The 56,251-nt window shown below is 36.6% G+C and carries 64 protein-coding genes; 39 read left to right on the top strand and 25 right to left on the bottom strand.

What is annotated here, in order from left to right; genetic code table 11:
• On the bottom strand, window positions 1-1,530 hold a 1,530-nt coding region (locus DBR39_RS21915), incomplete at its 3' end, for a S41 family peptidase (protein ID WP_124536690.1).
• A 171-nt stretch (window positions 1,531-1,701) separates the two neighbouring features.
• Between DBR39_RS21915 and DBR39_RS21920 the strand changes: the two genes are divergently transcribed.
• Window positions 1,702-2,799 carry an MBL fold metallo-hydrolase gene (locus tag DBR39_RS21920; RefSeq protein WP_124536692.1) on the top strand — a complete coding sequence of 366 codons (1,098 nt, stop codon included), beginning with the start codon at window positions 1,702-1,704 and terminating at the stop codon, window positions 2,797-2,799.
• Here DBR39_RS21920 and DBR39_RS21925 read toward each other — a convergent pair whose 3' ends face one another.
• A complete protein-coding gene (locus DBR39_RS21925) occupies window positions 2,800-3,087 on the bottom strand; it encodes a GNAT family N-acetyltransferase (protein WP_103234390.1) in 288 nt (95 codons plus the stop codon).
• A 493-nt stretch (window positions 3,088-3,580) separates the two neighbouring features.
• Here DBR39_RS21925 and DBR39_RS21930 point away from each other — a divergent pair, with 493 nt between their 5' ends.
• The 4 genes from DBR39_RS21930 to DBR39_RS21945 all read left to right on the top strand — a co-directional run bounded on the left by DBR39_RS21930 (window position 3,581) and on the right by DBR39_RS21945 (window position 7,241).
• The gene (locus DBR39_RS21930) at window positions 3,581-4,039 is read left to right on the top strand and encodes a hypothetical protein (protein ID WP_124536694.1); all 459 of its coding nucleotides are present in this window, start codon (window positions 3,581-3,583) and stop codon (window positions 4,037-4,039) included.
• A gap of 118 nt (window positions 4,040-4,157) precedes the next feature.
• Window positions 4,158-5,063, top strand: coding sequence for a helix-turn-helix domain-containing protein (locus tag DBR39_RS21935; protein ID WP_124536696.1), 906 nt, complete (start codon window positions 4,158-4,160; stop codon window positions 5,061-5,063).
• Between the two features lie 86 nt (window positions 5,064-5,149).
• Complete coding sequence (locus DBR39_RS21940; protein ID WP_124536698.1) at window positions 5,150-6,151, top strand: aldo/keto reductase; 1,002 nt, start codon at window positions 5,150-5,152, stop codon at window positions 6,149-6,151.
• Window positions 6,152-6,248: 97 nt separating this feature from the next.
• Window positions 6,249-7,241 carry an MBL fold metallo-hydrolase gene (locus tag DBR39_RS21945; protein ID WP_124536700.1) on the top strand — a complete coding sequence of 331 codons (993 nt, stop codon included), beginning with the start codon at window positions 6,249-6,251 and terminating at the stop codon, window positions 7,239-7,241.
• Between the two features lie 313 nt (window positions 7,242-7,554).
• Here DBR39_RS21945 and DBR39_RS21950 read toward each other — a convergent pair whose 3' ends face one another.
• The 7 genes from DBR39_RS21950 to DBR39_RS21980 all read right to left on the bottom strand — a co-directional run bounded on the left by DBR39_RS21950 (window position 7,555) and on the right by DBR39_RS21980 (window position 13,338).
• On the bottom strand, window positions 7,555-7,947 hold the full coding sequence (locus tag DBR39_RS21950; protein WP_124536702.1) for a DoxX family protein: 393 nt from the start codon (window positions 7,945-7,947) through the stop codon (window positions 7,555-7,557).
• Between the two features lie 38 nt (window positions 7,948-7,985).
• Entirely contained in the window at window positions 7,986-8,762 is a 777-nt protein-coding gene (locus DBR39_RS21955) for a DUF1223 domain-containing protein (protein ID WP_124536704.1), read from the bottom strand.
• A gap of 339 nt (window positions 8,763-9,101) precedes the next feature.
• Entirely contained in the window at window positions 9,102-9,860 is a 759-nt protein-coding gene (locus DBR39_RS21960; RefSeq protein ID WP_124536706.1) for a LytR/AlgR family response regulator transcription factor, read from the bottom strand.
• Window positions 9,841-10,854 (bottom strand): sensor histidine kinase, encoded by a 1,014-nt coding sequence (locus DBR39_RS21965; RefSeq protein ID WP_124536708.1) that lies wholly within the window; start codon window positions 10,852-10,854, stop codon window positions 9,841-9,843. The genes DBR39_RS21960 and DBR39_RS21965 overlap by 20 nt, the downstream gene beginning before the upstream one ends.
• A 145-nt stretch (window positions 10,855-10,999) precedes the next feature.
• Complete coding sequence (locus tag DBR39_RS21970; protein ID WP_124536710.1) at window positions 11,000-11,443, bottom strand: hypothetical protein; 444 nt, start codon at window positions 11,441-11,443, stop codon at window positions 11,000-11,002.
• The gene (locus DBR39_RS21975) at window positions 11,440-12,420 is read right to left on the bottom strand and encodes a heme-binding domain-containing protein (protein WP_124536712.1); all 981 of its coding nucleotides are present in this window, start codon (window positions 12,418-12,420) and stop codon (window positions 11,440-11,442) included. Before DBR39_RS21975 ends, DBR39_RS21970 begins: the two co-directional genes overlap by 4 nt.
• A 171-nt stretch (window positions 12,421-12,591) precedes the next feature.
• Window positions 12,592-13,338: an SDR family oxidoreductase gene (locus tag DBR39_RS21980; protein ID WP_185147243.1), complete on the bottom strand. Its 747-nt coding sequence runs from the start codon at window positions 13,336-13,338 to the stop codon at window positions 12,592-12,594.
• A gap of 102 nt (window positions 13,339-13,440) precedes the next feature.
• On the opposite strand from DBR39_RS21980, the gene DBR39_RS21985 reads away from it, so the two are divergent.
• Window positions 13,441-13,776, top strand: a complete 336-nt coding sequence (locus DBR39_RS21985) for a winged helix-turn-helix transcriptional regulator (RefSeq protein ID WP_124536714.1) — start codon at window positions 13,441-13,443, stop codon at window positions 13,774-13,776.
• A gap of 225 nt (window positions 13,777-14,001) precedes the next feature.
• On the opposite strand, the gene DBR39_RS21990 is transcribed toward DBR39_RS21985, so the two are convergent.
• Entirely contained in the window at window positions 14,002-16,221 is a 2,220-nt protein-coding gene (locus tag DBR39_RS21990) for an NADP-dependent isocitrate dehydrogenase (protein ID WP_124536716.1), read from the bottom strand.
• A 358-nt stretch (window positions 16,222-16,579) separates the two neighbouring features.
• On the opposite strand from DBR39_RS21990, the gene tpx reads away from it, so the two are divergent.
• The 27 genes from tpx (at window position 16,580) to DBR39_RS22125 (ending at window position 35,967) form a co-directional block, all read left to right on the top strand.
• On the top strand, window positions 16,580-17,080 hold the full coding sequence (gene tpx / locus DBR39_RS21995) for a thiol peroxidase (protein WP_124536718.1): 501 nt from the start codon (window positions 16,580-16,582) through the stop codon (window positions 17,078-17,080).
• 82 nt (window positions 17,081-17,162) lie between these two features.
• Window positions 17,163-17,738 carry a Crp/Fnr family transcriptional regulator gene (locus DBR39_RS22000; RefSeq protein ID WP_109738482.1) on the top strand — a complete coding sequence of 192 codons (576 nt, stop codon included), beginning with the start codon at window positions 17,163-17,165 and terminating at the stop codon, window positions 17,736-17,738.
• A 67-nt stretch (window positions 17,739-17,805) separates the two neighbouring features.
• Window positions 17,806-18,495, top strand: coding sequence for an alpha/beta hydrolase (locus tag DBR39_RS22005; protein ID WP_124536720.1), 690 nt, complete (start codon window positions 17,806-17,808; stop codon window positions 18,493-18,495).
• An 86-nt stretch (window positions 18,496-18,581) separates the two neighbouring features.
• On the top strand, window positions 18,582-18,929 hold the full coding sequence (locus tag DBR39_RS22010; RefSeq protein ID WP_124536722.1) for a VOC family protein: 348 nt from the start codon (window positions 18,582-18,584) through the stop codon (window positions 18,927-18,929).
• 12 nt (window positions 18,930-18,941) lie between these two features.
• On the top strand, window positions 18,942-19,346 hold the full coding sequence (locus DBR39_RS22015) for a glyoxalase superfamily protein (protein ID WP_124536724.1): 405 nt from the start codon (window positions 18,942-18,944) through the stop codon (window positions 19,344-19,346).
• 36 nt (window positions 19,347-19,382) lie between these two features.
• Window positions 19,383-20,216, top strand: coding sequence for a helix-turn-helix domain-containing protein (locus DBR39_RS22020; protein ID WP_124536726.1), 834 nt, complete (start codon window positions 19,383-19,385; stop codon window positions 20,214-20,216).
• Between the two features lie 48 nt (window positions 20,217-20,264).
• Complete coding sequence (locus tag DBR39_RS22025; protein ID WP_124536728.1) at window positions 20,265-21,395, top strand: FAD-dependent oxidoreductase; 1,131 nt, start codon at window positions 20,265-20,267, stop codon at window positions 21,393-21,395.
• 84 nt (window positions 21,396-21,479) lie between these two features.
• On the top strand, window positions 21,480-22,691 hold the full coding sequence (locus DBR39_RS22030; RefSeq protein ID WP_124536730.1) for a DUF763 domain-containing protein: 1,212 nt from the start codon (window positions 21,480-21,482) through the stop codon (window positions 22,689-22,691).
• Between the two features lie 284 nt (window positions 22,692-22,975).
• Window positions 22,976-23,566 (top strand): Crp/Fnr family transcriptional regulator, encoded by a 591-nt coding sequence (locus tag DBR39_RS22035; RefSeq protein WP_124536732.1) that lies wholly within the window; start codon window positions 22,976-22,978, stop codon window positions 23,564-23,566.
• A 78-nt stretch (window positions 23,567-23,644) separates the two neighbouring features.
• A complete protein-coding gene (locus DBR39_RS22040) occupies window positions 23,645-24,052 on the top strand; it encodes a VOC family protein (protein ID WP_124536734.1) in 408 nt (135 codons plus the stop codon).
• A gap of 23 nt (window positions 24,053-24,075) precedes the next feature.
• On the top strand, window positions 24,076-24,486 hold the full coding sequence (locus DBR39_RS22045) for a VOC family protein (protein WP_124536736.1): 411 nt from the start codon (window positions 24,076-24,078) through the stop codon (window positions 24,484-24,486).
• Window positions 24,487-24,510: 24 nt separating this feature from the next.
• Window positions 24,511-24,972 (top strand): hypothetical protein, encoded by a 462-nt coding sequence (locus DBR39_RS22050; RefSeq protein WP_124536737.1) that lies wholly within the window; start codon window positions 24,511-24,513, stop codon window positions 24,970-24,972.
• A gap of 313 nt (window positions 24,973-25,285) precedes the next feature.
• A complete protein-coding gene (locus tag DBR39_RS22055; protein WP_124536739.1) occupies window positions 25,286-25,810 on the top strand; it encodes a DinB family protein in 525 nt (174 codons plus the stop codon).
• 3 nt (window positions 25,811-25,813) lie between these two features.
• A complete protein-coding gene (locus tag DBR39_RS22060) occupies window positions 25,814-26,590 on the top strand; it encodes an alpha/beta fold hydrolase (RefSeq protein WP_124536741.1) in 777 nt (258 codons plus the stop codon).
• Window positions 26,591-26,697: 107 nt separating this feature from the next.
• Window positions 26,698-27,129 (top strand): VOC family protein, encoded by a 432-nt coding sequence (locus DBR39_RS22065; protein WP_124536743.1) that lies wholly within the window; start codon window positions 26,698-26,700, stop codon window positions 27,127-27,129.
• Window positions 27,130-27,320: 191 nt separating this feature from the next.
• Window positions 27,321-27,734, top strand: coding sequence for an SRPBCC family protein (locus DBR39_RS22070; protein ID WP_124536745.1), 414 nt, complete (start codon window positions 27,321-27,323; stop codon window positions 27,732-27,734).
• A 36-nt stretch (window positions 27,735-27,770) separates the two neighbouring features.
• Entirely contained in the window at window positions 27,771-28,010 is a 240-nt protein-coding gene (locus DBR39_RS22075; protein ID WP_228447897.1) for a hypothetical protein, read from the top strand.
• Between the two features lie 130 nt (window positions 28,011-28,140).
• Window positions 28,141-29,007, top strand: coding sequence for a VOC family protein (locus DBR39_RS22080; RefSeq protein ID WP_124536747.1), 867 nt, complete (start codon window positions 28,141-28,143; stop codon window positions 29,005-29,007).
• Window positions 29,008-29,055: 48 nt separating this feature from the next.
• Window positions 29,056-29,280 carry a hypothetical protein gene (locus tag DBR39_RS22085; protein WP_410494271.1) on the top strand — a complete coding sequence of 75 codons (225 nt, stop codon included), beginning with the start codon at window positions 29,056-29,058 and terminating at the stop codon, window positions 29,278-29,280.
• A gap of 31 nt (window positions 29,281-29,311) precedes the next feature.
• Window positions 29,312-29,740, top strand: a complete 429-nt coding sequence (locus DBR39_RS22090) for an SRPBCC domain-containing protein (RefSeq protein WP_124536749.1) — start codon at window positions 29,312-29,314, stop codon at window positions 29,738-29,740.
• 57 nt (window positions 29,741-29,797) lie between these two features.
• Window positions 29,798-30,256: an SRPBCC family protein gene (locus DBR39_RS22095; protein WP_124536751.1), complete on the top strand. Its 459-nt coding sequence runs from the start codon at window positions 29,798-29,800 to the stop codon at window positions 30,254-30,256.
• Window positions 30,257-30,297: 41 nt separating this feature from the next.
• Entirely contained in the window at window positions 30,298-30,756 is a 459-nt protein-coding gene (locus DBR39_RS22100; RefSeq protein ID WP_124536753.1) for a DoxX family protein, read from the top strand.
• Between the two features lie 173 nt (window positions 30,757-30,929).
• Window positions 30,930-32,933, top strand: a complete 2,004-nt coding sequence (locus DBR39_RS22105) for an alpha/beta hydrolase family protein (RefSeq protein ID WP_124536755.1) — start codon at window positions 30,930-30,932, stop codon at window positions 32,931-32,933.
• Between the two features lie 694 nt (window positions 32,934-33,627).
• A complete protein-coding gene (locus DBR39_RS22110; RefSeq protein WP_185145132.1) occupies window positions 33,628-34,182 on the top strand; it encodes an RNA polymerase sigma factor in 555 nt (184 codons plus the stop codon).
• Window positions 34,183-34,193: 11 nt separating this feature from the next.
• Window positions 34,194-34,526 (top strand): hypothetical protein, encoded by a 333-nt coding sequence (locus DBR39_RS22115; RefSeq protein WP_109738488.1) that lies wholly within the window; start codon window positions 34,194-34,196, stop codon window positions 34,524-34,526.
• Between the two features lie 92 nt (window positions 34,527-34,618).
• The gene (locus DBR39_RS22120) at window positions 34,619-34,876 is read left to right on the top strand and encodes a hypothetical protein (RefSeq protein ID WP_103233807.1); all 258 of its coding nucleotides are present in this window, start codon (window positions 34,619-34,621) and stop codon (window positions 34,874-34,876) included.
• A gap of 443 nt (window positions 34,877-35,319) precedes the next feature.
• Window positions 35,320-35,967 (top strand): J domain-containing protein, encoded by a 648-nt coding sequence (locus DBR39_RS22125; protein ID WP_124536757.1) that lies wholly within the window; start codon window positions 35,320-35,322, stop codon window positions 35,965-35,967.
• A 1-nt stretch (window position 35,968) separates the two neighbouring features.
• Here the strand turns inward: DBR39_RS22125 and DBR39_RS24395 are convergent, their stop codons facing one another.
• Window positions 35,969-36,118, bottom strand: a complete 150-nt coding sequence (locus DBR39_RS24395) for a hypothetical protein (protein WP_165835321.1) — start codon at window positions 36,116-36,118, stop codon at window positions 35,969-35,971.
• 466 nt (window positions 36,119-36,584) lie between these two features.
• On the opposite strand from DBR39_RS24395, the gene gcvP reads away from it, so the two are divergent.
• Window positions 36,585-39,443 carry an aminomethyl-transferring glycine dehydrogenase gene (gcvP, locus tag DBR39_RS22130; protein WP_124536759.1) on the top strand — a complete coding sequence of 953 codons (2,859 nt, stop codon included), beginning with the start codon at window positions 36,585-36,587 and terminating at the stop codon, window positions 39,441-39,443.
• Window positions 39,444-39,583: 140 nt separating this feature from the next.
• On the opposite strand, the gene DBR39_RS22135 is transcribed toward gcvP, so the two are convergent.
• The 3 genes from DBR39_RS22135 to DBR39_RS22145 form a co-directional block, all read right to left on the bottom strand.
• Window positions 39,584-40,408 carry a hypothetical protein gene (locus tag DBR39_RS22135; protein WP_124536761.1) on the bottom strand — a complete coding sequence of 275 codons (825 nt, stop codon included), beginning with the start codon at window positions 40,406-40,408 and terminating at the stop codon, window positions 39,584-39,586.
• Window positions 40,409-40,846: 438 nt separating this feature from the next.
• Window positions 40,847-41,587, bottom strand: a complete 741-nt coding sequence (locus DBR39_RS22140; RefSeq protein ID WP_124536763.1) for a YggS family pyridoxal phosphate-dependent enzyme — start codon at window positions 41,585-41,587, stop codon at window positions 40,847-40,849.
• Window positions 41,584-42,303, bottom strand: a complete 720-nt coding sequence (locus DBR39_RS22145) for an AAA family ATPase (RefSeq protein ID WP_124536765.1) — start codon at window positions 42,301-42,303, stop codon at window positions 41,584-41,586. Before DBR39_RS22145 ends, DBR39_RS22140 begins: the two co-directional genes overlap by 4 nt.
• Window positions 42,304-43,503: 1,200 nt before the next feature.
• Between DBR39_RS22145 and DBR39_RS22150 the strand changes: the two genes are divergently transcribed.
• Complete coding sequence (locus DBR39_RS22150) at window positions 43,504-43,839, top strand: DMT family transporter (RefSeq protein ID WP_124536767.1); 336 nt, start codon at window positions 43,504-43,506, stop codon at window positions 43,837-43,839.
• On the opposite strand, the gene DBR39_RS22155 is transcribed toward DBR39_RS22150, so the two are convergent.
• The 3 genes from DBR39_RS22155 to DBR39_RS22165 all read right to left on the bottom strand — a co-directional run bounded on the left by DBR39_RS22155 (window position 43,836) and on the right by DBR39_RS22165 (window position 46,142).
• Window positions 43,836-44,492: a glycosyltransferase family 32 protein gene (locus DBR39_RS22155; RefSeq protein WP_124536769.1), complete on the bottom strand. Its 657-nt coding sequence runs from the start codon at window positions 44,490-44,492 to the stop codon at window positions 43,836-43,838. The two genes, DBR39_RS22150 and DBR39_RS22155, sit on opposite strands and share 4 nt — an antisense overlap.
• Window positions 44,493-44,734: 242 nt before the next feature.
• The gene (locus DBR39_RS22160; RefSeq protein WP_124536771.1) at window positions 44,735-45,706 is read right to left on the bottom strand and encodes a hypothetical protein; all 972 of its coding nucleotides are present in this window, start codon (window positions 45,704-45,706) and stop codon (window positions 44,735-44,737) included.
• Between the two features lie 7 nt (window positions 45,707-45,713).
• Window positions 45,714-46,142 carry a hypothetical protein gene (locus DBR39_RS22165; RefSeq protein WP_124536773.1) on the bottom strand — a complete coding sequence of 143 codons (429 nt, stop codon included), beginning with the start codon at window positions 46,140-46,142 and terminating at the stop codon, window positions 45,714-45,716.
• Window positions 46,143-46,334: 192 nt separating this feature from the next.
• Between DBR39_RS22165 and DBR39_RS22170 the strand changes: the two genes are divergently transcribed.
• The gene (locus tag DBR39_RS22170) at window positions 46,335-47,411 is read left to right on the top strand and encodes a sensor histidine kinase (protein ID WP_124536775.1); all 1,077 of its coding nucleotides are present in this window, start codon (window positions 46,335-46,337) and stop codon (window positions 47,409-47,411) included.
• A complete protein-coding gene (locus DBR39_RS22175) occupies window positions 47,411-48,133 on the top strand; it encodes a LytR/AlgR family response regulator transcription factor (protein WP_109738494.1) in 723 nt (240 codons plus the stop codon). The genes DBR39_RS22170 and DBR39_RS22175 overlap by 1 nt, the downstream gene beginning before the upstream one ends.
• A gap of 180 nt (window positions 48,134-48,313) precedes the next feature.
• Here DBR39_RS22175 and DBR39_RS22180 read toward each other — a convergent pair whose 3' ends face one another.
• Together DBR39_RS22180 and DBR39_RS22185 are read right to left on the bottom strand one after the other, a co-directional pair.
• On the bottom strand, window positions 48,314-49,048 hold the full coding sequence (locus tag DBR39_RS22180) for a DNA-formamidopyrimidine glycosylase family protein (RefSeq protein WP_124536777.1): 735 nt from the start codon (window positions 49,046-49,048) through the stop codon (window positions 48,314-48,316).
• A gap of 90 nt (window positions 49,049-49,138) precedes the next feature.
• On the bottom strand, window positions 49,139-49,768 hold the full coding sequence (locus DBR39_RS22185; protein ID WP_124536779.1) for a class I SAM-dependent methyltransferase: 630 nt from the start codon (window positions 49,766-49,768) through the stop codon (window positions 49,139-49,141).
• Window positions 49,769-49,968: 200 nt separating this feature from the next.
• Here DBR39_RS22185 and DBR39_RS22190 point away from each other — a divergent pair, with 200 nt between their 5' ends.
• Window positions 49,969-51,324, top strand: coding sequence for a deoxyguanosinetriphosphate triphosphohydrolase (locus DBR39_RS22190; RefSeq protein ID WP_124536990.1), 1,356 nt, complete (start codon window positions 49,969-49,971; stop codon window positions 51,322-51,324).
• A 10-nt stretch (window positions 51,325-51,334) separates the two neighbouring features.
• Here DBR39_RS22190 and DBR39_RS22195 read toward each other — a convergent pair whose 3' ends face one another.
• The 6 genes from DBR39_RS22195 to DBR39_RS22220 all read right to left on the bottom strand — a co-directional run bounded on the left by DBR39_RS22195 (window position 51,335) and on the right by DBR39_RS22220 (window position 55,071).
• Window positions 51,335-52,405, bottom strand: coding sequence for an NAD(P)H-dependent flavin oxidoreductase (locus DBR39_RS22195; protein ID WP_124536781.1), 1,071 nt, complete (start codon window positions 52,403-52,405; stop codon window positions 51,335-51,337).
• A gap of 12 nt (window positions 52,406-52,417) precedes the next feature.
• The gene (locus DBR39_RS22200) at window positions 52,418-52,870 is read right to left on the bottom strand and encodes a nuclear transport factor 2 family protein (RefSeq protein WP_124536783.1); all 453 of its coding nucleotides are present in this window, start codon (window positions 52,868-52,870) and stop codon (window positions 52,418-52,420) included.
• Window positions 52,867-53,601 (bottom strand): SDR family NAD(P)-dependent oxidoreductase, encoded by a 735-nt coding sequence (locus tag DBR39_RS22205; RefSeq protein WP_124536785.1) that lies wholly within the window; start codon window positions 53,599-53,601, stop codon window positions 52,867-52,869. Before DBR39_RS22205 ends, DBR39_RS22200 begins: the two co-directional genes overlap by 4 nt.
• Before the next feature lie 7 nt (window positions 53,602-53,608).
• Window positions 53,609-53,827 carry a tautomerase family protein gene (locus DBR39_RS22210; RefSeq protein ID WP_103232256.1) on the bottom strand — a complete coding sequence of 73 codons (219 nt, stop codon included), beginning with the start codon at window positions 53,825-53,827 and terminating at the stop codon, window positions 53,609-53,611.
• Window positions 53,828-53,866: 39 nt separating this feature from the next.
• Window positions 53,867-54,400: a YceI family protein gene (locus tag DBR39_RS22215; protein WP_124536787.1), complete on the bottom strand. Its 534-nt coding sequence runs from the start codon at window positions 54,398-54,400 to the stop codon at window positions 53,867-53,869.
• A gap of 98 nt (window positions 54,401-54,498) precedes the next feature.
• Window positions 54,499-55,071, bottom strand: a complete 573-nt coding sequence (locus DBR39_RS22220) for a Crp/Fnr family transcriptional regulator (protein WP_124536789.1) — start codon at window positions 55,069-55,071, stop codon at window positions 54,499-54,501.
• A 198-nt stretch (window positions 55,072-55,269) separates the two neighbouring features.
• Here DBR39_RS22220 and DBR39_RS22225 point away from each other — a divergent pair, with 198 nt between their 5' ends.
• Window positions 55,270-56,208, top strand: a complete 939-nt coding sequence (locus tag DBR39_RS22225; RefSeq protein WP_124536791.1) for an SPFH domain-containing protein — start codon at window positions 55,270-55,272, stop codon at window positions 56,206-56,208.
• The last annotated feature ends 43 nt before the right edge of the window (window positions 56,209-56,251 follow it).

Consider the following 56,251-nt stretch of genomic DNA (forward strand, 5'->3'; position numbering starts at 1 on the left):
TTTATTTTCCTTTTCTTTTGCGATTTCGTTTTTTATCCAATCCAGCTGAGGATCTTTTTTATCAATAATATCCTGCATGCTTTCAGTAACAACAACATCAGGGACAACTCCTTTTCGTGAGTCTGAGAAATTGATATTAGGCTGTACAAGCAGTAATCCGATAGGAAATCTAATCTCAGAATTAGGAAGCTTTTGATAAGAATAAAAACCTGCTACGGTTCCATCATTGGCACCACCTGTTTCTTCTCCCACAAGAGTGGCTCTTTTATCATTCTTAATCTTGGCAGTAATGATAGAAGATGCTGAGAAACTTCCGCCATTAATCAGTACAAAAACTTTTCCGTGAAAGGCTTCTTTATTTGGTTTTGTAGGCTTGTCAGCCTTCATTTTGTAGAAAACTTTTCCATCTTTTTTATAAGTACTGAAAGCCTGTGCAAAGAAGTAACTTGGGTATGCTATGCTTTTAAGAGCATATTCCAAAGGATTGCTTTTTCTGAAATAATTCGTGCGCAGAGGAGTATCCCTTGAGGTCACCTGGGAAGGTTTGATCAGGGTAAATGGTACTTCTGCCAAATAAGAATAGAGGTTATTGATCTCATAGAGAGAGCCTCCGTAGTTATTTCTGACATCTATGATGAGGTAAGGAGACTTTGCATCATTAATCTTGGCAAATGTTTTTTTATAAAATTCATCCGAGTATTCTCTGGAGAAACTTTTCACTTTTATATATGCAATGGTACTGTCTTTATCCAGAAATTTGAAGCTCCTGTTATAAGAATTACTGGAAGCTACATAGTCATTCAGTTTCTTTTCCTGAGTCTTTTTTTTCATTTCCTTATCCTTTTCAAGATCAGAATCAGATTTTATTTCTCTGGTTAAAGTATAAGTCTGTTTTTCTCCTTTATAAAGCGTCTCAAAGGTTGCTTTGCTGGGGAAACCATTTTCAGCAGTATAAAAATTAAAGAATAAGTCTTTTAAAAAATAAGGATAAAAAGTAGTATTGTCACCATCACTGCTGATCAGACTTCTGTATTTCTTGATATACTCTGAAACGGGAACTTTATTGATGGATAAAATTTCAGTTCCGGGTTGTATATGATCAATAGAATCTCTGTTTTGAACAATATACATCTGCTCACCTGAAATGTAATATTCGAAACGGCTGAACATTCCCTTCTGATGTTCCAGCTTTTTTAATTCTCTTTTGGTGAATTTCTTTCTGGGAATTCTCAATGAAAGATGGCCTTCACGGATTCCTGCAATAACCGGCTGAAGTTTAAAATAAAACTGAAGAGGAGTGAGTGGTTCTGTGAGAGTATGTTTCAGACTATCAAATTTATGGTCCAATTCCTGCTTGGGAATGTACCAATAGAGTTGAGGGTGCATCTGCTGTAATTTTGAATAAGCATAATCTACATCCTCCTTAAGCTGTTCCGGTGGAATATATGAAGCCCGCTGTTCGTTGTGTTTTTTTATAGAGGCACAGGACGAAAGTATAGCGAGAAGAAATATTACCGAATAATTTTTCAATTTCTTTGAGTTTTTTAAGGTGCTAAAATAGAAAGTTTAAAATTAATCCTGATGTAAATGAATAATAAATTTTCTACAACACCTGATAAAATTAGTTAAAAAATAGAGTAAAATGGAATATGTTTTCATTTAAAAGCAAAAGTTGATACATTTGACACTTATTTTTTGCAGATGATTTATTGGATTATTACCTGTGTGGTTGTCTTAACGGTTACTTTTTTTGTCGTGATCAATATGAAGGTGTTTGGAGCGGTACCAAAAGGAAAGCGGCTGAAACGTATAAGGCAGTCCAAACTTTATAAAAAAGGGCAGTTTCAGAATATCAGCCATACACCATCTATTACAGAAGGCTACAAAATGTCAAAGGTGACTTATGATTTCTTTTTGGGTAAAAAAGACCCGCTGCTGAAGCCTTTGAAAGAAATTCCCTCTATTCATACCAATTTGAAAGCTATAGATAAAAATAAAGATGTTTTTATCTGGCTGGGACACTCATCTTATTATTTTCAGACAGATGGTGTTTCCTTTTTAGTGGATCCTGTATTGAGTTTGTATGGTTCCCCTTTTAAATACTTCAACAAAGCATTTAAAGGTTCTGATATCTTTACACCCGAAGATATTCCAGATCTCGATTATCTGGTGATTACTCACGATCATTTCGACCATTTGGATTACCCGACTGTAAAATCTATAAAGGATAGAACAGGTGCTGCCATTTTACCTTTGGGAGTAGGAGCCCATTTGGAAAGATGGGGATTTGAAGAAAACAAGCTTATTGAAGAAGAATGGGGGACAGAAGTTACTCTTAAGAATGATATAAAAATTGTTTTTACCCCTGCCAGACACTTTTCCGGTAGAAGAATCAGGCAGAATGATACTCTTTGGAGTTCCTATGTTCTGAAGACGCCCACAAAGAAAATTTTCTTAGGAGGAGACAGCGGCTACGATACCCATTTTAAAGAAATCGGTGATCAATATGGCCCTTTTGATTATGCTATTCTTGAAAACGGACAATATGGAGAAGCATGGAGATATATTCATACCTTACCAGAAGATGTTATTCAGGCTGGTATTGATCTCGATGCGAAGCGTATTATTCCCGTTCATGCTGCAAAATTTGCATTGGCTCTTCACCCATGGAATGAACCTTTACAAAAGATAACAAGTCTTGGAAAAGCAAAAGGGCTGAACATCCTCACTCCGATGATCGGTGAGGCTGTAGATCTGAATCAGTCAGAACAGCAATTTACCGTCTGGTGGGAAAGCTGATCAGGCATGCCAGATCTCTTTATATCGTGCAGGGTGGTTTTCAAACTGTTGTCGGACAAAATCACATTCTGGGTCTACAAGCAAATCTTTTTCTTCTGCGTAACGCACCAACTCATCCAGTAATAGTTTGGCATATCCTTTTCCTTCACGCTCTTCGTCAAGTTTTGTATAATATACGATAAGCAGTCTTCCGTCAACCTCTATGGACATATATCCTGCCTTTTCCCCGTCAATAAGTAGCTGCAACTCATCCTGATATTGAGATACCTGAAACTTTATATTTTCCATAATAATGTAAGATTTGGTTGATTAAAAAATAATTTGAGAAGATTTTTTGAAAAACATTCTCTCCATTAAAATTACGAAATTAAATAATATGAAGTAATAGTTTTTAGAAATCTTAACGAATTTTATAACATAAATAATAAAAATTTAAAATAATAAAATTCGATAGAGGCAGGCTTTAGGTCGCCTTTAAAAAATGAAGCTATGTCCAATGGCTTTAGTCAAAACTTAAAAATATTTTCATTTCAAAAATTCCAAATTTAAAATTTCAACCCGTTGATTATTTATCACTTAAAGGAATTATTTTTAATAAAATTAAATATATTCATATCATCATCTTAGTTTAATTAAGATTTAATGATTCTATAGAATTTTAGAAAATATTTCAAAGATAATCAGTTGTTTGTGGCTTTTCTTAACAAAAATTGGCATTTGTGTTTAAAAGTTGGCACTTTAATTGACTCTTTCACCATATCTAATTTTAAAGGGGAATGAAATGAAAAAGTTACTATTAACAGCGATTCTGGTTGGGACATTCAGCTTGAGTTATGCCCAGTCAGATTATTATAATGACTACAGAAGAAGTATTTCGGATGTCAACTGGCAGAGGGTTGTTGCCGATCTGTTGCTTTCTACAGCACAAGCCAATCAGGTGTATGGATTGAATGACAGATATCGTGATTATGATTCGTGGAACAGAGTATATGTGGTAGATCCCGGGAGATGGAGAGGCGACCGATATAACGAACTGGAAAGAATCATGGGAAGAGAGAAGTATATTATCTTTAAAAAGAAATATTACAGAGGTCAAAACCCGGTGATCGTTTATGGTAGAAATAAAAAGGATTATAAGAAATACCATAAGCAACAGGAAAAATATTATAAGAACCAAGAGAAATATTACAAAAAACAAAATAAAAATCACGGGCATGACCGTGATGATGATTGGGATTAAACTATCATCAACTATATATTCACTTTTAAATGGCCGGCATCTTTGTCGGCCATTTTATATTATATCAATCAGAATTATTTTTAGTGATTAATTTGTTTGAATTTTATAATTTTGATCTATGGAATCAAACGAGTCACTCAAAGGTTTTTATGAAAGAAATACTCCCAATCTGGCATCACAATGTATTGGGGTCAGCAAGATGGGACACTTCAATGTGTTTTCACGGGAATATTGTTCACCATTGACACCCTACAGCAGAAGAGATTATTATAAGATTTCGCTGATTATAGGAAAAGGGAAGCTTCATTATGCTGATAAATGGATTAAAGTGGATCGCCCTGCATTATTGTTTTCAAACCCTATTATTCCTTATTCATGGGAAGCAGACGACGAAGATCAGAAAGGCTGGTTTTGCTTGTTTACAGATCAGTTTCTGCATAATGGAAGCCGTATGGGAAACCTTCAGGATTCTCCGCTTTTCAAGATTGGAGGAACTCCGGTTTTCTTTATAGATGAAGAACAACAGAAAACACTTGCAGATATTTATACGAAAATGATGACGGAAATTCAATCCGATTATATTCACAAATATGATATGCTCAGAGCGTATCTTCATCTGATGATTCATGAAACCATGAGAATGCAGCCGGCAGAAAGTTTTGAGCCTTATCAGAATGCCTCCCAAAGAGTTGCTTCTTTATTTATGGAACTTTTGGAAAGACAATTTCCTATTGACAGTCCCGAAGCTTTCTTAAAATTAAAAACGCCCAACGATTATGCCCAAAGTCTTTCCATTCATGTGAATTCATTGAACCGTTCTGTAAAAGAGATGACTGGAAAAACAACCAGCCAGCAGATTACAGGAAGAATTATTCAGGAAGCCAATGCCCTGCTGCAACATACAGATTGGAATATCTCTGAAATTGCTTATGGATTGGGCTTTGAGGAACCCGCTTATTTTACCAATTATTTTAAAAAACAAACAGGAATTACTCCCAATGCCCTAAGAATGGATGTTGTTTGAATTTTATAATTCTTAGTTTGAATTCTATATCGTAGTTGACCTCTGCATGTTCTAATTTTGTCCTGTAAAATTAAATCATACCTATCATGAAATTTAAAAAATTAGGAAACACAGAAGAGCAATTGTCAGCAATCGGTTTAGGATGCATGGGAATGAGTTTTGCTTATGGTCCCACAGATGAACAGGAAAGTATCAATACCTTACACAGAGCTTTAGATCTTGGGGTAAACTTTTGGGATACTGCAGATATGTATGCCAATGGAGAAAATGAAAAACTGATCTCTAAGGTCTTAGTTCCGAACAGGGATAAAATTTTTATTGCGACCAAATTCGGATTCAGGTTTAAAGATGGTAAAGCTAGCCACAGTGGTGCTCCCGGAACTTATTTTGACGGTTCTCCGGAGTGGATCAGAAAAGCTGTAGATTTAAGCCTTCAAAGATTAAAAATAGATACTATTGACCTATACTATGCTCACAGAGTAGACCCGAATGTTCCTGTAGAAGAAACAGTGGGAGCAATGGCAGAGCTGGTAAAAGCAGGGAAGGTGAAATATATCGGATTGTCTGAAGCTTCAGCAGAATCTATCAGAAAAGCAAATAAAATACATCCGATTACAGCGTTACAGTCAGAATATTCTATCCTTACCAAAGATGTTGAACAAGAGATCTTACCAACGATCAGAGAGCTGGGAATTTCTTTAGTTCCTTATTCTCCGCTTGCAAGAGGTCTTTTCACCAATATTTATGACGTGCAGAACCTTGGTGATGACGACTTCAGAAAATCATTACCACGTTATCAGCAGGAATATCTTGAAAATAATACCAAACTGGCTAACGAAATCAATGAGTTTGCGGCTTCCAAAGGAGTGAAAGGAACTCAGCTCGCCCTGGCCTGGGTATTGAATCAGGGAGACGACATCATCCCGATTCCCGGTACCAAACGAATCAAATATCTGGAAGAAAATATTGCAGCCGTCAATATAGACCTCTCCCAGTCAGATCTCGATACCATTGATGCCATTCTCAAAAAATACCCGAATGTAGGGGAAAGATACACTGAAGGTTCAATGAAACTGGTCAACAACTAAAGACTATTATATAAAAACTGAGTTCCTGCTTATGATGGGAGCTCAGTTTTTTGTTATTATTCCAAATGAGGAATGTATAATAATGAAAAACTAAATTATGAACAGAAGAGAATTATTAAAGAGTGGTTTATTGGCAGGAACATTAAGTATGATTCCTTTTTCAAGTGTATGGGCAGAAACACCAAAAACGCCTGAAAAAACAGGGGATGATCTTTCAGGATTTAAAAAACTGAAGCTTGGAGAACTGGAACTGTTTGTTCTTACAGACGGATATATTCATGAAGAAAATCTCAACTCATTTGCTCCCAGAGGAACTGTTTCAGAGCTGAAATCAATCCTTAAAGATCATTTCAGACCCGAGAATTATATTGATATGGCCATGAATATTCTATTGGTGAAAACCAAGAATAAACTCATCCTGTTAGATACCGGAATGGGTATTTTTGCTGATGAAAGAACAGGATTTCTATTAAAAAGCCTCCAAAAAGCCGGATTTTCACCGAAAGATATTACTGATGTTTTTATCTCCCATGCACATCCAGATCATATTGGAGGAGTCGTTGATAAAAAACAGAATCTGGTTTTTCCGAACGCCAATATTTTCATTTCAAAAACTGAACATGACTTTTGGATGAAAGCCTCTATTAAAGATTTTAATAACAGTGCCCTGAAAACGCAGCCTGAATTTCTTAATCATATTATCCCGGCCATTCAGAATGTTCTGAAAACAATTCAGCCAAAGCTTAAATTCTATGATCTTAATAATCCCTTCTATGATTATTTCAGTTTTCAGCTTGCTCCGGGTCATACCCCCGGTTTAGTCGTGACAACCATATCTTCCGGGAATGAAAAGCTGATCTACATTGCAGATTTGATTCATTCCGATGTCATTCTTTTTCCACATCCTGAGTGGGGTTACTTTGGGGATACCGATCTGGATATTGCAACCGCCTCAAGAAAAAAGCTTCTTCAGCAGCTGGCAGATACTAAAATCAGAGCTTTTGCCTATCATTTACCATGGCCGGGTCTAGGCTTTACAAAGACAAAATCCGGTGCATTTGAATGGTTCCCGGAAAGTTTTATGAATTAGGGGGCAGATGAAAGGGATAGGTTGCAGGGATTAGGGAGTGGGGAATATAAATTAAGAATATAAAAAGAAATCCTCTTAATCTAAAGTAATGATGTGCTCGGCATTCCCCTCCTCCGGAGGGGTGGCAAAAATTCAAAGAATTTTTGACGGGGTGGTTAATCATACGCATAACACAATCAATAGAAGCGGACTTTAGTCCGCTTTCATAAACAAACTCATTCATCCGGCTTTAGCCAAAACGTAAAAATAACAGATCCTCCCGGCAACGGGAGGATCTGTTTCAACATAAGAAAAAATTAGAGTTTTATAATCATCAAGCCTCTCCAGATGTCAGCTCGTGAGAATACAGTTTCCTGAACATCAGGTAAGTCATCGAAAGCACAGAGAAAGCAACTATTGCATCTATTGTAGATGAAAAACCAAGTACCGCTATTTTTGAGAAGAAGGCAAACAGAATATCGAAAAACATTCCTGCAAATACCCATTCTTTTAATCTTAATAGCCTATTGGGTAGTAGAAGAAGAAGAACCCCTGCAATTTTAAAAACGCCTAATATATAAATAAAATGAGGCGGATAGCCAAGCTGCTGAGTGATGTCCCAGACAACCGGATTTTTTGTGAGTTCAAAGAAACCGCTGGCTCCGAACCATAATGACATAAAAATGGCCCCTGCCCAATAAATGATTTTTGTTGTTTTTGTTTTCATTGTTGTAATTTTTAATGATGATTGCGTTGTATAGGATTTTACTTAAAAGCAGTTTTTGCTGATCCTGATATCTGTCCGGTTTTTGTATTCTGAATAAAAGCTATCACCTCCCAGTTGTCTGCTGAGAAACTTTCCGGAAGTTTGAAAGTGGTTGTTCCTTCCAGCTGCTTGTTCAATGAGATCTGGTTTTGCTTGTGAACAATCTGCCAATGGTGCAGATGGCGACCTTCATTTTCACCTTTACCTACCTGGGTGGAAGAATGCTTTTCAACCAGATTAATGAGAAGCACGTTCTTAGGATCAGTGGCAGACGTTTTATACTGTACATTGATATCCTTTTGGGAAACATTTGCCGATAGCTCTACAGTTGTTTTTATAGGGCTAAACAAGGCTTCCTGAATTGCATTTTTAATAGAATTTTCATTAGATCCTACAAATTCCGTTTTCCCATTGACAACCAGTTGCGGAGTATACACCTGTGAGTTCAGTATACGGCTGTACTGCTGTTGTCGCTGTGAATTTTCAGCATTACTGAATCGGTCTTTCCATCCGAGGCGGTTCCAGTAATCAACATGGTAGGAGAGAAGATAAACGGGTTCATCTTTATATTCTTTTTCGATTTTCCCCATCAGTTCATCTGCCGGTGGACAGCTTGAGCAGCCTTCCGAGGTGAAAAGTTCCAAAACGGCAAAGCCATTATTTTCAGAAGCTGAATGCTGTGTCGTCTTTTGGACTTTATCTTTATAAATAAATGCTGATGTAGCAAATAATAATACAGTGAAAGCGCTTACTGTGATTAAGTTTTTTAGTATCATTTCTTTTAATTTGATTCAAAAGTAGATACTCTGGAAAGGCGGAAGAATAGAAAACAGGTTCAAACGGACAAATCAAAAGGTGAACCCTGAAATTGGGAAGGGAAAGATTTTAAGGCTGGAAGCTGGAAGAGTGAAGTTGGGAGTTTCTGGAGTGCAAAAAGGAATAACGTTTTATATTTTTTAATATTGAAAGATAAAATAAACAGGGTAGAACTTAAAAATTGAAACACATCAAATAAAAACAAAAAATACCCCTGACCATATCAATCAGGGGTATAATATATTCAAAAGATTTCTATATTTCAGAATCGCTTCAAGCACTTCCAGCTTCCAGCCTCATTATCTATCTTCCAGCCAGGTAAAGAAACTATGCGTCTTCTCTTTATTAATAAGAAGTTTTTCGGGAGTTTCTACAGTGAGTTTCACCAATATTTTACGTTGAAAATAATGCTCCATCTCTTTAATAGCTTTAAAATTAACAAGATATTGCCGGTTGACTCTGAAGAATTGTTTGTCAGAAACCTGTTCTGCGACCTGTCCCAAAGGCTGGGTAAGGGAAAACTGCTCTTTTCCAAATGTTACCAGATGGGTTATTTCATTGTGAATATAAAAATAAGCAATGTCTTCCGTGGGGATGGTAGTATATTTCTGATTTTTAAAAACAAGAAAATTACTCTTTCCGGCAGGCTGATTGATCTTCTGTATAAGTGATTCCAGATCCGGGAGATCGTTCTTCTGAAAGAATTTTTTCAATTCATCAACTTTTCTCAGAGCTTCTGCAATGTCTTCTTTGGAAAATGGTTTTAAAATATAATCAACACCTTTGCTTTTAAAAGCGTCCAGTGTATATTGATCAAAGGCGGTACAGAAAACCACAGGGCAGGTAATGTCCACCGATTTGAAAATCTCAAATGAAAGACCGTCCGAAAGCTGGATATCCATAAAAATAAGATCGGGTTTGATCGTACTCAATCCTTCAATACTTGTTTCAATACTGTCGTAAATACCCAATATCTTTGAGTCCGGTTTTAAATCTAAAATTAAATTCTGAAGGGATTTTGCAGCCCTGAATTCGTCTTCAATGATGATGATATTCATAGATTAATGGTAGTTTTATCTGAAAAGTTTTTTCGTCTGAATAAATAGTCACATCCTTTTCCAATAAGTGCATGTAACGCATTTTGATATTGTCAAGTCCTACGCCCAGAGAATCTTCAATGTTTACTTTTCGCTGTATAGGATTTTCAATGATAATTTTAACGTCAGCGTTATAGATTTTAATATGCAAAGGCTTACTCTGCGAAACGATATTATGTTTGATGCAGTTTTCTACCAGAAGCTGAAGGGTAAAAGGAGGGATGAGGGTTTGACCAATTTCTTTTCCAAGCTCGTTGGTAAACTTAATGCCTTCCCCAAAACGGGCTTTCTGAAGAAAAAGATACGCATCTACTATTTTCATTTCTTCCTGAACACTGATGAGGTCTAGTTTTCTGCTTTCGAGGGTAAATCTGTAAAAATCGGAAAGTTTTACAATAAAATCCACCGTTTCTTCATCATGGGTTTCTGCCATTAGTTTTAATGTATTCAGGCTGTTGAAAAGAAAGTGTGGATTGATCTGTTGCTTTAATAATTCATATTGGGCGCCCAGATTATCACTTTTTACCTTTTCCAGTTCCAGCTGCACCTGCTGACCCGTATAATTATTCTGAAGCAGATGCAGGAACATATAACACACCAGATTGATTAAAATACCCCTTACTTCAATCATCAGCATAACCGGCCCGAAATTGATATGAGAAAGAATAAGCTGCTGAATCCATGCCAGTCCAAACATGATCACCATACCAAAAGCGAGCACCACCATCAATCTTGAATACGATATATGCTGCCTTCGTTTTTCTGTACGGTTCAGCATATAAATATTGATATACCACATGATGACAGAAAATGCTGCCGTAATCCCTGAGTTGACAACCGCTTCTTTCCAGTTGAACTCATGAGAAGCAAGCTGAGGGACGGAAGATAAAAGACCCAGAAAAATGGAGCTTATCCAGATAATGACCTGTGAGATTTTTATTTTTTGCTGTTGCATGAAATCTGCTGATTTGAGAAGGTTAAATTAATGCTTTTTATTGAAAATATTATGATAAATAGTGAAGGGAAACTGTTGTTCGCATTCACTATTCATCGGCTTTATCAAATTAAACATTTATAAAAACTAATCCTGAGGTTGCCTTTTACGGCCTGCTGACAGGGGTGAAACTCATGAAATACCGGATTCTTTCTTCTTTGTCGGGTGAAGCAGCATTAGGCTGATCATTTTTAACATCATAAGAAATGCTTCCGGTATTATCCACCTGAACAGTTTCAATACTGACTAATTCTCCAGTGATGGTTCCGCCAATATATTGAGGGTTATCATGATAACGCCAGGTTACCAGTTTCATTACAGCACCAGCTTCCGGTGCCTGGCTTTCTTTGGATAAAGATTCCAGCGCTTTTTCATTTCCATATAAAGCGGACATAGTCTCTTTCTTAGGATGTAAAGATGTTGAGATGAATTTAAGATTCCCCGGGTCAAAAACAGCTCTCACAAGCCCGTTATCTTTATCATTGTTCTCTTTACTGCAGGCGGTAAGCGAAACAAGGCTTACCAATAAGATGAAGATTGTATTTTTCATTTTTTCTGTAAATTTTGGATTAATCTTTGGGTATTTACTTTCATAGGAACATCAAACAGATAGCCTGTTTTTTCTGCTAATTGTCTGTGGCAGGCAATACAGGATTCTTTGGCGAAAGAGGCTGTTTTTCCAGTTGGATGCAGTTCATCTCCTGAGAATTTTGCAAATCCCCAGCCCTCAGTATCTTTATATTGTTGGGCATCTTTTACCATAAACTGTGCATTGACGAATTTTCCCGGTCTGATCTCTCCGTCAGGCAGTTCCTGCTGTTTCCATACAGACTTTACCACAATACTTCCGTCTGGCCATGGATGAAAATTTTCTGTTTCCACAGCTTTTACAGCGATATCATTTCCATAGATCACACGGATAGAGTTGTCAAACAGCGTACTCATGCTGATCACTTTCCAGTTTTTGAAATCAGGAGTGTATTGAACTCCATTGGGAGAAACCGGAAATTTTGCAGGAGTAGGAATGGGGGTGGTAGACGATGAATGAGCTTCCATCTTATTTTGAGCTGATGGACTTACAGAAGATAATGAAAGAGTATACTTTTTAATGGTTTCAATATCTTGTGCTGTAATCTTAGCGGAGGGATGCAGAAGCGTATATTCATGGAGAGGCATTTTCCCACTCTGCATCATATTGAGAATAGCATACATTTTCCCCTGATGTTCGGCCGGGGAGTACTTTTCCCACTCCGAAAAATTAAGAACTTCTCTGGCTCTTTTGATGTCTTTGTTCACCGCCCAGGAAACAGGAGCAATTTTATCATACCAGTTTAGATTTTGCTGGTTAGAATGACAGCTGAAACATGAGTTTTCAAGAATGCTGATCACTTCCCTTGGTGCTTCAATTTTTCCTGTAGCCGGTTTTCCTTCTAAAGGTTTACTGAATAGCTGCAGCCCTCCGAAGATTCCTAGTATCGCCAGAAAGACTATGGCAATGGAGTTTCTTTTTTTCTTTACGGTATCCATAATGAGTATTGTTTTTATTTTCTGGACCAAAAGTAGGCGGGCAGCCTATGCTGTGAAATGGGAAACAGGATAAGACAGACAAATTAAAAGGTGAATCCGGAATTTTTGGCTCCGAAAATACACAAGAAAAATCCCGGTAATAGTGTTACCGGGATGTATTGAAATTATAGTTTATAAAGTCATACCACCATCTATGATAATTTCAGTGCCGGTCATATAGCTTGAAATAGTATCATCAGAAAAATGAACAACCAATTTTGCAACATCTTCTGCTGTTCCTATTTTTTTTAGAGGGATTGTATTAATCATCCATTCATTAATTCCTTCCAACGTTTTTTCGTCTAAGCCGGCTTTGTTCATAATCTCTGTTTTTATAGGACCTGGACTTATCATATTCACTCTGATTTTTCTTGGAGCTAATTCTGCTGCTGCCGTTTTTGCAATAGAGTTCAATGCCGCTTTGCTGGCCTGATAAACAGAACTGTTGGGTTTATAAGTAGATGCTACAATAGAAGATAAGAATATTACAGAAGCTCCATCATTCAGTAAGGGAATGAATTTGTTTAAAGTAAAATAAGCGCCTCTGAAATTAATGTTCATCACCTGATCAAAATTTTCGACGTCCATATTTTCAATAGGAATCAATCCTCCTGTAATTCCTGCGTTGATAAATAAAATATCAACCTTTCCGTGCTGATTTTCAACTTCCTTCTTTAATAAATCAATATCATTAAGATTCCCCTGATCTGCTACAAAGGGAATTGCTCCCAATTCTTCCGCTGCCTTTTCTACAGCTTCTTTTCGTCTTCCGGTGATGATCACGGTTGCTCCTTCTGAAATAAGTTCTTTTGCTGCAGCGAACCCGATTCCGCTGTTTCCACCTGTTACTATAGCCAGTTTATGGGTTAATTTTTTCATTGTAAAATATTTTTGACAAAGTTATTTCAAAATGGTATACTTTTGTAATCAGTATCACAGAGTATACCAGTATAACGAATGATATCACTTAACTTTACAAGTATGGAAAGAGATCAAAACGAAGAGCTTAGAGCCTTACAGGATACCCTTTATTTCATTGGAGGGAAATGGAGAATTCCCGTGATCAATTCACTTTGTAACGGAAACAGACGCTTCAGGGAAATTGAACGCAGCATTCCCGGAATTACCACAAGAATGCTTTCAAAGGAATTAAAAGATATGGAACTGAATAAACTTGTTAAACGAAATGTTTATCCTGAAACACCCGTCTTAATTGAATATGAAGCCACAGATTATTGCAGAACTTTCGGAAATATCATTCAGGAAATGATCAATTGGGGAAGAGAACATAGGAGAGTGATTGTGGAGGATAGGTAGTGAGAGGGAGAAGGTTGCAGATATTAGGTTGTAGGTTGTAGGGAATAGGAATGCGTTGACCTTGATTAATAAGTACATGCTCAATATTCCCCTCCTTTGGAGGGGTGTCAAAAATTCAAAGAATTTTTGACGGGGTGGTTTATAGTGTAGTGTTAAAAACGATAGTTGGCTAAACAAAAAAAGCCCCTTAAAAAAGGAGCTTTTCATTTATATCAAAACGAACAATTAAATTCCGTCAATGATTTCGTTTAAAACAGTGCTTGGTCTCATTGCTGCATACGTTTTATACGTATCAGTTTTATAGTACCCTTCAATATTTTGAGCTTTACCTTGAGCACCAATTAATTCTGCATTGATTACTTCTTCGTTTTCCTGCATTGCCTGAGCAATAGGAGCAAACTTAGAAGCCAATTCAGCATCAGCAGTCTGGTTAGCTAACGCTTCAGCCCAGTACATTGCTAAATAGAAGTGAGAACCTCTGTTGTCGATCTGGCCTACTTTTCTAGCAGGAGATTTGTCTGTAGCCAAGAATTTAGCATTTGCTTCATCCAGTGCATCAGCTAAAACCTGAGATTTTGTATTCCCTTGAGTTTGTGCCAAGTGCTCTAAAGAAGCCTGAAGTGCTAAGAATTCACCTAGAGAATCCCATCTTAAATATCCTTCTTCAAGGAACTGCTCAACGTGTTTTGGAGCAGAACCTCCGGCACCTGTTTCAAATAAACCACCACCGTTCATCAATGGAACGATAGAAAGCATTTTTGCAGAAGTACCAAGCTCAAGGATTGGGAAAAGATCCGTTAAGTAATCTCTCAATACGTTTCCTGAAACAGAGATGGTATCTTTACCTTCTCTTGCTCTCTTAAGAGTTTCAGTCATCGCATCTTTTACATCAAGAATTCTGATGTCTAGACCTGTTGTATCGTGATCAGCAAGATATTTCTCTACTTTTTTGATGATTTCTCTGTCGTGAGCTCTTCCTTTGTCTAGCCAGAAGATCGCAGGAGTATCAGATAATCTTGATCTGTTTACCGCTAGTTTTACCCAGTCCTGAATAGGAGCATCTTTAGTCTGACACATTCTGAAGATATCGTCTTTTTCTACTTTCTGAGAAAGAAGAACGTTTCCAGCCTCGTCCTGAACTTCTACAGTTCCGTCAGCAGACAATTGAAAAGTTTTATCGTGAGAACCATATTCTTCAGCTTTCTGAGCCATTAAACCTACGTTTGGAACAGATCCCATTGTTGTAGGATCCAATTTTCCATGCGCTTTCATATCATCGATTACAGACTGATAGAAACCTGCATAAGAACGGTCTGGAATGATACAAACTGTATCTTCTTCGTTTCCTTGTTTGTTCCACATTTTACCTCCGCCCCTTACAAGAGCAGCCATAGATGCGTCAACGATGATGTCAGAAGGTACGTGGAAGTTCGTAATTCCTTTGTCAGAATTTACCATTGCCACTCTAGGTCCGTTTGCCAAAGCAGCTTCAATATCAGCTTTGATGTCAGCTTCCTGAGCATTTCCTTTGATTTTATCGAAAAGATCAGCAAGACCGTTATTTGGATTAACGTCTAAAGACTTGAAAGTCTCAGCATATTTAGTAAACACTTCTTTGAAGAAAGTCTCAACAATAGCCCCGAAAATGATTGGGTCAGAGATTTTCATCATGGTCGCTTTAAGGTGAGCAGAAAGAAGTACGTTTCTTTTCTTAGCCTCCTCGATTGCTTCCTGAACAAATACTCTTAACGCATTTAAGTTCATTACAGAAGAATCAATTACCTCACCAGCCTGAAGACCAGCGAAGTCTTTTAATACAGATTCAGAACCGTCATTTCCTTTGAATACGATTTTATATTTTGTAGCGTTTTCTAATGTAGTAGAATTTTCTGTACCGTAGAAATCACCATTATTCATGTGAGCTACGTCAGTTTTGCTGTCAGATGCCCAGTTACCCATTCTGTGAGGGTTTGCTTTTGCATAGTTTTTAACAGCTTTTGGAGCACGTCTGTCAGAGTTTCCTTCTCTTAATACAGGGTTTACAGCACTTCCTAATACTTTAGCATATTTAGCTTTGATTGCTTTTTCCTCGTCATTTTTAGGCTCTGCAGGATAGTTTGGAACTGCGAAACCCTTACCTTGTAGTTCAGCAATAGCGGCATCCAATTGAGGCACAGAAGCAGAAATGTTAGGTAACTTAATGATATTAGCGTCAGGTTGAGTAGCCAGTTGGCCTAGTTCTGATAAAGCATCACCAATTTTTTGGTCATCTTTTAAAAACTCAGGGAAGTTTGCTAGAATTCTTCCTGCCAAAGAAATATCCGGTACTGAGATTTCGATATTTGCTGATTTTGTGAAAGCTTTTACAATTGGTAAAAACGAATGAGTAGCCAGCATTGGAGCTTCATCAGTAAGTGTGTAATAGATTTTTGATTTTTCTGACATTATACTGTTATTTTTTATTTGAAATTTTAAGTCCCACAAATTTAGTAAATATCATTGTTTTATTTAGGATATTTCCATAAAAAATAGAGGCTTTTGAATCTTTAATGGTATATCTGTATAATTTATGCTCCGGTTCTGTTTACATTTATTTGAAAACAATTTTATAATTTTCATAGGCTGAGCTTTTTTTCATAGAGATCTTCGTTTTTTCAGGCTGTTGGTAGGGGAAAAATTTTGTCTGGAAAACTGATTATCAGGCGGAAGACTTTTATTTTTACTTTAAGATTAATTTAACCTTTATGAGGCAGGAAAAATTTTCTTTTTTGATTAAATTTGAAGAACTAAAAAAATAAATATTATGTCCACGACAATCACTTTAAAAGGAAACGAAGTACACACAATAGGAACATTACCAGCTGTAGGAACCTCTGTAAAAGACTTTGCATTGGTAGATTCAGGATTAGCGGTAAAAACCCTTGAAACTTTTGCAGGAAAGAAAAAAGTATTCAATATTTTCCCAAGCATTGATACTCCTACTTGTGCTGCTTCTTCCAGAAAATTCAATGAAGAGGCTTCAAATCTTGACAATACAGTAGTAATCAACGTTTCTAAAGACCTTCCATTCGCTTTAGGAAGATTCTGTGCAGCAGAAGGATTGAACAATGTAGAAACCCTTTCAGACTTCAGAAGCAGTTTTGGAGATGATTATGAAGTGACCATTACAGATTCTCCTTTGAAAGGTTTATTAAGCCGTGCAGTAATTGTTACAGACGAAAACAATAAAGTAGTTTACACTGAGCAGGTTTCAGAAATTGCTGACGAACCTAATTACGATGCTGCGCTTGCTGCATTGAAATAATAGAAATAATTTTTGTAAAAAGCCTTGTGAAGTCAATTTTGCAAGGCTTTTTTTGAATATAAAAACGAATCAATAACACCAAATGATGCAAGATAATTACAAGAAATATGGAGAACTTTTTCAGGTAGACTCAGAACATTTTGAAGAATTCTATGCTCTTCTTCACGATACAAAGCTCCTAAAATCCGATTTTTTTCTGAAACAGGGAGAAAAATGCAAATACCTGGGCTTTGTTAAAAAAGGAACAATCAGGTCTTTCTATATCAATGACCAGGGACGGGAAATCAATTTTGGATTCTATTTTGAAAATGAATTTTTCACCGATTATGAAAGCATTCTATGCGATACCGTATCCAATATGAACATCCAGGCGCTCGAAAACTGTGAAATTTTACTGCTGAGTAAAGATCATCTGCAGAATTTATATAAAAAGGAAGCTTATTGGCAGCAATTTGGGAGAATGATGAGTGAAAAGATTTATTTGGATGCCAAAAAACGGATTGATGATCTGTTGTGCTTTTCCCCTGAAAACAGATATCTCAATCTTGTCAAAAAACAACCTGCACTCTTTCAGAAAATAGCCCAGAAACACATTGCCAGCTATCTGGGAGTAACAGAACAGTCACTCAGCCGGATAAGAAGCAGGATTGTTAATTAACTTAAGTTAACGTCCACAGATATTTTAAACCGTAGCTTTATCATCATCAAATTTTAACACAATCATTATGGAACAAAAAGATTTAACCATTATTTTGGTACACGGAGCATGGGGAGACGGATCGCACTGGCAGTACGTTATTCCTTCACTTACAAAAGCGGGATATAAAGTAAGAAGTGTCCAGAATCCATTAACATCGCTGCAGGACGATATTAATAAGACTAAAGATCTTATTGATGCCCAGGACGGGAAAGTGCTTTTAGTAGGGCATTCTTATGGAGGTTCTGTTATTTCAGGAGCGGGACATCATGACAAAGTAGCAGGACTGGTTTATATTGCAGCCTTTGCCCCTGATGCGGGAGACAGTCTTGGATCTCTGTTGGGAAGACGTGAGTCGCCGGGTGGAGCAAGTATTTATCCTGATAATAAAGGCTTTTTATGGATTAAATACGATGAATTTAAATCCGCTTTCTGTCAGGATTTAGACGATGAAAAAGCACTAGTGATGTCGTTGTCACAAAAACCTATTCACGGTCAGTGTTTTGGAGATGTAGCGGGAGAACCTGCCTGGAAAACTCGCCCAAGTTGGTATCAGATCTCATTGCAGGACCGTATGATCCCTGCAGAAACTGAAAAAGAAATGGCAGAACGTCTTGAACCTAAGAAAATAATCTCTTTGGATGCAGGGCACGCTTCATTGGCATCACATCCTGAAGAGGTTACTCAATTGATTTTAGAGGCAGCAGCTTCCATTTAATACAATAAACAACACAATAATTGATTAAGCCTTGTGAAATTTTACGTAATTTCACAAGGCTTTTTTAATGAAAAAACGATTACAAAATGGTCAAGAGAATTGTAGCCAATATCAAAACAGAAAACCTCTCGAAAGCAGACATTTTTTATCAGGATATCCTGGAACTGGACATTTTGATGGATCATGGTTGGATCAAGACTTTGGGGAATGATGAAGAAACAAAAGTTCAGATCAGCTTTGCCGAGCAGGGAGGAAATGATACCGAAGTTCCGGATCTTTCCATTGAAGTGGATAATGTGGATGAAGTCTATCACAAAATGAAAAATGCAGGTTTTGAAATCACCTACGAACTCACTGATGAAGAGTGGGGCGTTCGCCGGTTTTTTGTTAAAGACCCGTTTCAAAAACTGATCAATATACTCTCTCACCAATAAATACATTGTACAATGAAAGCAGAAAGAATTATTCCTGTATTAAGAATCTTCGACTATCACAAAACAAAAGAATTTTATGTAGACTGGCTGGGATTTGAGATCGTTTGGGAACATTATTTTGATGAAAATACCCCCGTTTATATGGAAGTGAAAAGAGAAAACATCATTTTTCATTTAAGTGAACATCACGGAGACGGAACACCGGGAACGAGGGTTTCAATTTGGGGAGAAGGTGTCCCTCAATATCATAAAGAACTGATTGATAAAAAATACAAATACAACCGTCCCGGACTTGAAAAAACGTTCTATGGAGCCGTATCTTTTACGGTAATTGATCCTTTTGGAAATAAAATTACCTTCGAAGAAGAATTTGATGAAGTAAAGCATAAAAATATTGAATTCTATTCGCATGATTAATTCTTTTCAAATGATATAACTTATTTCGAGTATACAATGTTTTCAAATATACATCAGGAATTTGCACCTCCAGAAGAACTTCGGGATACCATCAAATGCTTTTGGTATAACAAAAGAGATTACGGAGAAAAACCATCCGAATTTACAGTACTTCCGGATGGTTATGCTGAAATTATCTTTCATTTTGGTAATGGATGCAGTATTTTATACGATGGGAATATTCAAGCTTTGCCTTCTCCGTTTATCATGGGGTTGCTCAATCAGCCTGCTGTTTTTTATGCTCAAAACCAATTGGAAATTATTGGAGTAAGGTGTTTTCCATGGGCTGTTTTTGAGTTGTTGGGATTGTCCTCAGAAAAAACCGAAAACGGAGTCCATACATTCGAAAATCCTGTGGCAGAGCTTCATTTTATATTAAAAGACCTCATTACCCAAGGGAAGGTAGAAGAAGCAATCTCTAACATAGAACAATATTTTCTGAAATTACACGCACTCATTACAGTGGACAGCCTGCTCTTCAAAGCGGGGGCAGCCATGAGGAAAAACTATGGTGCTATTCCCGTGAATCAAATAGCTGACTCGGCTCATACAACAGTTCGGACATTAGAAAGAAAGTTCAAACAATCTTCCGGTCACACGGTAAAAGATGTATCCGGAATTATGCGTTTTGAACAGATAAGAAACCGATTGTGGTATGATCCAGAGACTCACATTGCTGCTCTGGCACAAGAATTTGGATATACAGACCAATCGCATTTAAGCAAAGAATTTAAACGGTATAGCGGTACAACACCCGCTGTTTTTGCCCGGGAGGCCAAAAAAAGAAAGCAGATTGTAAACAATGATTTTGTCGCATTTGTACAAGCCTGATACAATTGCATTCCTGAATTTTGTGACATAATCAATACATCAAAAATTATGACACTTAAGTATAAAAAAATAGCCATTATCGGAGCAGGTCCGGTGGGTTTAACCATGGCAGTCTTGTTACAGCAGAAAGGCGTTGAAGTAAATGTTTATGAAAGAGATCTGAATGCGCAGACAAGGGTTTGGGGCGGAACATTGGATCTTCATGAGCAATCGGGACAGAAAGCCATGAAAAAAGCTGGACTTCTTGATCAATATTACGCTGCCGCATTGCCTATGGGGATCAATATTGCTGATAAACAAGGTGATATTCTGTTTACAAAGAAAATTACACCCGAAAATCAATATGACAATCCGGAAATCAACAGAAATCATTTGAGAGAAATGCTGCTTGGCAGTCTGGCTGATGATACAGTAATCTGGAATATGAATTTTACCGGGATGGATGAAAATGACGGAACATGGCTGCTTCATTTTGAAGATAAACCTGATGTGACTGCCGATCTGGTCATTGGTGCTAATGGAGGAATGTCCAGAGTAAGAAAATACGTGACAGATGCTGAGGTCGAAGAAACCGGAACATTTATCATTCAGGGAGATATTCCGGAGCCGGAGAAAGCATGTCCCGAATTTTTTGAATGGTGTGATGGAAAAAGACCAATGGCGGCTTTTGAAGGCAATTTATTAGTAGCCAATCCGTATAATAATGGAGCTTTGACTTATGGTGTTATCTTTAAAAAACCTGAAGAATGGAAGGATGGCTGTACTTTGGATTTTAAAAATACAGAAGAGGTCCGCCAGTTCCTTTCTGAAAGATTTTCATCATGGAGTAAGCTTTATCAGCAGTTATTTCACTCAACTTCCTTTTTTGTAGGGCTGCCAACGAGAAGAATTCTATTAGACAAACCCTGGAAAAATAACCGCTCTTTGCCTGTAACGCTTATTGGTGATGCAGCACATCTTATGCCTCCTTTTGCGGGACAAGGTGTAAATACCGGATTGTTGGATGCTTTAATTTTATCAGAAAATCTGACAGAAGAAAAATATCCGTCAATTTCCGAAGCCATTAACGCTTACGAACAACAAATGTTTGTCTATGCCAAAGAAGCACAGCTCGAATCCGGTAAAAATGAACTGGAGATGCGTGATGTCAACTTTTCTTTTACAAGTCTTATCCAATAGTTGATGATTCTAAAGGGGCAATTAATGATCCGGATCATCAAATAATAAGATGAATAAAACTTACCTTTACATTTTAATAATAGAATGAAACGTTCCGGAACAGCAGATCTACCTCTTCACTATGGCAAAGTACCGCCATGGCTGTATGAGCGTATGTCTGTACTCGGACTTTCCATTATTGAAGTCATTCTCATGGATTACGGTAAAGATGAAGTATTGCGCAGGCTGGCAGATCCATTTTGGTTTCAGAGTTTTGGAGCAGTGATGGGGATGGATTGGCATTCTTCGGGAATTACCACTTCCGTTATGGGAGCTTTGAAACGTTCTGTTAATCCCAATTCACAATCTTTGGGAATTTATATCTGTGGCGGAAAAGGTAAACTTTCCAGGGAAACCCCATCAGAGCTGATCCGGATCGCAGATAAAACCGGACTGAACGGAACAGAGCTTGTAAGAGCCAGCAAACTTTCTGCAAAGGTTGATAATACAGCAATTCAAGATGGATACCAGTTGTATCTGCACAATTTCATTCTTTCAGATAATGGAAACTGGAGTGTCATTCAGCAGGGCATGCATGAATCAGACGGAACAGCAAGACGGTACCACTGGCATTCTGAAAACATTACATCATTTATAGAAAAACCGCATACAGGAATTAACGGGATTTCAAGAGGAAGGATTCTCAATCTTACCGATACCGATGCTTCAGACAACAGAAAAGGAATTCTGGATATTTCTCATACCGATTCAGTAGATGTAATGAAGGACTTTGCAAGACTGATTCTTCCTGCCCACCATGATGTTCAGGCTTCTGACGTAGATCTGAAAAGATTGGGAGCGCTTTTATATGTCACCCGTGAACAGCAGCCTCAGAATTTTGAAGACTTACTGATGCTGGAAGGGGTGGGACCCAGAACCATGCAGTCATTGGCTTTGGTAAGTGAAGTCATTCACGGGGCACCATCCAGATTTGCAGATCCGGCTAGATTTTCTTTTGCACATGGGGGTAAAGACGGTCATCCTTTCCCGGTTCCTACAAAAACGTATGATGAAAGTATCAGCATTCTCAGAAAAGGAATAGAAAAATCCAAACTGGGAAATTCTGATAAATTGAATTCTTTAAATAAACTTCACCAGATCGTAGCTACGGCAGAAAAAGATTTTACTCCGGATTTTGATATTCAGCAAGTCATTGAAGAAGAAAGACAAAACTCCTGGCGTTTTGGTGGAAAAACAGTGTTTGGGGATGCTCAGAAACCCAATCCTCCAAAATCTATACAGCTTTCTCTCTTCTAAGCTTTCTCTTTATCTCCTAAAGTTCTGTTAATGTCAAATAAATGTTTCACCATTCCCATCCTTTGGAGGGGTGGCAAAAATTCAAAGAATTTTTGACGGGGTGGTTAAAGTCGCTCTGTTGTTCGTACTTTAGATGATTGTTTAGTTTTAATTAGCTTTATACTCTCCTTTATTTCAGTGTGTCTGTGATATTTTGTGAATGCTTAAATAAGTTCGTTTAATATTTTTTATCTTTAATTCAATTAAAAATTTTATTTTTAAAAACTTAAAAAAAAATTGACCAAATGACGAATCAAGCCCTGGAAATATGTTACGATTTTCCTTTCTTTTTCCCTGAAGAACTTGCTGAAATATTTCAGGCTCATGAAAAAACATCATTCCAAAAAGGTGATTTCATTCTTGAAGAAGGAAAAACAGCCAATGAATATTATATCCTCGAAAGCGGATTGGCACGCTCCTATGTTAATGATTTCAACGGAAATGAAGTAACTACCCATTTTTTTACCGAAAATGAAGTCATTATTGAAGTTTTATCAATGTTTCAACGGGTTCCTTCCCAGGAAAATATCGTTTGTATTACAGACTGTGAATGCTGGAGACTGGATTATGACACCTTTCAGGAATTATTCCATAAAATCCCTAACCTCAGAGAATGGGGGAGATCCTGGATGTCTCAGGAACTTTTTGCCTATAAACAACGTTCTGTTGAGATGTTTACCCTTTCAGCTACCAAAAGATATCTTAATCTCCTGGAACAGAAATCTAAAGTGATACAATTTGCTCCTTTAAAACAAATTGCTTCCTATCTGGGAGTGACAGACACTTCTCTGAGCCGTATCCGTAAAGAAATCGTTTCCCATCCTAAGAAAAATTAAATCTTGCCTTATGACAAGTTGATTTTCATTACACCTTGGTAATTTTGGTTAAAAGTTTAACACTAAAAATTACAAAAAATGAAAGTCAATCAAATCTATGTGAACCTTCCGGTAAAAGATGTGCAGAAAACAAAAGAATTCTGGACGAAGGTAGGTTTTCCAATCAATGAACAATTCTCTGATGATAAAGCAACCTGCGTTGTGTTGAATGATACCATCTATGTGATGTTTCTGCAGGAAGAATATTTTATGACCTTTACCAATAAACCTGTTGCCAAAGAGAATACCAGCCAGGTTCTTGTAGCAGTAGGTCTCAATAGCCGTGAAGAAGTAGATCAGATAGTAAATACTGCAGTAGAAAATGGAGCATGGCAGCACGAAGAACCTCAGGATTACGGATGGATGTACCAAAACTCTTTCTGGGATCTGGATGGACACGGCTGGAATATCACTTTTGCCGATATGTCTCAAATGCCAACAGAATAAAATACACCACTAAAAATTACAAAATGAATATTAATGATATTTACGTCAATTTACCAGTAAAAGACGTTCAAAAGACCAGAGCATTCTGGACGGAGCTTGGCTTTTCTATCAATGAACAGTTTTCAAATGATAAGGCAATATGTGTAGTGATGAAAAAAGATCATATCTACACAATGTTTCTTAAAGAAGATTTTTTCCAGACATTTACCAACAGACCTTTTGCTAAAGGAGATACTACACAGGTACTCCTTGCCATCGGAGTAAGCAGTCGTGAAGAAGTAGATCATATGGTAAAAACGGCTATTGAAAACGGAGGGTCGAAATATGGTGAGCCTGTAGATTACGGATGGATGTATCAAAACAGTTTTGCAGACATCAACGGTCATCAGTGGGAAGTTATGCATGGGGATGTTTCCCAAATGCCTGCAGAATAATCTTTTATTATAAATACGCATCACATGGAAACACAATCAAACGATATAGAAATCATAAAAAATCAGGTAGTCAGTACCTATTATTTGATTACTTCGAATATTGACGGCATTTCCCATGAAGAATCTATGATTTTTCCCAATGGTGAAGCCAATTGTATGAACTGGGTTCTTGGACATTTGATCCATATAAGAAATCCCTTACTGAATATTCTTGGAGAAGAATCCGTTTGGGACAGCGAAAAATTTTCATTTTACAACAGAGGTGAAATTGCTTTAGATCACAAAGATGAATTAATCAACTTCGAAGATTTAAAATCGTATTTGAAACAATCTCAGAATACACTGGAAGCAAAACTGAGTACTCTTGAAAGTTTTAAACCTGAAATGATTAAAGATATATCAACCCTGAGTCTTCATGAAATTTACCACAGCGGACAACTGGGATATCTCCGTAGAATTTTAGGAAAACCAGGCGCAATAAAATAAATCATGCACTTAAAATCGTCAGACTGATTTTCATAGCAATCTGTGACAAAAGATTCAGCAGAATAATAAATAATCATCTGCCCAATCTGCTTAAGAATCATTTTCAACACAAAGTTAAGAGTCTTTGCTATGCTTAGAATGACAAATATACTTTTGAAATATTGGCATTATCTTTTAGATAAGTACAATTTTATCAAAGATAAAATCCTCGCGACTTAAAAACATAAAGTTTATAGAAACCTTGCGTCTTTGCGTTTCTCCAACCCTCCAACCTCTAATTTCTAATTTCTAACTTCTAATCACTAATTAAAAAATGGACACACCAAAATCAAAAAAAATGGAAGTCATTATTCCGGCTTACAGAATGCATTCCCAAAGCTTTATGAATGTTTTGGAAGGCATCTCGGAAGAAGACGCTTTGAAAAGAATTGAAAACAAAACCAATCATATTGTCTGGATGGCCGGAAACTTTGTCAACATGCGCTATGGTTTAGGCTGGGTACTCGGACTTCGGGAAGAAGACCCTTACAGTGACTTGTTTTTCCAGGGGAAAGCTTTAGATGAAAGCTTTCAATATCCAACTTTAGCAGAACTGAAAGAGAATTTTCATGCCATCTCCGCAAAAGTATATCAGAAACTCTTTGAAGTAACCGATGAAGAACTGGACGAAATATTTGAAATAGGAATGAATATCCCTTTCGTTAAAGAAACCAAACTCAATTTTGCAGGAATGTGCATCGGCCGTGAAGACTACCTATGTGGACAGATGGGTTTGATGCGCAGGATTTTAAACTACCCGGGAATGAAGTATGGTGTGGACGAAAACCTTAAGTATTAACCGATGAACCCAGTAGAAAAAGGCTATAAGAAAGTCAACGGAATCCAATTGTATTATGAGATCTATGGATCTGGAAAACCTTTGGTTCTGATTCATGGAGGAGGTTCTTCTATCCTGTACGATTTTGAAGAGGTTATTGTAAGACTGAAGAACAGCTTTCAGCTAATAGGAATCGATCTGCAAAATCACGGACGAAGTGAGCATCGTGATATTCCTGAAACATTTGAACAGGATGCTGATGATGTTGCCGGACTTTTGGCAGAACTCAACATTCAAAAAGCTTCGTTCTGGGGATTCAGTAACGGTGGAAATACGGTGATGCAGATTGCTCATCGCCATCCGGGAATCGTAGAAAAACTGGTTGTGGCCTCAGCATTTTATAAAAGAAACGGAATGATAGACGGATTTTTTGAGGGAATGCAGGAAGCTACGTTTGAATCTATGCCGGAGCCTTTCAAAATTAATTTTTTAAACCTCAATCCGGACTTTTCAAAGCTGGAAAACCTTTTTGAAAAAGACTGCAGGAGGATGCAGACGTTTGAAGATTGGAATGATGAAGTGCTGGCTTCCATACAATCACCCGCATTATTCATCAGTGGAGATAGAGACGTTATGAAACCGGAGCATACAGCAGCAATGTGGCGTTTGGTGAAAGACTCACGGTTAATGATACTTCCCGGAACTCATGGCGTATATATGATGCCGGACTTTGACGGGAGTATTGATGAAAATTTAATAGACTTTACAGTCAGAGAAGTAGAAAAATTTTTAACCCATTAAGACCTTTAAATTAAAACTCTGCTTACTATTCATAGTAAATTAATCAATCCTTAATGGATCAATAGTAGAACCTTTACTTTATAATAATAACTTTAAAATTTAAAATCATGGCTAAATTAAATCCGTATCTAAATTTTGACGGAACAGCTGAAGAGGCGTTCAATTTTTACAAAACTATTTTTGGAGGTGAATTCGTCGGAGGAATTCATAAAATGGGAAATGCTCCAGGCACCGAAAACCTCTCTGAAGAAGAAAAAAACAGAGTAATGCACATCGCACTGCCTATTGGGGGTGACCTTTTAATGGCATCTGATATTGTACCCGGATTTGGGCAGACCCTTACCGTAGGGAACAACAATTATGTTTCTGTTTTCCCCGATTCCAGAAACGAAGCAGACAGACTTTTCAAAGAACTTTCTGACGGTGGAAATGTAGAAATGCCGATTGAAGATCAGTTTTGGGGAGACTATTTTGGATGCTTCCAGGATAAATATGGTGTTCATTGGATGGTGAACTATAATGAAGAATATGCAAAATAATCCTATATTTAACTAATGATAAAAGAGATGAGGCTGTCTCAAAAGTGTCATTCTGAAAGAAATGAAATGAGTGAAAAATTTCATGTATTTGGAAATCAATAAGATTCTTCCTTCGTCAGAATGACAGCAACTAATTATTTGACTTTTTAGACAGCTGCAGCTCTTTATTTAAACTTAAAAAAAATAGAACTATGGATCCAATTAAAATAGACATTACAATTTTAGCACCGGTTGAAAAGGTTTGGAATTATTTCAATGAGCCAAAACATATTACAAAATGGAATTTCGCCCACGAAAGCTGGCAGTGCCCTAGTTCTGAAAATGACCTTAAGGTAGGTGGTAAATTCAAAAACAGAATGGAAGCTAAAGATAAAAGCTTCGGATTTGATTTTGAAGGAGTATATGATGAAATTATTCCTCATGAAATGATCAAATATCATATAGAAGACGGACGTAAAGTAGAAGTCGTTTTCGATAAAATAGATGAAAATACAACGAAAGTCATTGAGATTTTCGAGCCCGAAAAGCAAAATTCCGTGGAAATGCAGCGAGATGGCTGGTATGCCATTCTTAACAATTTCCACAAATATGTTGAGAATCATTAACTATATTTTTTTGTAGCCATGATCAATTTAGTTATCATGTCAAAGAGTTTAAATTCCATTTATACTTTTAATTATGACCCTCAAGAAGAATTTCTTTATGGGGTTATTGCAATACCTGCAAGAAAAGCTTTAGAAAAAGAGAAAATAAATTCTTTAGAAAAACTGTCGGATTATTCTGAGAAAGAAATTATGCAGCTTCATGGTTTCGGGAAAAATACAATGGTGAAACTAAAGAACTATATGAAAGAAAATCAGGTAGGCTTTAAGGAAGTATAATACTATATAAACGAAATTTTATGCCTTTGCAGATAAAAACGACTTGTTTCTTTTAAGTGCAAAGGCATAAGATTTCGCTTGTTCTATGTTTTGGTGAAAAAATAGAATAACCCTAATAAAATTTAAAATTATGAATAAAGATATTTTTCCATGTCTCTGGTATGACGGAGACGCCAAGCAGTCTGCAGAATTTTACTGTAAAGTTTTTGGAGGCGAAATTACTGCAGATACGCCTGTAGTGATGAATGTTGATCTGTTTGGGCAGAGGCTGATGCTTCTGAACGGAGGTCCGCAATTTAAAAAAAATGCTTCCATCTCTTTCATGGTGATCTGTGAGACAGAAGATGAGGTTCAGAAATACTGGGATCAGTTACTGGATGGCGGTATGGCTCTGATGGAACTGGGTTCTTATTCATGGAGCAAAATGTACGGATGGGTTCAGGATAAATATGGCGTAACATGGCAGCTGTTTTTGGGTGAAAAAGCAAGCGATCAGAAAATAATTCCTACTTTGATGTTTATCCATCAGAACAACGGAAAAGCAAAAGAAGCAATAGAATTGTATACCCGTACTTTTCCCAACTCAAGCATAGGAAATATATTGACCTATGGAGCAGGAAGTGAAGGGCATGATATACCGGAACCGGCAGAAAATGTTCAGCATGCTCATTTTGTGATTGACAACTACAGCTTATTCTGTATGGATAATTCTTATGATCATCAGTTTGATTTTAATGAAGGAATATCATTGGTTGTAATGACGGATGACCAGCAGCAGACCGATCATTACTGGAATACCCTGACGGCAGATGGAGGCAGAGAAAGTATGTGCGGCTGGTTAAAAGATAAATATGGAATGAGCTGGCAGATTGTACCTAAAAGACTGATCCAGCTAATGAACGATTCTGATCAGGAAAAAGCGTATAAAGTAGTTCAGGCAATGATGAAAATGCAGAAAATCATCATTCAGGATTTGGAAGATGCTTATCATTCTTAAATTATTTTCGGCGTATTGTTTGATATGATGTAGAGAAGAGATTTGCTTATGAAAACACAGAACAAGTCAAAATCTAAGTCAAAAGTCCCTAAAGAAGGGTTATTTCCTGAAATTATCCGGAACGATTATAAGGGAAACCTCAAGCTGCTGGATAAAAAAGCAGTTATTTCCGGAGGAGACAGCGGTATCGGACAGTCTGTAGGCGTTCATTTCGCCAGAGAAGGTAGAAGTAGTAATATAATAACCCTCTCACTCTCAAATGCTCCAGCCTAATTATCTGCAACCTAAAACCTTACAAAAATATATGGAAAAATTATCATACGAAATAGAAATTAATGCCGAACCTGAAAAAGTATGGAGTGTGCTTTGGTCAGATATCACTTACAGGCAATGGACAACAGCTTTTACAGAAGGTTCTTTTTATGAAGGGGCTCTTGAGGAGAAAAGTATCGTTAAATTCCTGGATCCCAAAAACAACGGAATGTACAGCCGGGTAGAAAAAGTAATTCCTAATGAGGAAATAAAATTTCTGCACCTTGGCGAAATTTATGAGGGTATTGAAGTTCCTCAGGATTGGGGTGAGGCAACAGAAGCCTATTTTCTTGAAGAGAACGAAGAAGGAACATTATTGAAAACAGAAATTCAGACTCCTGCAGAGTTTAAAGAATTTTTTGAAGAGAAATTCCCGAAAGCGATGCTTATTGTGAAGCACTTATCGGAAAACCAGCTGTAGTAGTTATACATGAAGGAGGTTTATAAAATATTCTAACAAATCATTAAAATATAAAATATGGAAACCTTATCATACGAAACAATAATTGATGCTCCATTACAGAAAGTCTGGGACATTCTCTGGAGCCCTGAAACATATAGTGAATGGACCCGGTATTTCGGTGCCGGATCCATCATGAAATCTGACTGGAAGGTAGGCGGAAAAACCTATTTTCTAAATGCTCACGGTGAAGGAATGGTCTCTACTATTGATAGTCTGGATGAACCCAATCAGATTGTGTTCAAACATCTGGGAATGGTAGATAAAGACGGTAATGAGGATACACAAAGCAAAGAAGTCATGGAGTGGAATGGCAGTCTTGAAAAGTATTTTCTCATCGATTTTGACGGAAAAACAAAACTTCATGCCGAAGTTCATGTTGAAAAACAATGGGAAGATCATATGAATACAGGCTTCACAAAAGGATTAATAGTTGTAAAAAGCCTTGCCGAAGGAGTCAATTTAACCTCAGTATAAAAATATTAAGTATTCTTGCTAATTCCTATCACTTAAAAAATATGAAACTATTAGTAATTCTTTTCGTAATATTTATTCTGGCTTTGCTGGGAACTTTTTTATTTCAGGGAAAACCGGATTTTATATTTTCAGGAAACCTGGGAATGGCAGTTTTTATTGTATTTACAGGTTTTTCACATTTTAAATTTCAGAAAGGAATGGCGATGATGATTCCTGATTTTATGCCTGCAAAAATGTTTTGGGTATATTGTACAGGAGTCCTTGAAATTGCAGCGGGAATTGGTCTTATGATTCCGGCCATTCGTGAAATAACAGCAATTTTACTGATCATTTTTTATGTATTGGTTTTTATTGCCAATATCAATTCTTCCAGAAAAAAGATTAATATTTTTAAAGCAGATTATACAGGTCCCGGGATGAAATATCTTTATTATCAAAGGATACCCATGCAGATTATTTTAATAGTCTGGACCTGGTATTTTGGAATTTATTTACACTAAGTAAAAGACAGTCGTTAAGGCTGTCTTTTTTAATAAAATCATATTTTTTTAATTAATCAATAAAATAGTGTAACGTTTTATAGGGGTAATGTGTCTTATTGTATAAGTGCATTTATTTTTTATTGTTTTAAAAATAAGTGCTTTCTATAACTTTAACCTTAAAAACAGAAGTTATGAACCTAAATCACAAAATTTTCGGTACAGCCATTATTGTACTATCTACTATGATGATCAACGCACAAAGTTCTACAGCCAAGCTGCCTGGAGATCCTACTTTGCCTTCTTCCAAAGCTAATCTTGAGAAACTTATCTCTTATGATAAAGGAAACTTTACATACAAAGTTGAAGATTACTTTGCAAGACCAAAAGCTTCAGGATTTAAAATCTCTCCTGACGGGAAATACCTTTCCTATAAAGAAAAAGATCAGGATAAAAAAAATCATGTCTATGTAAAAGACCTAAGTACGGGAAAAGCTACCAAAGCTATTGTAGAAAAAGACGATTTGATCAAAGGCTACGGCTGGCTGAATAAAAAACGTCTTTTTTATACTCAGGATAAAGGAGGAAACGAAAATATTCATTTGTATGCTACAGACATTGATGGAGGAAACCAAAAGGATTTGACACCCTTTGACGGAGTCAAGGTAGGTTCTATTATCCCTGTAAAAGATACTGACTTCGTTGTGGTTACCATGAATAAAAACAATAAGCAGATTTTTGAACCTTTTAAAATCAACTATATTACCGGAGAGACTACCCAGTTGTATGAAAATAAAGATGTAAACAGTCCTATTGATGATTATATTTTTGATAAAGACGGAAATCTGAGAGGCTACAGCGTTCTGGAAAACGGATTGACAACAAAAACATATTATAAAGATCTGCAGACAGGGAAATTCAATCTGATTAAATCTGCGGACTGGTCTGATACTTTCGGAATTATCAGCTTTAATGACAATTCTAAAAATAAAGATGAAGCGTATGTAGTGACCAATCTGGATAGTGATAAAGCAAGAATCGTCCTGTATGATCTAAAGAAAAATGCAGTAATCAAGGAGGTTTATTCCAATCCTGTATATGATGTGAGCTCAATAAGCACGGCCGGTAAAAACAGAAACTATGAACTGGATTATATCAGTTATGAAGGAACAAAAGGAGAGACTGTTCCGGTAAGTAAATTTTATAAGGAAATAGATGCCCAGTTAAAATCTCAATTTGGGGGCAAAGAGTTCGGTATCGCTTCTTCAGATGATAACAATGATAAGCTCTTAGTTGTTGTGGGAAGTGACAAGCTTTATGGAACCTATTATGAATATGACACAAAAACGAAACAGACCAAACTTCTTTACAACCTGATGCCTCAGCTGAAGGAAGAAGATATGGCTGAAATGAGACCTATCGAATTCAAAAGCAGAGACGGGCTTACTATTCACGGATATATCACACTGCCTAAAGCAGCACTGGACGGCAAAAAAGTTCCATTGATTGTGAATCCTCACGGTGGTCCTCAGGGGATCAGAGACAGCTGGGGATTCAACCCGGAAGCGCAATTATTTGCAAGTCGTGGATATGCTACCCTTCAGGTCAATTTCAGAATTTCCGGAGGCTATGGTAAATCATTCCAGAAATCAGGTTATAAACAAATCGGAAGAAAGGCAATGGATGACGTGGAAGATGGTGTAAAATATGCAATCAGCCAGGGATGGGTAGATAAAGATAAAGTAGCCATTTATGGAGGAAGTCATGGTGGATATGCAACATTAATGGGACTGATTAAAACTCCGGATCTGTACGCCTGTGGAGTAGACTATGTAGGAGTATCCAATATATTTACCTTCTTTGCTTCCTTCCCGGAATACTGGAAACCCTATAAAGAAATGGTAAAACAAATATGGTATGATCTTGATAATCCTGAAGAAGCAAAAATTGCTAAAGAAGTTTCTCCGGTATTCCAGATAGACAAAATCAAGAAACCATTATTTGTAGTACAGGGAGCTAATGACCCAAGGGTGAATATCAATGAGTCTGATCAGATTGTAAAAGCTATGCGTGCTAAAGGTTTTGAAGTTCCTTATATGGTAAAATATGATGAAGGACACGGATTTGGAAAAGAACCAAACAGAATAGAACTTTACAAGTCGATGTTAGGATTCTTTGCAGAAAACTTTAACAAATAAACTATTAATTAAATAATGTTTGAACGGAGGACTAAGGTCTTCCGTTTTTTTGTCATTGTGGGTGTTGGAAAAAGTCATTGCGAACCGAAGGTGAAGCAATCTCAATATTGTTTATACATTGATGATTGGAAAATGTAAGGACGCAAAGCTTTTATAATCATTATGCATAATGGTAAGACGCAAGAATATTTCAACTTCGCTCAATATGAGATTTTTCAGCAAGGGATCTATTATTATTCTCGCAGATAATGCAGATTACGCAGATCTTTTTCATAACCACCTGCCTCGTTTGCAAAATCAGCAAGAGGATTTAAAAATATGCAGTGTTCAATTTTATCAGAGATAAAATCTTTGCGTCTTAAAAGCACCGGCCTCATAAAATCTTTAGCGCCTTTGAGTTTTCAAACCAAAAAAAGAATATTATTTTATAATTCATCATTCATACCCCTAGCCCCGATAGCAGCGGTTACCCCGCAACAAGGTTAGGAGGAGGAAGGTTTGGGTGGGAGAGCGTTGTGTGAGGAGTATGAGCGTATAGCGGGAACAAGCTCCTGAAAAAAGGAAAATATTTTCATGAAATAAAGGCCGATGGATAAAAGAAAAATTGAATTGTAAGAAAAATATTTTAAATTTATTAAAGTAAAACCAAAAGGATAGCCGTCATAACAATATGGAGGTTGTCGAAAAAATAACAATGCCACAGAAGGAGAAAGAAAGCATCATCTCACAGACCGTTTCCAACTACGGAGGAAAGCTGATGTCTTATATTCGTCCCAAAGTGAAAAACACGGAGGATGCGGAAGATATTCTACAGGAGGTGTGGTATCAGTTCAGTAGCCTTACGAATATTTCTGAAATCGTAAACGTTGGGGGCTGGCTATACAGGGTGACGGCAAATAAAATCACAGACCGTTACCGTAAAAAGAAAACAGAAAATCTTGAAGATTTCGTATATGAGGATGAAGACGGCAGTTTTTCTATCAAAGATATTCTTTTGATGGATGAGAGCGCCGGCCCTGAAGTGAAGATGTTTCAGGATGAGATCTGGAAAAAACTGTTTGAAGCACTTGATGAACTTCCCGAAAAACAAAGGCTGGTCTACGTAGAAAATGAACTGAACGACAAAACCCTCCAGGAGATCGCCGATGAACAGGGAGAAAACATCAAGACCATCATCAGTAGAAAAAACTATGCTGTGAAGCACTTGAGAAACCGATTGAGAAAGTTATACGAAGATTTAAAAAGTTAGAAAAAGAAATTATGAATTATAGACACAAGAAGGGTTGGATTTTTTTATTGTTATGTCCACCAGTAATCTTAGCTGCAGTTACATGGATTGTGATGCTGCTTTGGAATTGCCTTCTTCCGGAAATTTTAGGAGTAAAAACGATTACATTCTGGCAGGCAATGGGAATACTGATCCTTAGTAAAATTCTTTTCGGAGGCTTCCATTTCGGTAAAGGAATGAAAGATTTCAAGGAAAGAAAAATGAGAGAAAAAATGGCAAGCTGGTCCCCTGAGGAAAGAGAAAAATTCAAAGAAGTTTGGAGAAATAAGTGCTCAGGAGGATTCTTCAACAGAAACAACGAATAATTTAAAAAACTTTAAAGAAGTAGTAAAGTAAAATTACAATTCATTCGTCTTTATAAAAAACAAGAAGTAGTAAAATTTAAAATTTTGAAAAAATGAAAAATTCAGCATTAAAAGGAGCTCTGGGAGCACTAGCCGTTGTGGGTGTAGCATTAATTGCTAAAAAAGCAGTACAAAGAAAAAGATTTATCAAAGGTATTTTTGATGAATACGGAATCAAAGAAAAATCGCCTTTCGGACTGGCAGATAAGATCAGAGAAATGAATGAGGAAGACTACCAGGAACTGAAAGGGAAATTCAAAAAAGAATTTCATTCAAGATGCTGCAAAAAGGATAATACCTGCGAAGCATAAGAAGTAAAAAACTAAATTGAAATTGTTGAACTCCGGCTCGGGAAGCAAAGCTTCCCGAGCCGGAGTTTTTTATTTAAAAGAATTATGCAGACAATACAGGTGATTGCACATCATAGATCTGCAACATCACCTTAAACTGGGGAGAATGATTTTCAGCATAAAGTTGAGATTCTTCGCTTTGCTCAGAATGACAAAAGAGTTACAGAAGTCACCCAATTCTTATTATTTGTAGAAGAATAAAATTTTATCGAAGATAAAATCCTTGCGCCTTACAAACTGTACTTTATAAAGTTTTGCGTCTTTGCGCTTTCCAACCCTATTTTCCAACCCCAACTTAAAAATTATCTTCGGTTCCCAATGACTTCTGGTCTGTTTTATTAGCTGAAATTTTGTAGTAAATATCAAACGCAAAGAAAAATAAATCCTTATTTTTGTATTGCTCAATGAAAGATTACTACTATTTTCTCGGTATATCCCAGGATGCTTTGGAAGAAGACGTCAAAAAAGCCTATCGAAAGTTGTCTTTAAAATATCATCCCGATAAAAATGATAATGATGATTTTTTTGCTGACCGTTTCCGGGAAATTCAGGAGGCTTACGAGACATTGAGTGATCCGTCCAGAAGACGTACCTATGATCAGAATTTAGAAAGTCATCAGCGTAGTTTCAGATATAATATTCCACCGGTTATCAAAACTTTTACAGCGAATAAAATTCATGCGAAAAAAGGAGAGGAGATTATCATCAACTGGCAGACGAGCAATGCTGATGTAGTGAAAGTATTGCCTTTCGGATTAGAAAAGCCGTATGGAGAAAGGATCTTTAAGATCACAGAATTTAAAGATGGAAAATTCCAGCTTTTGCTTCATGCAACAAATTCTCTTTTGCAGAAAACAGTTGTTCAGGGAATTACCATTACAGAGGTTTTTGAAAACGATTCTGAGAAGTTCAAAAGCACTGTAGAAGAAATGTTGAAACCACAACCCAGAACGGTAATGAACAGGTATGGACAGCCTAAAATAATGATGCTGATTTGGGGGATTATTATAATAGCAGCTGCTATATATATGCTAATCAGAAGCTTCGGTTAGCCTAAGCCATTTTCTTTCTTCCCGGGCATTTTTTGCATCTTTTCCCTTTTTTGAACTTTTTGCAGCAAGATTTCTTTTCACAGAACATCTCTTCGTTTTTGAATGAGTAAGGAGCCAAAGGCGCTACTTTAAATGGTACAATCATATTCATGTTGCAAATATATTAATTTAGAATAAATATAATTAATAAAATTTCATAAAATTCATAAGCCCTGATGGATAACATCGGGAACCCGCTTTCACAAGGGAAAAATAAATCCGGATTCTTTACCAGATTGCCTTTTAATTTCTCCAAAAATTGAAGTTAAGCTTAGATTTTAAATAAATAAAAGCGAATTTGATAGAAAGAGAAGATCACTAACAGTTTGCAGAGTTATTAAATGAATACACAACTATTTTATTGAGACTAAATTGATGTTTTTTTTGCATATTATGCATGGAATAGCGGTGATCTTTATTTAAACTAATGTGAACCTTGCCAGAAGTTTATTAAAAATAGAGTGGGTCGAATGGCTTCATTGTTTTTGTGAATTATCACTCATGGAATCCTCTTGTACAATCGTTCAAAAAAATGTAATTTTACGAATCTTTTTACAAACAAAATCTAATAAATAAAAATGAATACAGAACAGTTTGTGAGCCGTCACATTTCTCTTAATGAAGCCGATAAACAGGCGATGTTGGAAAAACTTGGCGTTTCTAGTATTGAAGAGTTAATTTCTCAGACCATTCCATCATCTATCCGTTTAGAGAAAGATCTTGAGATCTCGGAACCGCTTTCTGAATACGAAATGTTGAACCACTCAAAAGAATTGGCATCAAAAAATACAGATTATACTAGTTATATCGGTTTTGGATACCACAATACCCTTTTGCCTTCAGCAATCCAAAGAAATATTTTTGAAAACCCTAGCTGGTATACGGCTTATACTCCGTATCAGGCAGAAATTGCACAGGGAAGACTGGAAGCTCTTCTTAATTTCCAGACTGTAGTGTGCGATCTTACAGGTTTTGCATTGGCCAATGCATCTTTGCTGGATGAATCTACTGCAGCTGCTGAGGCGATGCACATGTTCTTCAACAACAGAACGAAAGACCAGAAAAAAGCAGGAGCTAATAAGTTCTTCATTTCTGACCTTGTTCTTCCTCAAACAGTTTCTGTATTAAAAACAAAAGCTGAAGGATTAGAAATCGAAATCGTAGTAGGAGATCATAAAGCACATCAGTTTGATGGTTCTTATTACGGTGTTTTACTACAATATCCTGGTAAAAACGGAATCGTTTTAGATTATACAGAAGATATCGTAGACTATAAAAAACTAGACCTTCAGGTAGCAGTTGCTTGTGATCCGATGGCTTTGGTGAAACTAAAGTCTCCGGCAGAAATGGGAGCGGACTGTGCAGTAGGAACTACACAGAGATTTGGTATTCCATTAGGATACGGAGGTCCTCACGCTGCATTCTTCGCTTGTAGAGAAGATTATAAGAGAGATATTCCGGGAAGAATTATCGGGGTTTCTCAGGATATGTACGGAAAACGTGCATTAAGAATGGCTCTACAGACAAGAGAGCAGCACATCAAAAGAGAAAGAGCAACTTCAAATATCTGTACAGCACAGGTTCTTTTGGCAGTAATGGCTGGAATGTATGCTGTTTACCACGGTCCAAAAGGATTAAACTATATCGCAGATCAGATTCACTTTAAAGCAAACGCTTTGAAGAATGGTCTTAAAGCATTAGGATATCAGACCGTAGAAGAACCTATCTTCGATACGGTGAAAATTACGATGTCTGAAGATGAGAAAGCAAGATTAATCAGATTGATGCAGGATCACAGACTAAATCTTAACTATTTCACAGAAGGGGTGGTAAGTATTGCGATCAACGAAAGTACAACATTAGAGAAATTAAACTATCTGATGGCTTCTTTCGCTCAGTTTAAAGACAAGCAGACTTTCAAATTAGAAATAAAAGAAGGATACAGTATTCCTGAAGAAAACTTAAGAAAAGACGAAATTCTTACAGAATCAGTTTTCAATAAATACCATACGGAAACAGAATTGATGCGTTACATCAAGCGTCTTGAGAGAAAAGATTTATCATTGACACACTCTATGATTTCTTTGGGATCTTGTACGATGAAACTGAACGCAGCAACTCAGATGTTACCGCTTTCATGGGAGAATTGGGGAGCTGTTCACCCATTTGTACCAGTTAACCAGGCTGAAGGGTATCAGGAAATGATTCGTGAACTGGAGAAAGATTTGGCAGAAATTACAGGTTTTGCAGGTACTTCTCTTCAACCTAACTCTGGAGCTCAGGGAGAATATGCAGGATTAATGGTTATCAGAGAATATCACATTTCAAGAGGAGACCACCACAGAAATGTAGTATTGATCCCTCAGTCTGCACACGGAACAAACCCGGCTTCTGCTGCTATGGCTGGAATGAAAATCGTTGTTGTGAAAAACCTTGAAAACGGTGAAATCGACTTCGAAGATCTTAAAGCTAAAACAGAACTTCATTCAGCAAACTTATCAGCTGTAATGATTACATATCCGTCTACTTACGGATTCTTTGATGCAAACATTAAAGAAATTACCAACCTTATCCACGAGCACGGAGGACAGGTATATATGGATGGTGCCAACATGAACGCTCAGGTAGGATTTACAAGTCCTGGAAACATCGGAGCTGACGTTTGCCACCTTAACCTTCACAAAACTTTCGCAATTCCTCACGGAGGTGGAGGTCCTGGAGTAGGTCCTATCTGTGTTGCTAAACACTTGGTTCCTTTCCTTCCTTCTAACGCGAATATCAGAATCGGATCTAAAGAAGCGATTGAAGGTATTTCTGCTGCACCGTACGGTTCAGGATTGATCCTTAATATTTCTTATTCTTACATCAAGATGCTGGGAACTGAAGGGTTGAAAAAGGCTACAGGACATGCTATCATGAATGCGAACTACCTGAAAGAAATTTTAGCAGAGCACTTCCCAATCTTATATTCAAACGAGAATGGAAGAGTAGCTCACGAATGTATCGTAGACTTCCGTCAGTTCAAATCTTTAGGAATTGAAGTGGCAGATGTGGCGAAAAGATTGATGGATTATGGTTTCCATGCTCCTACCGTTTCTTTCCCGGTTGCAGGTACATTGATGATTGAGCCTACAGAATCTGAAAGCAAGTCTGAAATCGACCGTTTTGCAGAAGCATTGATCTCTATCAAAAAAGAAATTGATGAAATTGCCAACGGAGAAGCAGATGCAGCGAACAACGTATTGAAAAATGCTCCTCACACAGAACAATTGGTGATCTCGGATTCTTGGGATAAACCATACAGCAGAGAAAAGGCAGCTTATCCGCTAGAGTGGGTAAGAGACCATAAATTCTTTGCTACTGTAGCTAGAGTAGATGAAGCTTATGGAGACAGAAACTTAGTTTGTACTTGTGAGCCGATTGAAGCTTATATGTAATCTTAGTTTTTAAATATAAAAGATCCCTTTCAGCAATGAAAGGGATTTTTGTTTTTGTCATTGCAAGCGAAGCGAAGCGAAGCGAGGCAATCTCAAAGTTCGGATATATCTTTATTTTCTTTTGATTATTTTATTTCCCATCAATTATCTAGGTCATATTTTTTTACATAATCTTCTTTAGCCTTAAAGTGGCCTGTTTTTTTATCATAAAGGAAAATAAATTCCACAGGAATCTTTTTGAATGGATGATCAATGAAATAATTTACCTGTTTTCCATCGATCGTCTCTGAATCATACCAATCTCCTTGCGGAGTTTGTGCTTGTATCAAAACTATTTTTCCATTGAAAGAAATATCATTGAATCCGTCTTTATTGAAATCTTTTATTTTTAAGTTAAGCTCATTGGGTTCATAGACTTTGTTGTCTTCGTGAGCATCATATGTTCTAAAATTACCCTCATAAACATTCTCTAAGGAATCTCCGGTTATTTTGTAAAGATCATGGCCTCCGTTTCCTTTTGCGGTCACTATCGTTGCCAGCAAGAAGGGGCTTTTTTTTGGGAAGACAGGTAGGAATTCAAACCGCTGTGCATACAATGTCTTTATAAGTTTTCCATCTGTTGTTAATAATACTTGATATTTCCACGGATATGATGCCATCGAACCATCTTTCCAGTCATATTCTATGAAATAAAAATCCTGATTTGAACCATTGATCTTTACTTTTTTGAATATAGTTATTTTTTCACCTTTCCGCTGAACCCCGCTTTCTTCAATCTTAAGGTCGAAAGCCTGTCGGAGATTTGTAATAAACTTTAAGGAATCTTTAATTGTCGGATAATCTGAAAGATATTCAAATTGGACGGCTTTTTTTTGTTCAGTTTCTTTGATCACTTTGGGTTCTTGTTTTTTAATACAACTAAAGGTGATCAAGGGAATCATTGCCAATGAGAGTAATTTTTTCATGAGTTTACAAGCCTAAAAAGAAGTTTGAAAATACAAAGAATATAGATATTAAATGATCAGAAGGTCTAAAAAATAATATTTTCTTCGTGTCATACGTGTCATAGAATGCGGAGTGTAAGACTTCCAATATAAACAAAATCACCTCCCAAAATTGAGAGGTGCCTTAGTATTTAAATTCTGGTTTGTTATCTTCTTTTAAAGCTATAGGCAAGCAAAATGGCTACCCCCATAGTAACGCAGGTAATAATTGAAATGGTTTCAATGGAAATTCCACTTTTCATCTGTGTGTTTTCTTTTTCACATGAAAAAAAGAATAATACTGTCATGAGTAGACAGACCGAGAGTAATTTTTTATTCATAAATGCATTTGTTTGGTTATGAAAGTTTTACAGCAAAAAGTATACCGAATTTGTAGACTGTAAAGTATAGAAATTCAATTTATTTCTTCGCTTTTCCTTCATCCCAATAATAGCTGTCCGGATGGATTCTCGCTCCAAAAACAGCAGTCCCCACACGTACAATCGTGGCTCCTTCTTCAATAGCTGTTTCCAGGTCTCCGCTCATTCCCATAGAAAGCTCTTTCATTTCTACGTTGGGAATATTTTCTTGGATGATATCCTGCTGAAGTTTTTTGAGGATTTTAAAGCACGATCTTACTTTCTCGGTTTCTGCACTGAATAAGCCGATTGTCATCAAGCCTTTTATTTTCAAAGTAGATAAGCCGGCAACTTTTCGGGTCAGTTCAATCGCTTCACTGGGATCAACTCCGAACTTGCTTTCTTCATTTGAGGTGTTCACCTGAATCAGGACATCAATCGTTTTGTTTTCTGTCAAAAGTCTTTGGTGGAGTTTTTCCGCCAGTTCCAGCCGATCTAGAGACTGAACGCAGATAACATCATATTTCAGAATATCTTTAATTTTATTGGTCTGAAGATGACCTATAAAGTGGTTTTCATGTGGCGTATTCTTTAAATCATCATATTTCTCCTTCAACTCCTGTACTTTATTTTCAGCAATTAAGGTCTGTGAGTGTTCCAAAGCGATTTTGATTCGCTCTGCAGAAACTGTTTTAGTAGCCAGTAATAGCTTCACTTCGTCAATATTCCTTCCTGATTTTTCACAGGCTCTTCTTATCCGGTCATTGATGACGGCGAGATTGTGGAGAATATCTTCTTTCATGATGATATTGTTTCTTTGGCTTCCAGTTTTTTGATTAAAGCTGCTTTAACCGCTGTTAGAGCATAGTCCTTTGCTTCGGCAAAAGAAATAGAATACTTTCTTTCAACCGTTCTCATATCTTCGGGAAACTGACCTAATAACTGATCATAGAATGTATCCAGCATCTCCGTAGAAGGCATTTCGTAATTGATCTTTAGCTGGAAGCGTCTTAATAGGGCAGTATCAATAATTTCAGGATGATTGGTGGCACAGATTAAAAGCGAATTTTCAGGATAATAATCAATCAGTTGAATCAAAGTATTAACGAGTCTTCTCATTTCGCCCACATCTTTATCATCACTGCCTCTTGCTTTCCCGATCTGATCCAGTTCGTCAAGAAAAAGTACAGATCTTTCTCTGGCGGCTTTATCAAAGATCATTTTAATATTCTGGGAGGTTTCGCCAATACGTGATGAAACGATATTACTCAGATTCAGGATAATGATATTCTTCCCTAGAGCATTGGCTATCGCCTTTGCTGTCATTGTTTTTCCGCATCCTGAACTTCCCTGAAGCAGAATTTTATTATTAACCGGAAGACCGTACTCCTGCAGTTCTTTAACATAGGTATTTTCCTTGATAAGCTGTACAAGATGCTCCTTGTTTTTTTTATCGAGAAATACTTCGTTAAGGGTTACCTCTTCTTTATCTTGAATAATAAGGTTATACAGATTCATAATGACAATTAAATGATTATTGAATAAACAAAGATAAAACTTTATTAAATGCTGAAAGAAATCCTGAATAATAATAAACCGCTAGGCCAGAAGGAGGTTGATGATAAATTAAAGATAATGAATTATGAATATAATATATAAACTTTCATATTCGATAGAACGGCTTGAAAATATCCATAGAAATCTGGAATTAAAAAAGATAAGGTTCTTAGGTCTAAAACAAAAATAAAGCCGGACTTGCGAACGGCTTTATTCATTTGGATATAAAAATTTGTTGTGAAACTAAGATCTTTTTGTTTATGTTTTTGGGCCCTTTTACCCAATGAGTAAAAGAGCAATCTGATCTCTCAGACTAAAAACATAAAACAATATAATTAGTATAGATATTCTATAGGCTTGTTTTATTTAGAATTAGTTTCTTTCTCTTCTTACTGTCATAAGATATGAAGCGATTACTACTAGACCTGTTGCGATTCCGATATAAGTTATCATTTTGTATTATTTTTAATTATTTGACTTTATTTTATCAATCTTTCAATTGCAATATTACTACTTTCAAATCACGTGCCAAAGTAAAACATTATGATGTTTATCAGTGTATTACGAGGGTTATTGCTCCTTTGTTGATGAAACTTTGTTTACATTAAATTAATACATTATTGAGAATTTATTAATACTTTTATTATTCTATCTGTAAAATTATGTGAAAACGTTAATCGTTTGTCGACTTCTATATTGGACTTGATAAAACAAATAATAAATAATGCGTAGCATAACATCGTTATGAATTACATTTCTTGAATGTATATTATTCACCTGAAATTGATTTTCATGTTAAGAAAATTTATTTTTAGCCCTCGTTTTTATTTTGGATTTTTTGTCAGCTGTCACATTTCATGACATAGAGAAATATTGTTTTTTATGCCATAACTGAAAAATAAGCTTACCTATTGGCCTGTTTTTTTCTGATCACAGAACTCTTTCAAAAAATGGATTCAACTAAAAATAAGACACTTAAATCATTAAAGTGCCTGCGAGAAGTATTGCTGGATTGCTGAAGTTTTGAGAACGCTGGATTTTTATAGAATAAGAAAGAGCAGACCAGCACTTGCCATATTTGGAGTAAAGAAGGAATCATCCCTCTTTCCTTTTTTGGAATTACCGGAATGCTTTTGCTACTTTTGTAGAAAGAATGAATGTATGGGACGCAGTTATGTTTTTCTTGCTCTGGCAATTGTATTTGAAATAATCGCTACTTCTTTCCTGAAAAAATCCGAGGAGTTTTCCAGGTTGTGGCCGTCTGTGATAACCGTAATCGGGTATGCGTGTGCTTTTTATTTTCTGAGCCTTACCCTTCGCCAGATCCCGGTAGGAATTACCTATGCGATCTGGTCCGGAGTCGGTATTGTTTTTATAACGATGATTGGGGTAATAGCATTCAAACAGATTCCTGATCTGCCTGCGATTATCGGGATTGTTCTGATTGTCCTAGGAGTGATTATTATTAATGTGTTTTCAAAAATGGGTACTCATTAAAAGATAATCTCCTGATGCTTTTGCATCTGCTTCCAATGTTGAGACCTTGTTTTGTATAAAAAGAACTTTCCCAGCTTATATTTGAACTTTAAGTAGCCACGGAATTCAATGCCGCCAAATAATGTAAAGGGAATTGCTGGGTTTTCCTCTAATGATTTCCTTATTCCTTTACTGAATACGGTAGGACCTGTAGTAGCATGTATATTATGGGGATAGCGATGACTGTTTATATTATCGATCATCAATTCTAATGTTTTCTTTAGAAAAGGATGATTTTTATTGAAAATAAGTGCCCATTGAACATACAGATTTTCGTGTCTTTCTACACTGATCACAGCTTCATCATTTTCCTTAACCAATTCTCTGAACGGTTTTATAATGCTGCTGTCTATATCCAGATATACACCTCCTTTCTTATATAAAACAGCATATCTGAAAAAATCAGCTTTTGAAGCACCGATTCTCAGTTTACGATAAGTTTCAATATATTCAGGAGGAAATTCTTCTGTGAGAAATTTTTCTATGTCCTGATCATCATAAAAGTAATACTTGTATTCCGGATTTTTTCTTTTCATATTCCAGATATGATAACGCGTAATCAGAGGAAGTTTTTTAGTTATAAAAGTCTGAAATATCTGTTTAGGTACTGCCATATTCAATTTTATTCAATTCTTAAAGGAAAATCCCGAAATCATTTTAATAAACCATTCGCATAAGTGGTAATAAGATTTTTCATGAATGAGAATACTCTTAATTTGTGTTTTCTGAGGTTTTGATTGTATTTTGGATGAATGGTTAAATCCCAATAGATAGAAATTTTAATTTTTTTTTAATATTTTTTTTTCAGACCCTGATAATGAGCTAGAAAACTTTAACATTGAACTACCGATTGATCTTATTTTACTCTTCGTCTTTCAAAAGGATTATAAGAAATTCCGACATTGAAATAAAATGAAGGCTTATAAGTCCCTTTCCATATATAATCATTAAAAGAGTCCTGCTTATTAAATGCTCTGGAATTGATATTGGCTCTGAGTCCTGTTTTAAAAGTTCCTATGAAATTTCCACCCAGATTATGTTCATAGATCGCTCCCGAGTTGAGAGCAACCTGCCGGAATTCGTAAGTACTATTATTCCGGTACGTATAAAAGGACGTATTATCCATTTCTGTTCCCAGCGAAATTCTTCCGTTGGAGAAAACATCTTTTCTGACCAATACTTTTTTCGGAAGTAAAATATCAAGAACCCATCCGTTATTGAATCTGTTTTCTAACGTGAAAATAGGCAGGACAGGAATTTGGGAACTTGGATCAATAATACCAGCCAGCCCAAGGGATATTTTTGTTTTTGGAGTTGCTTTTAAAATTAAAGAAGCCGTTACCAATCCTCTTATCCGTTCAAAATGCTGATCACTTCCATCTACAGAAATATTGGCCGAGTATATTGCCGTCTTTTTGAATAGCCTTGAAAAATAGACCAGATTAATAGCTTCCGAATGATAGTGAAAGTTTTCCTCCGTTTCAGTTCCTGGGATTACCGGATTCTCATTACTGATCGAAGTGTAACGATAGTTCAGGGCAGTGCTCAGAAGCCAGTTCTTCTTCTTGATAAAGTAAATATTAGCATCTGCTTTCACCTGTTGGAAGCTTTTTACTTTGTTATCCGGCAGATCCTGTCCGTGAAGTTGTGACGAGAATGAAGAGGGGGTAACCAATGTATACTCTATATTGAAGTTCCTCGACTGTGGGATTTTATCAGCATAAAAAGCCCGGACTTTCAAAGGAATACTGTCTTTTTTTTGAGCATACATAATACTTTTAATAGGGAGCAGCGCCAGTGGGATAAGCGCTCTTCTCAATGTTTTCATGGGCAGTTTATTGTAAGGGGTGAATGATTGATTGAAAAAAATTGAATGAAAAAATTTTGTCATAGAAAATATCCAGACTGTTTTCAATGATAGCATCAGTATATCCGGAGGTATCCTGAATATAGGTTTCTTCTACAAATACAAACCAGAGTTCTGAGAGATCATATCTTCTTCTAAACTCTTCAGAAGCATTGCTGTCAGGTACAGCAGAGTATTTCAGATCACAAAACAGAATTCCTTTTTTACCCTCCTGATGTTCCACAATATTGATAGGATGGTGGAGGTAGCTGAGGATTTTTATTTTTGGGTCAAAACATTCTACAAAATGATGTAAATCAATGAGCTGTATTACTTTTTCTTCCTGTTGGGATTCTGTCATAAAGAAACATTCTACTGATATTTCCTGGGTCAATTCGTGAAAAGCGGTCAATTCCATATGCATTCATTTAACAGTGCAAAGGAATATAGAAAAGAAGCGCCCGAATTTGTTTTTATACAAAATGGCAGGTATTTTATACAAAACCCTGAACGCAAATAATTCGTATAATAAAATGCGGGTTTTGTATAATAAAATAGTTGTAAATTACGTTATTCTCTATTTTTGTTAATGATAAAATGAGTCCAGAATATGAAATACAGCCCGTGGAAATTTGAAGAAACCTTTGTAATGGATTTTTTGGTGGAAGGGAAGTATAGGCTTCAAAGACATCTGCTGTTTCTGATCTTTTTTTTCTTTTTGCTCTACAGTGCAAGGTTCTGGCATTGGTACTCGGGAATCTATCAATATTATGTTCTGTTTTTTGTATATACTATTTTGATTACAATGGTTTACATTAATATATATGTATTGGTTCCCAGATTTTTCTTTAAAACAAAATACGTCACCTATCTTGTTTTACTTGTTTTGATGGGAGTATTGGGACTCAATTTTATAGGGTATAGTTTTAGATTATTCTTCGAAGAGTTCAGAATAAAAAATATTCTTAAAGAAAATGAAAAAGGGGGAATCTATGAAGGTGTTCTGATGTGTATTCCGATTATTATGACCACGACTACGGTAAAGCTTTTACAGAAATGGATCAGTGATAATAAAAGGATCAATGAACTGAGCAATCTTACCCTGAATATGGAACTGAATGAGCTCAGAAATCAGATCAACCCGCATTTTCTGTTTAATATGCTGAATAATGTGAAAGCACTCATCAGAACAGATCCGGCAAAAGCATCGGTGGTCATTGTAAAACTGTCCGAATTTCTAAGATATCAGCTATACGAAAACAGTGAAGAAAAAACGTTACTAACTTCAGAGATTGATTTTCTGTCCAATTTTTTAAACCTTGAAAAAATAAGACGTGACAACTTCTCTTTTGATATCCGTACAGATGCTGATAAAAGAACATTAAACAGTACCTTCATTCCTCCAAACCTATTTACTACTTTCGTTGAAAACGCTGTGAAGCACAGTGTAGACCTCAGTGGAGAAGAGTCTTATGTGAAAATAGACATCAATATCGAGGATAAACAGCTTTATTTTAGATGTGTCAATTCAAGAAGCGCCGGCTATATTGTTTCGGACAAAAAAAATAGCGGGCTTGGACTCGCCAATATCACAAGAAGACTGGAACTTCTTTATGGCGGCACTTTTAGCCTGCAGATAGAATCAGGAAATAAAGAATATAGCGTAAATTTAAAAATTCCCGTGTGATGAACTGTATTATAGTTGATGATGAACCTCTGGCAAGATCCGAAATGAGATCACTGATTGCCGAAATTTCCAGTATTGATATCCTTGGTGAGTTTTCCAATGCACCGGCTGCCCTTGAGTTTCTTAAAGATAATGAGGTAGACCTTATTTTCCTCGATATAGAAATGCCCATGGTAACAGGCCTTGAGTTTGTAGAAATGCTTCCCAAAAAATCGCTGATCATCTTTACAACTGCCTATTCTCAATATGCATTGAAGAGTTATGAACTGGAAGCTGTCGATTATCTTCTGAAGCCCATTGATCCCCAAAGATTGGAAAAGGCGATTGATAAAGCATTGCTTTACACTGAGCTTTTGTCTAAAGATACGGTGAAGAATACGGTAGAATCTAATACGGCAGACTTTTTATTCATCAAAGCAGAGCGAAGATTTTATAAAATCAGTTTTTCAGACATTAAGTTTATAGAAGGTCTTAAAGATTATGTGGTCATTCATACCCAGCAGCAGAAACTGATCACTGCGATGAATCTGAAAACCATTCATCAGAAAATTTCCGGTGAAACCTTTATAAGAGTCAGCAAATCATACGTTGTGAACATGAATTATATTGATTCATTTGACAATCATAATATCTACATCGAAGATTCCGAAATTCCCCTTGGTGAAGTATACAGAGCTGATTTTTTTACAAAATTTGCGGGTGGACTGCTTAATTCAGACTGATACATAAATAATGAGTAATATAATAATCAAGGTCAAAAAAAATAGATATCATTATCTGTGAAAATCTGTGTAATCAATAGGGGAAAAAATGTATTAAAGCTGTCTTTCTAAATGAAATGTAGTGAAGAATCTCATATTTTGACCAATAGTAAGATTCTTCCTTCGTCAGAATGACAAAATCTAATAAAGATTCTGATCCTTTTCACAAAAGAAACTTCTTCTTTTTCCGACTCCCGTTTGTTTTTTGATAAGTTTCTGCCCACATATCGGACAGACGGATTTGGTATGAACCAGCCAGTGCTTTTTCAAAACAGATTCTCTTTTCCATTTCAGAAAATCAAAACTGTAATTTCTGGCTTCGGCAATAAGTTCTTTTCTTTTTTTAGCAGGAAGATTACCCAACAGACTTTCTGGCTGAACTCCGATTCTGAAAAGAACTTCATTTTTAATAATATTTCCGACTCCCGAAAAAATATCCTGATTCATCAATGCATCACAGACCATCATTTTCGGATTGGATTTTAATTTCTCTTCAGCTTTCTCAGAATTCCATTGATCACTCATTATATCAGCTTCCCAATCAATGGTGGAAAGATATTCAAGAGGTACGGATTTTACTGAACAGGTGTAGAAATAGATGCTTCCGGAAGAGAAAAATAATGCTAAACGCAGACTTTTATCCGGTTTGGTCTGCTCATTAATACTGTAAGAGCCAAACATTAATAAATGGATACGAATGGCTGATTTTTCAAAAATAAGGTAAGTCTGTTTTCCAAAAGTCCGGATTTCAAGAAGAGATTGGCCAATGAACACCTCTTTTTCGAATTTGGCATTTCCTGAAACTTCTGTCACTTGCTGACCTGCAAATGGCTGCAGGCTTTCTTTCATTAATATGATGGATGGACCTTCAGGCATACGTTTATTTTGAGATAAAGATTCAAATAATATTCCATAATTGGATGAAGTCTAAAGTTTTATCCCAAAATAAACCTATTCACAATAGAGTCAGACGAGCTTTTGTCCCACAAACCGGATCACAGAACCCGTCCCATTATGAAATAGCCCTTCATTGAGTTCTATCTCTGTTTCTGATAATTCAATAATTTTATAATCAGGAAAATCAGCTTTGATCTCATCAATGGAGAATAATGATTCAATATCCTTGGGGCCGCCTACCTTTTCATTTCTTGCAATATATTCAAGATGACTTTTACTGAATGCTTCAAAAATGATAAATCCTCCTTTACGCAAGTATTGATTCAGCATTTGATGGATTGAAGACTTAATGTCTGCAGGAAAATGAGCGTAGATCAGAGCAATAGCATCAAATTGCTCTGGCTGATAATTCAGAGTAGAAAGCTCTCCAACCTTATAATCAATGGTAGTTTGCAATTGTTCGGCAAGCTGTAATGCTTTATTCCGTCCATTTGAGCTGATATCAAAAGCTGAAACCTGCCATCCTTGTGTTGCTGCAAAAACAGCGTTTCGGCCTTCACCTTCTGCCGGGAATAGTATTTTGCCGGGTTTTAATGGAGCCAGCTGCTCTTTCAGATAATTATTCGGATCTGTTCCATATGCAAACTCTTCGTTGCTGTATCTGTCATCCCATCTGTTGAGCCATGTGTTGTCTGTCATGATAAAAAGAATTTAAAATTTAAAAGAAGAATTGTGAATATTCTTCCGCTTATTAGTTGTATCAAATGTAGAATATTTCCTGAAGCTTTCCGACCCTTAAAAAACGTTTACTATAATAGATTTTTTGAATGACAGATCTCTCTAATAAAAATCTAAATACTATTCCGTACAATTAAAATTTGGAGTAATTTTGAAAAATGATGAATTTAAACCAGATTTTCACCAATCAACGTACAGGAAACAATCCACAGACTAGGGCTTCAAGAACTGATTTTCAAAGAGATTTTGACCGAATTATTTTCTCTTCTGCTTTCAGAAGATTGCAGAACAAAACCCAGGTTTTTCCTCTTCCCGGAAGTGTTTTTGTACACAACAGACTTACTCATTCCCTGGAAGTTTCATCTGTAGGAAGAAGTTTAGGAAGTATTATTGGTGAATTTATTGCTGAAGATTTTAAAAGTGAACTTACTGAAGATTCAAAGAATTTTTATCTCTATAATTTAGGAAATGTAATTGCGGCCGGGTGCTTATGTCATGATGTGGGAAATCCTGCTTTCGGACATTCCGGAGAAGATGCTATTGCTAGCTATTTTGAAAGAAATGAAAAAGATCTGAAGTCAAAGTTCAATGAAAAGGAGTGGGCAGATCTGGTCAATTTTGAAGGAAATGCCAATGCGATCAGAGTGCTGGCGCAGCAGCAGCAAGGAAAAGATGCGGGAGGTATTCAGCTTACTTTTTCAACGCTGGCAAGTATTGCAAAGTATCCATGTGAGGCAGTAGCCAAGAAAAAAGGAATCATTCACAGAAAGAAATTCGGGTTTTTCCAGAATGAAAAAGATATTTTCCTGGAAATTGCCAAAGGAACCCAGCTTATTTCTGAAAGTGAAGAGCCTCATATCTTCAAAAGACATCCGTTTGTATGGTTAGTAGAAGCTGCGGATGACATCTGTTATAACATCATCGATATGGAAGATGCCCACCGATTGGGTATTGTTTCAACGGCAGATTGTAAAAATCTATTTTTCGAACTGGTAAAATCTGAAACAGATGATGTTAAAAGAATCGAAACAAAGCTAAGTTCTATTTCTAATGAGAACGAACAGATTTCTTATTTAAGAGCGAAAGTAATCAATGCATTAATCAATAAATCTATTGAAATGTATAAGCATAACTTTGAAACGATTCTTGAAGGAAATCTTGACAACGGTCTGCTTGATATCTATAAAAATGAAAATAAAGCATTACAAGATATTGCCAGTTTTTCTGTGGAAAAAATTTACAATCATAAAGCGGTTGTGGAAATTGAAAATGCAGGGTATAATGTAATGTATGAATTGCTGGATCATTTCATCCCATCCATCCTGAAACCGGAAGAGGAAAGAAAGTCATATGACAAGAAAGCCTTGAAGCTGCTTCCAAAACAATTCGTCTATGAAAACGGAACAGACTATCAAAAAGTTCTTGGAATCATAGATTTTGTTTCCGGAATGACAGATAACTACGCTACCGATTTGTATAGAAAAATTAAAGGAATAGACATTGGAATGACCATGTAAATTCTATTTATTATAATAATTCAGAAGCCTCTTCGATTAATGACAGCATTAAAGTGGAGGCTTTTTTATGCTTTAAAACAGGGGCAATCTGACCCGCCCAAAAGAAAACAAAATCATTCTTTTGCTGTTCCAAAGCTGCTTTTCTCAACGCTCCCATAAAGTGAGTCTGCAAAGGAAAGGGCAGTGTTCTATCCGTTGCTGTCAATACATCTCTAGTAATTTTTGAGGTAATTCCACGTCCCAATCTTCCGGTATAAGCTCTGGTAAGAGATGTAGATTTTGCAGCGTCAGAAAATAAAAACTCTTTATGAATCGGTAAAGCTCCGGATTCCTCAGTGGCCAGAAAAGCAGTTCCAATTTGTACCGCTTCCGCTCCCAGTTGAAAAGCTCCGGCAATTCCGCGCCCATTGGCAATACCTCCGGCAGCCGCGACAGGTATTTTTACTTTATCCTTAATCAATTGAATCAGAACAAAAGTTCCCGTTGTAGAAAGTTCAGCCTGATCCAGAAACGAAGGGCGGTGTCCGCCACTTTCAAAACCGGAAGCTATAATCACATCTACTCCTGTTTTTTCCAGAGCAACAGCTTCATCCAGTGTTGTAGCATTTCCGAATACAACAGTTCCCTGCCGGTGAAGGTCTTCGATAATGCTTTCGTTCAGCAATCCAAACATAAAGCTGAACACTTTAGGCTTAATATCAAAAATGACTTCCAGCTGATTCTGAAACCTCGATTCAAAAGAGGGTGGAGGTGCCGGGATATCCGTATTTAAAAGATCAAAGTAAGGTTTGAAACTCTCAACAGCCTTTTGGTATTGCTTTTTTGTATGTTCTTCATCAATAATATCATGATCATTTACCCAGAGATTGAGGTTGTAAGGCTTATCCGTTTTCGACTGTATTTCTCTGTGAATATCATAAATTTCCTGTGGCGACAAAGTATAAGCTCCAAATCCTCCCAAGCCGCCAAGATTGCTCACCGTTGTTGTCAGTTCAACAGTAGACAGCCCTCCGCCAAAAGGACCTTGCAGAATAGGGTATTCAATTCCTAATAACTCTGTAACTCTATTTTTATTCCACATGATTTTGTTAATTTAAGGTTGTACGTTAGTCAATGTCTTATTAACGATGAGCCACTCGTTGTCTATCTTATTGAAAGTTATGAAATTATAATAATTAAAATCATACATCTTTACATGCAATTTTACGGTGGCAATCGAATTAATGACATCTATTGAAATAATATTTGCTTTAAAATCTTTCCCGGATTTTTCCGGGCTTACCCGGCTTCCAACTCCTTCAATATATTGTTCTGCAGTTTTGAAATACGCAGCGCCATCGATATCTCCGAAAAGCAATGCTCCTTTATAGAAAGCTTTTGTAAGAAGATCAGTATTCCCTTCATAAATTCCTTTGAAATAATAGTTTTCAATCACATTTCTTATTTCAGCTTCTGATGTTGGGTTGTTTTTCATATCCTTTATATTTTGTGCATGACTGTTCAATGGAAAACTGAACAGCCATGCAATAATTAATACTAATTTCATGATACATGATGCCCGGCACCCATTCCTCCGTCGACATTGATGATCGCTCCGGAAATTAATTTGTTTTTAGCAATAGCATGAATCATCTGAGCGACTTCTTCCGGTTCCCCGATGCGGTTGATCAGGTGAAGTCCGGCATTATTATCCAGGTCTGCACCATGCATTGGAGTTCTGATCAGTCCGGGAGCCACCGTATTGACCCTGATATTATCTTTTCCAAATTCTGCAGCCAGCTGCAAGGTCAGAGCATGAATAGCTCCTTTGCTCGAAATAGGTGCCGTGGAGGGAGACTGTGCAATAGCGTGATACACTAAAGGCGTTCCCACATTGATGACCACACCATCTTTTTGTTTGATCATTTGAGGAATAACAGCCTGTGTTGTGAAGAATGTTCCTTTTAAATTTGTTGTTAAAAATCGATCCAGATAGTCTTCAGTAACTTCCAGGAATGGTTTGTTCTCATAAATTCCTGCATTATTGATCAGGACATCAATTGATCCAAATCTCTCAAGCGCTGTTTTTACCAATGCTTCCCCTGTTGACTGCTCTGAAACACTTCCGGCGACCATGGCAAGGTTGTCTCCGGCTCCCAATTCATGATAAACTTCCTCTAATTTTGAAGCTGTTTGTGAATTGATGATTACATGATCGCCTCTGTCTAAAAAATAACGGGCTGTTTCCAATCCTATTCCTGATGATGCTCCTGTTACGATTACGGTTTGCTTTTTCATTTCTGATTTATTTTTTTTCTGTTGAAAATCCTTGTTCTTTTAATACTGAAACCTGTTCTCCGGCATATCCCCAGTTATCATCTTCAATTTCATTGATGACAATGTGGGTCAAATGGGGATCCTTGTTCAAAACTGAAGTCACAGCTTCACTTATTTTTCTGATTAATTGTTGTTTTATTTCGCGGGTAATGTCTTCGCGAAGTACTTCTACTTTTATGAATGGCATGATGGTCAATTTTTAAGATTAATTGATATTTGAATGGCATTAATGAGCTGCCGCAACAAGATGAATATTTAAATCAAAATTGTTGTAGATCAGGGTGTCACCAAGGTTGGTAAAGAAATTGGATGATCTGAATTTGATGTTGAATTTCGTTCTGTCGACCACAATTTTAGTATCCAGAACAGCCGTATTGTCTGTTGCTACAATGTGCAGGCTTGTGTCGATAGGATGTGTAATCCCTTTTATCGTAAGATCTCCTTTTACATAATAGAGATTCTGATCACCCGGTTCAGCATGAGTGATTTCAAAAAAAGCTTCAGGAAACTGATCAGAATTAAAGAAATCGTCAGATGCCAGATGATGGGCAAACTGTGTATTGGTTTCAGAATCCTCAATATCAAGGATTTTAATGGCGCGGGTATCAATGACAAACTTTCCTGTTGTAAGTTTTCCGTCTTCGAACGTGAAGTTTCCTTCTTTTACACCAATTGTTCCATTATGAGCTCCGGTTACCTTTCTTCCGATCCAGTGGATTGTGCTGATTTCATGATTGATTTTAAAATTTTTTGTGTCCATTTTTTATGGGGTTTAAATAATGACACAAAGTTCAGCTGATCGAAAGAAATAGTTACGTGATGTACCTCACAAAATAGGAATAAGAATAAAAAGGGTTTTTATTGATGAAGTCTGCTTAGAGTTTCTCTGGTTACTCCCAAATAAGATGCAATCAGGTGTTTCGGAACGAGATTGTACAGTTGAGGGTACATGGATAAAAGCTCCTGATACCGGAATTTAGCATCATTATTCATAAAAGAAAGCAGACGTTTCTGTGCAGCCACATAGCCTTTATTCGTTCTCCATCTGAAAAAATGCTCTACCTCATGAATCTCATTGCAGATCTTTTCCCTGTCTTCGTTAGAAATAGAGAGAATGCTTGCATTGGTGATACAGTCTACATTAATGGTAGCCCTTGTTGCATTGTAAAGCGCATCAAAATCTGTTACCCACCAGGTCGGCATGGCAAACTGGAGGATAAACATTTTCATGCTGTCATTCACGTAAAAAGCTTTCAGGCAGCCTTCCAGAACGAAATATTCGTGATTGACGAAATCACCCTCCGATATTAAGCTTTGTCCTTTTTTTAAAGTAATCAGATTAAAATGTCCAAGAACATAATCCAGCTGCTCTTCCGTGAGAGATGTGAATTTTGAAATATGATCTTTTAATATTTCTTTAGAATTGATCATGACGTGTAATGAATATTCAAAAATAAGTCTTTTTCGGAATAATTTTAATTTAAAAATGAGTAAGAATGTTCAAGCTTGATTTTCAGTGAGTCGTGTTCTGAATCTTATATTTATTTTTCTTATATTTAAGCAAGCAGTAATAAAAAATGTTTTTAACGAAACAGGATTTAGTGCGACATATTAATAAAAATTAAAACTATGAGTATATATTTAGCGCCCGTTATTTTCTTTGGGCTGATTATTTTATTCGCTTCGTTTTTTGTCGTTAAGCAGGAAACAGCAGCTATTATCGAACGTTTCGGAAAGTTTCGGGGAGTAAAACATTCAGGGCTTCATCTTAAACTGCCAATCATAGATCAGATCGCCAAAAGACTGAATCTGAGAATTCAGCAGCTGGATGTAATGATTGATACGAAAACATTAGACAACGTTTTCATCAAAATGAAAATTTCAGTTCAGTATCAGGTTATCAGAGAGCAGGTGGGAGATGCATTCTACCGTTTGGAAAATCCTGAAAATCAAATTACCTCTTTTGTATTCGATGTGGTACGTGCTGAGGTTCCGAAACTGAAACTGGATGATGTTTTTGTAAGAAAAGACGATGTGGCAATTGCCGTGAAAAGTGAACTTCAGGAGGCTATGAATAGCTATGGGTATGATATTATCAAAGCTTTGGTCACAGATATTGATCCGGATGAGCAGGTAAAACATGCGATGAACAGAATCAACGCGGCGGAAAGAGAAAAAACAGCTGCAGAATACGAATCTGAAGCACAAAGAATCCGAATTGTAGCCGTTGCCAAGGCAGAAGCAGAATCTAAAAAACTGCAGGGACAGGGGATTGCCGACCAAAGAAGAGAAATTGCAAAAGGACTTGAAGAATCGGTAAGAATGCTGAATAATGTAGAAATCAATTCGCATGAAGCATCAGCGCTTATCGTTGTCACGCAGCATTATGATACATTACATTCCATAGGAGCAAGTAACAGAAGCAATCTGGTTCTTCTTCCCAATTCACCTACGGCTGCAAGCAGTATGCTGAATGATCTTGTAGTGGCCATGACCACTGCAAATACTGTAGGAGAGGCTAGTAAAGGCAAATATCCGGATCCACCTCAAAAAGAATCAGGATTTTAGGAAATACAAATTGAAACCAATTTTAATAAAAAAATCTCCCGAA

Source organism: Chryseobacterium sp. KBW03 (assembly GCF_003852415.1).
In the GTDB taxonomy this organism is placed as follows: domain Bacteria; phylum Bacteroidota; class Bacteroidia; order Flavobacteriales; family Weeksellaceae; genus Chryseobacterium; species Chryseobacterium viscerum.

Bases quoted from the DNA above. Each gene is read 5' to 3' on its own strand.
- DBR39_RS21920 (WP_124536692.1), top strand. From the start codon at position 1,702: ATGATTTATTGGATTATTACCTGTGTGGTTGTCTTAACGGTTACTTTT.
- DBR39_RS21925 (WP_103234390.1), bottom strand. From the start codon at position 3,087: ATGGAAAATATAAAGTTTCAGGTATCTCAATATCAGGATGAGTTGCAG.
- DBR39_RS21930 (WP_124536694.1), top strand. From the start codon at position 3,581: ATGAAAAAGTTACTATTAACAGCGATTCTGGTTGGGACATTCAGCTTG.
- DBR39_RS21935 (WP_124536696.1), top strand. From the start codon at position 4,158: ATGGAATCAAACGAGTCACTCAAAGGTTTTTATGAAAGAAATACTCCC.
- DBR39_RS21940 (WP_124536698.1), top strand. From the start codon at position 5,150: ATGAAATTTAAAAAATTAGGAAACACAGAAGAGCAATTGTCAGCAATC.
- DBR39_RS21945 (WP_124536700.1), top strand. From the start codon at position 6,249: ATGAACAGAAGAGAATTATTAAAGAGTGGTTTATTGGCAGGAACATTA.
- DBR39_RS21950 (WP_124536702.1), bottom strand. From the start codon at position 7,947: ATGAAAACAAAAACAACAAAAATCATTTATTGGGCAGGGGCCATTTTT.
- DBR39_RS21955 (WP_124536704.1), bottom strand. From the start codon at position 8,762: ATGATACTAAAAAACTTAATCACAGTAAGCGCTTTCACTGTATTATTA.
- DBR39_RS21960 (WP_124536706.1), bottom strand. From the start codon at position 9,860: ATGAATATCATCATCATTGAAGACGAATTCAGGGCTGCAAAATCCCTT.
- DBR39_RS21965 (WP_124536708.1), bottom strand. From the start codon at position 10,854: ATGCAACAGCAAAAAATAAAAATCTCACAGGTCATTATCTGGATAAGC.
- DBR39_RS21970 (WP_124536710.1), bottom strand. From the start codon at position 11,443: ATGAAAAATACAATCTTCATCTTATTGGTAAGCCTTGTTTCGCTTACC.
- DBR39_RS21975 (WP_124536712.1), bottom strand. From the start codon at position 12,420: ATGGATACCGTAAAGAAAAAAAGAAACTCCATTGCCATAGTCTTTCTG.
- DBR39_RS21980 (WP_185147243.1), bottom strand. From the start codon at position 13,338: ATGAAAAAATTAACCCATAAACTGGCTATAGTAACAGGTGGAAACAGC.
- DBR39_RS21985 (WP_124536714.1), top strand. From the start codon at position 13,441: ATGGAAAGAGATCAAAACGAAGAGCTTAGAGCCTTACAGGATACCCTT.
- DBR39_RS21990 (WP_124536716.1), bottom strand. From the start codon at position 16,221: ATGTCAGAAAAATCAAAAATCTATTACACACTTACTGATGAAGCTCCA.
- tpx (WP_124536718.1), top strand. From the start codon at position 16,580: ATGTCCACGACAATCACTTTAAAAGGAAACGAAGTACACACAATAGGA.
- DBR39_RS22000 (WP_109738482.1), top strand. From the start codon at position 17,163: ATGATGCAAGATAATTACAAGAAATATGGAGAACTTTTTCAGGTAGAC.
- DBR39_RS22005 (WP_124536720.1), top strand. From the start codon at position 17,806: ATGGAACAAAAAGATTTAACCATTATTTTGGTACACGGAGCATGGGGA.
- DBR39_RS22010 (WP_124536722.1), top strand. From the start codon at position 18,582: ATGGTCAAGAGAATTGTAGCCAATATCAAAACAGAAAACCTCTCGAAA.
- DBR39_RS22015 (WP_124536724.1), top strand. From the start codon at position 18,942: ATGAAAGCAGAAAGAATTATTCCTGTATTAAGAATCTTCGACTATCAC.
- DBR39_RS22020 (WP_124536726.1), top strand. From the start codon at position 19,383: ATGTTTTCAAATATACATCAGGAATTTGCACCTCCAGAAGAACTTCGG.
- DBR39_RS22025 (WP_124536728.1), top strand. From the start codon at position 20,265: ATGACACTTAAGTATAAAAAAATAGCCATTATCGGAGCAGGTCCGGTG.
- DBR39_RS22030 (WP_124536730.1), top strand. From the start codon at position 21,480: ATGAAACGTTCCGGAACAGCAGATCTACCTCTTCACTATGGCAAAGTA.
- DBR39_RS22035 (WP_124536732.1), top strand. From the start codon at position 22,976: ATGACGAATCAAGCCCTGGAAATATGTTACGATTTTCCTTTCTTTTTC.
- DBR39_RS22040 (WP_124536734.1), top strand. From the start codon at position 23,645: ATGAAAGTCAATCAAATCTATGTGAACCTTCCGGTAAAAGATGTGCAG.
- DBR39_RS22045 (WP_124536736.1), top strand. From the start codon at position 24,076: ATGAATATTAATGATATTTACGTCAATTTACCAGTAAAAGACGTTCAA.
- DBR39_RS22050 (WP_124536737.1), top strand. From the start codon at position 24,511: ATGGAAACACAATCAAACGATATAGAAATCATAAAAAATCAGGTAGTC.
- DBR39_RS22055 (WP_124536739.1), top strand. From the start codon at position 25,286: ATGGACACACCAAAATCAAAAAAAATGGAAGTCATTATTCCGGCTTAC.
- DBR39_RS22060 (WP_124536741.1), top strand. From the start codon at position 25,814: ATGAACCCAGTAGAAAAAGGCTATAAGAAAGTCAACGGAATCCAATTG.
- DBR39_RS22065 (WP_124536743.1), top strand. From the start codon at position 26,698: ATGGCTAAATTAAATCCGTATCTAAATTTTGACGGAACAGCTGAAGAG.
- DBR39_RS22070 (WP_124536745.1), top strand. From the start codon at position 27,321: ATGGATCCAATTAAAATAGACATTACAATTTTAGCACCGGTTGAAAAG.
- DBR39_RS22075 (WP_228447897.1), top strand. From the start codon at position 27,771: ATGTCAAAGAGTTTAAATTCCATTTATACTTTTAATTATGACCCTCAA.
- DBR39_RS22080 (WP_124536747.1), top strand. From the start codon at position 28,141: ATGAATAAAGATATTTTTCCATGTCTCTGGTATGACGGAGACGCCAAG.
- DBR39_RS22085 (WP_410494271.1), top strand. From the start codon at position 29,056: ATGAAAACACAGAACAAGTCAAAATCTAAGTCAAAAGTCCCTAAAGAA.
- DBR39_RS22090 (WP_124536749.1), top strand. From the start codon at position 29,312: ATGGAAAAATTATCATACGAAATAGAAATTAATGCCGAACCTGAAAAA.
- DBR39_RS22095 (WP_124536751.1), top strand. From the start codon at position 29,798: ATGGAAACCTTATCATACGAAACAATAATTGATGCTCCATTACAGAAA.
- DBR39_RS22100 (WP_124536753.1), top strand. From the start codon at position 30,298: ATGAAACTATTAGTAATTCTTTTCGTAATATTTATTCTGGCTTTGCTG.
- DBR39_RS22105 (WP_124536755.1), top strand. From the start codon at position 30,930: ATGAACCTAAATCACAAAATTTTCGGTACAGCCATTATTGTACTATCT.
- DBR39_RS22110 (WP_185145132.1), top strand. From the start codon at position 33,628: ATGCCACAGAAGGAGAAAGAAAGCATCATCTCACAGACCGTTTCCAAC.
- DBR39_RS22115 (WP_109738488.1), top strand. From the start codon at position 34,194: ATGAATTATAGACACAAGAAGGGTTGGATTTTTTTATTGTTATGTCCA.
- DBR39_RS22120 (WP_103233807.1), top strand. From the start codon at position 34,619: ATGAAAAATTCAGCATTAAAAGGAGCTCTGGGAGCACTAGCCGTTGTG.
- DBR39_RS22125 (WP_124536757.1), top strand. From the start codon at position 35,320: ATGAAAGATTACTACTATTTTCTCGGTATATCCCAGGATGCTTTGGAA.
- DBR39_RS24395 (WP_165835321.1), bottom strand. From the start codon at position 36,118: ATGAATATGATTGTACCATTTAAAGTAGCGCCTTTGGCTCCTTACTCA.
- gcvP (WP_124536759.1), top strand. From the start codon at position 36,585: ATGAATACAGAACAGTTTGTGAGCCGTCACATTTCTCTTAATGAAGCC.
- DBR39_RS22135 (WP_124536761.1), bottom strand. From the start codon at position 40,408: ATGAAAAAATTACTCTCATTGGCAATGATTCCCTTGATCACCTTTAGT.
- DBR39_RS22140 (WP_124536763.1), bottom strand. From the start codon at position 41,587: ATGAAAGAAGATATTCTCCACAATCTCGCCGTCATCAATGACCGGATA.
- DBR39_RS22145 (WP_124536765.1), bottom strand. From the start codon at position 42,303: ATGAATCTGTATAACCTTATTATTCAAGATAAAGAAGAGGTAACCCTT.
- DBR39_RS22150 (WP_124536767.1), top strand. From the start codon at position 43,504: ATGGGACGCAGTTATGTTTTTCTTGCTCTGGCAATTGTATTTGAAATA.
- DBR39_RS22155 (WP_124536769.1), bottom strand. From the start codon at position 44,492: ATGGCAGTACCTAAACAGATATTTCAGACTTTTATAACTAAAAAACTT.
- DBR39_RS22160 (WP_124536771.1), bottom strand. From the start codon at position 45,706: ATGAAAACATTGAGAAGAGCGCTTATCCCACTGGCGCTGCTCCCTATT.
- DBR39_RS22165 (WP_124536773.1), bottom strand. From the start codon at position 46,142: ATGGAATTGACCGCTTTTCACGAATTGACCCAGGAAATATCAGTAGAA.
- DBR39_RS22170 (WP_124536775.1), top strand. From the start codon at position 46,335: ATGAAATACAGCCCGTGGAAATTTGAAGAAACCTTTGTAATGGATTTT.
- DBR39_RS22175 (WP_109738494.1), top strand. From the start codon at position 47,411: ATGAACTGTATTATAGTTGATGATGAACCTCTGGCAAGATCCGAAATG.
- DBR39_RS22180 (WP_124536777.1), bottom strand. From the start codon at position 49,048: ATGCCTGAAGGTCCATCCATCATATTAATGAAAGAAAGCCTGCAGCCA.
- DBR39_RS22185 (WP_124536779.1), bottom strand. From the start codon at position 49,768: ATGACAGACAACACATGGCTCAACAGATGGGATGACAGATACAGCAAC.
- DBR39_RS22190 (WP_124536990.1), top strand. From the start codon at position 49,969: ATGAATTTAAACCAGATTTTCACCAATCAACGTACAGGAAACAATCCA.
- DBR39_RS22195 (WP_124536781.1), bottom strand. From the start codon at position 52,405: ATGTGGAATAAAAATAGAGTTACAGAGTTATTAGGAATTGAATACCCT.
- DBR39_RS22200 (WP_124536783.1), bottom strand. From the start codon at position 52,870: ATGAAATTAGTATTAATTATTGCATGGCTGTTCAGTTTTCCATTGAAC.
- DBR39_RS22205 (WP_124536785.1), bottom strand. From the start codon at position 53,601: ATGAAAAAGCAAACCGTAATCGTAACAGGAGCATCATCAGGAATAGGA.
- DBR39_RS22210 (WP_103232256.1), bottom strand. From the start codon at position 53,827: ATGCCATTCATAAAAGTAGAAGTACTTCGCGAAGACATTACCCGCGAA.
- DBR39_RS22215 (WP_124536787.1), bottom strand. From the start codon at position 54,400: ATGGACACAAAAAATTTTAAAATCAATCATGAAATCAGCACAATCCAC.
- DBR39_RS22220 (WP_124536789.1), bottom strand. From the start codon at position 55,071: ATGATCAATTCTAAAGAAATATTAAAAGATCATATTTCAAAATTCACA.
- DBR39_RS22225 (WP_124536791.1), top strand. From the start codon at position 55,270: ATGAGTATATATTTAGCGCCCGTTATTTTCTTTGGGCTGATTATTTTA.